This window comes from Comamonas sp. GW821-FHT11H03, from assembly GCF_058807955.1.
This window is the reverse complement of the sequence record NZ_JBXARF010000008.1, coordinates 196,059-252,388: the sequence shown is the minus strand read 5'-3', so window position 1 is coordinate 252,388 and position 56,330 is coordinate 196,059. Positions and strand designations below refer to the sequence as shown.

Genomic DNA, 56,330 nt, shown 5'->3' with positions numbered 1-56,330 from the left:
TCGACGAAGCTAATCGTCAGCTTGCCGGTGCTGGCATCGATGTAGGGAGGTGTCACACTGGGCTTGCCGGCCTGCACGGCCTGCTTGTACCAGGGGCGCTCCGTCCCGACATAGTTCTCGGGCATGGGGTGGGCGAACACATGGGCGCCGCTGGCATAGACGAAATAAGTGTCGTCGAAACCACCGGCCTGCTTGGCCGCCAACAGAAAGGGCACGGGCTCTTGCTTACCCACCGCCTGCTGCAGCGAGCTGGTGATGCGCTGCTTGTCTCGCACCCACTCGGCCAGATCATTGGCATGTAGCTTCGTGAGCTGGCTTATGCGCTCGTCGAGCGAGCGCTCGGTACCGCTGCGCACCGAGAAAAAGGTGGAGAGCGCCAGGGCAAGCAGGGAGAGCGTGGTGATGGCTACACAGATACCGATCAGGCGAGCGCGCAGGCTGTTGAACATGAGAACAATTCCACAAAGCGTAATAATTTGTTGGAAGGCAATGTACCTTGATTCGGCTCATGGGAAATTCCTCGTGAGGGAGGCAGTTTCCCTAGGAATTTCCAACTGCTCTGATGGCAGCTGCGTTATCAGTCACGTGACTCATGGACATGCACTGACTACAAGGAGCAGACAAGGAGCAGACCGCCAGGATTGAGTTGTAGCAAGTCGGACTGGATGAAACCCACAAGAGCATTGTGAAGCGGCCGTTCAGGGCAGGCGGCGTTCAATGACCGGTGTTGGCGGTTGCTGCCGCTCATCGGAGCTGGGTGAGCTACCGCTCACCTCGTCATAGCGCTGATTCAGAGCGCCAAGACAGTCACTTCTCCAATGACTGTTTTCAGGTCAGCAACAGCCCCTTCGCTAATAGTCTGCCCCCGGGAATGCGGGAAGTAAGCTATCTCGGCTCGCAAATAGGCGCTGTCGGCCCAAAGTAGTCCCTCAACCAACGATGCTTATTGCCGGCAATCGCCGGTAATGGCCGGCCTGCATCTGTTAGCTGAAGCCGCGCAACGCGGTATTGTGTGATCTGGGCTGATATGCGCAATCGTAATCGCACTGAATCGATGCGGATTCACTCGACAGCCTCGCAGCTTTGTGAATGTTGCCGCTCGAGCTCTATCGGCGAAATGTTGCCGAACGCAGCTTGGCGACGTGTTCAGTTCTAGACCATTTCGATCTAGAGGACTTCGGTTTTGCCGAGCCGGCCTTCAAGCTTGGCGTCGGATGTCATGGGCTACCAAGGCTGAAGCAACGGGCTTGAAAACTTGAAAGAGCACTCAATGGCCTCCCATAGAGGTGGAGGTGATACGTAGCAGCTTGGCCAACTACTTCGGTGGAGTGGATATCGTCGGGCCCTAGGAGCAGAACCTCGCCAGAGCCCACTGCAACGTGGGTGGTTTCGACGACGATTCCGGACTTAGCGGACTTCGTGTAGAGGCGGTTCAATTCCAAGCCCCGAATGCCCACCACGACAGCCCATGTTTCGTGGCAGTGAGGAGGACTTGTGACGCCAACTCCATCCGAGACAAGATACAGTGCCGGCCGATCCCCAGCGACGGCGAGTTCATAGAGAGCCTCCTCGCCAACTCGAGCTACAGGATAAGGAGCTACTTGCCACATAGGGGAGTTCGCAAGGTGTAGAAGGCTGTCTGCAATAGCCTCGAAATCGACAGCAGACTTTGGCGGCGTGCTGATGCGATCGATTAATTGATGCGCCTGCTCGACTATCGTGCCTGGTGATTGCATCAGAATTCCCCAACTTCCTAACATGATGTAGACGGACTCTGGTTGCGCGAGACAGCAACACTGCTGCGTGATGGCGAAAGCCCATTGGCTCACGCATTCACGTAAGTGACTGCTCGGGGCCGCAAGTCAGCCATGAATCGACTCGGTTAAATGAGTCCCCTTTAGGGGGAAATATGCCTGGATATCACTCCTGATCACTCCTGAGAGAAACCCGCTAGGTCACATGACGGGTCGTGCCAGTGACAACCTATTTCCTTTCCCCCAGCCTCATTTGATAGACCGCTGCGCTCCAGTACCGCGTACCGCTGCTTTCTCGGCAAATCCACCCCGCAGACTCCAACTGCTTCGCGATCAATCGATTCATGAAGCCATGGCCAAGCAGCAGAACGGGGCCTTCATTTGCGATCAATTGAAGTCGCTGAGCCGCTGTATTAGCTCTTACTTTAGCTTCTCGGGCAGATTCGACTCCTCCAGAAAAGCCGCACAGCCATGCAATCCGAAGAAAAAATGCCCACGTAAATGGGGAAAAGCGAGGTCGTTTCCATCTTCCGTGAGGCAACTTCGCCTCGCAGAAAATCGCATCTATGAGATGAGGTCGAAGGCCCAATGCCCGAACAGACGCCAGTGCTCGGGGTGCATTGCTCGAAATGATCACCTTTGCTGTGGCGGCCAGGTCCATGCTGGCCACAGGGACGGCATGTTCTACGATTTCGGATAGCTCGTAATGCTCAATCCAGCACTTCATTTCAAGGGCTGAAACCTTGCCGCCTGGAGCCAAGTTCGGCCGACCGTGGCGCATCAAAATAATTTCTCGGTTCATTGAGTGGGTGCAGAGTTCATCGATTGCTTGTCAGCGGTCCAATCAATCGCCGACTTTTAGCCGCCGCATGAGCCAGTTCGCGGTGAACTCGAAGTGCTCTCGCATGTTCGACTCCGCCGTGTGGCCGTCATCTCCAAAGACCAGTTGCGTCACGTTGAAGCCGAGAGCGGCAAGAGATGCAGGCTCATTTCTGGATACGAGATCTTCGCGGGCGCCGTTCACCATGAGGATGGGTTTGCGCAACTGCGCCGCGGTGGGCATCTTCAATTGATAAGAGAGTTGGAATGCTTCGTAGTATTCGCACATCGCCTGACGAGGTGTCGTCAGCGGATTCATGTTGGCAAACACGGTGTAGGGAGCGACGATCCATGCAGGCGCTTTCTCGCAATGCTCTTGTCCGAAGCTCGAATCGCTAGGGCCACCTACATTGACAATCGCTTGGTAGAAGTCGTTTCGCAGCCCGCCAAGAGTTCCCAAATAGCCCCCCATACTCCAGCCGTACACGGCCACTCGGCTTGTGTCTAGGTCGTGGCGCGTCTTGATGTAGTCCGCAACCGTGTCAAGCATCGCAGAGGACTCCGGGCGGAATCCCAACTGGTTCTCCCCGGTGTCTGGATTTTCCACAAGGAGGGTCGCAAACCCGCGACCCATGAAGTAGTCGCTGTGCCGGATCATCTCCGTCTTCAGGTTGTCAAGGCCACCGAGAATGACCAGCACCGGAGGCTTCTTATTGCTGCTGCCTAGTGTCGACAGTGTTCGGAAGTAGCCAATGAAATCCTTTTCGCCGGTCCTGAATTTGATCCGCTGGAGCGGTGTTCCCAGGACTGCGTAAGCTCGTTCGGTTGCCTGCAGATCCGCAGCGGGGACCTGCTTGGGCAGTCGATTCATCCGCAGATAGAACGCGGCCTTTTTGTATTCGGCCGATGCACTCTCGCTCTCGCCGCGCTCTTCGGCCGCATGCGCTCGTGCCAGATGCACCTGGGCGGGCTTGCTAAAAGTCGCCTGCCAAGCCGCCTGCGACGGCCCCGCGTTCTCTGGCAACCTTCCAATAATGTTATCGAACGTGCTCGCTTCGATGCCTGCATCCTCAAGCCACCAACAGATGTTGAACTTGAACGAAGGATGCATGCGAGCGATGCCTTCCGGGTACTCCGCCTGTCCTCTCCTGCAGAACTCGGCCATGCTGTCCGCTGCCCTGACTGAGGAGCTGCTCTGCGCAGCGGATTCGCGCGGAGCCACCGCAGAAAGAACGACGGCTCCAAGGAGCATCAAGCGTTTCAAGATCAATGGGTCCGTCACAGTCGTTCCTTGTTGGGCTTGGGCAGATCCCCCAGAGCTAGGGCAATGAAGAGGTTTACCTGGCGTTATTGGGGTGACGCATTGGGTAGCCAACCATGGCGGCGATACCAAGCTAGCGTATCGGCAACGGTTTGCTCGATGGGGCGAAATTTCAATTGAAGCTGCTGTTCGCTCTTCGTGTGAATGAAATGACTTCGTCCCGCCTCCTTGCGCATGAGCCGCACCGTCGCCAAACTGAGCAAGATGGGTTGGCCGCTGATCTTCGCGTAGAGTTCCTGCGCCGCCGCCAGGAGATACAGAAGCAGGAAAGGCAAGTTGCGTGTCGGCGTCTTGATTCCCGCGATCTGCCCCACCAAGGGAACCAATTCCTGCATCGTCATGTGGCGGCCGGCGGCCAGATAGCGCTCACCGCGCTGGCCGCGCGCTGCAGCTGAAATTTGCGCCTTCGCGACATCGCGAGCATCGACAACCGAGAAGCTCCCTGGCAGCAACCCAGGCAATTTGCCAAGCACCACATCGTTGACAAATTGTCCTGACGAGGTTGGGCCGATATCGGCAGGACCCCACATCCAGCCAGGCAAGACAAAGCTCGCATGCATGTCCGGATGTGTGTCAAGAAAGGCCGATACGACTTGATCGGCCAGTATCTTGCTTCGGTAATAGTCGTCGTCAGCATCTGCTAGGTCACGCAGGCAAGTCTCATCGATGGGCGCACCCGGCTCGCCATTCAGCACTGCGATGGATGAAGTCTGAACGAAGCGCCGGATGCCGGCGTCGTATGCCTGCTCGATAAGCTGCTGTGTGCCGTCTACATTGATGCGTTTGAGCTCTTCCCAGTGGCTGCCGCCTTTGAAGTTGTCTCGAAAGAAGGCTGCGGTATGGAACACCACGTCACATCCTTGCAGCGCCCTGGAGAAAGCGGGCACATCTGCCATGTCACCCTGCACCAGCTCCACGCCTTTCACTCCTGCGAACTGTTGCATACCTTTGGTTTCCGAACGGACGAGAGCCTTGACGAAGACGCCGCGCGCAACTAGCTCACGCACAAGGTTGTTGCCGAGAAGGCCTGTGGCGCCAGTGACAAAAGCGGACTGTGGACTGCTGTACTTTTTCATTTCGATTGATCTTCAAATATCATTTGAAATTTAAATGTACCGCTGGAACTTTGAAATCTCAAGTGATATCTGAAAATTTTTCGGTGTGCGCGCACACGCGATCACACAACGTTCGATATCTGAATCTCATGTGATATCTTTAAAGTCATGAGCACCACGACTGCAAGAAGACGCCTGACCCGAGACGAAAGCCGGGCACAGACTCGCGAGCACCTGATCGACGCTGCACGGCACTTGTTTGTGACAAACGGGTATGGAGGCGCATCGATCCGTGACATCGCGAACAACGCTGGCTATTCCCAAGGCGCTTTTTATTCAAACTTCTCAAGCAAAGAGGATGTCTTGCTAGAGTTGCTGCGACGGCACATGGATGCAGAAGCGATGCAACTTACTACGCTCATGGGCGACAACGCACAGTTGCCCGAGCAAATGCTGGCCCGACTGGAGGCCTGGGCTTCTACCCTCAATCACGATGCTGACTGGTGCATGCTTTCCATAGAACTGCAGTTGCATGCGAGGCGTAGCCCATCTTTCGCGACGGAGTACCAAAAGGTTTGGGACAGACACCAATCCGAGATCGGCGGCGTGATCGACCTATTGTTTGAAAAGCTTGGTCGCTCCACTCCTGCCGAGCCTCATGAACTAGCGGCTGCTTTCATGGCACTTTCACATGGGCTTGCACTGCAAAAGACCACCGACCGCCAGGAGCTGACTGGACGCTTGATCATGGTTTTTCTACGTGGATTGATCGCAAGTTCGACGTAGCCACGACTCGATGGTGCTAAGAAACGGGCATTCAGGCCGGTACGTGGTGAACCACGCAACCGAGTGGCCAGTTACGAGGGGTGTGTGGCCGTTCAAGACACCTGACGTTCAACGACTGGTGTTGGCGATTGCTGCTGTTTAGGCGCTGAGTCACGATCCACCAGGATCGGCGATTGCCGTCATTGATACAGCCAAGTCCAGCAACCACCTCATGACAGACACGCCTCGGCCGCTCGAGCCTGCGAGCGTGATCTCAGCGGGGGCGCGCGCTCATACCTTGGCGAGGAAGGCCGCCGCATCACCCGCTTCACACTTCCAGTCTGCGAAGACCCCAACCAGATTGCACTCCACACAGTGGCAGGCGATGTAGTACCAGCGCACGTCATGTGTGCCCTCATACACGGAGACGCCGGACATCAGCTCGAACACCTCGTTCTCGCACACGCACTCGTGCGCCTCGGGGGCGGCCTCTTCAACGTAGTCCGCGCTGTCGCCCATCAGGTGTTTCTGCCCGCAGTCGGTGCAGATGCGGATTGCCACACCGGCTTCTTCATCGGTCTGCAGCGCAAAAGTCCGGCACCCGCAATTGCATTTGGACGAGGCAAACCGGACGGCCTCATAGCGATTCGCAATGCTGTAGCTGCGCAGCTCGGCTTGGGTGTCGCCGGACGTCGTCCCGTACCAGAACTCGCCCTTCTTCGTCAGTGCCATTGATGCTGTTCCATTCTTCAAGGTGGGCTTCCCGGCAGACCTGACGCCAGGCTTGCCCCGATCATCTGGATTTTGCCTCAAGGCACGGTGAATCGTCATCAAGGGGCCGGGTCGGGGTGGTCTGCGACAAGGGCTGCGGAAATCCTTGAATGCCGATTCTTGGAGATTGCAGCCAGAGTCCATCAGGTTCAGCTGTTGATCGCCGCCGGCATTCGATGTTGAAGCCCCTGCGTCAGCTCTCCGCTGTGGATTCAATCGGGTGCAGGCCATCGACAGTCGGGCAGGAGCGGCCTTCCGAAGTAGGCCATATGTACGGAGGATTGCTGCCCTTAACATGACCTACTTTAAACAGTGGCCCGAGACAGGTTATGCGCAGCTTTCTTTCCTTTGTTAGCAAAACGGGTGACAGTTCCATTGACCCCGATGCAGTTGAAGAAGCATCGGGCTGCCTTGACCAATTTACCGCTGCATTCAATGCACTGGATTTGGCAGGTATGGATGCACAACTTCATTTCCCGCATGTGATGATTTCGGGAGCTGACGCCCTGATTTGGGATGTTCCTAATCAGCATCCTTCCGATTTTTTCCAGCGGCTAAAAAGCACTGGCTGGTCATCTACTCGATACGAATCGAAAGTGCCGGTTCTGAGCAGCCAGAACAAGGTCCATTTCCTCGTCACTTACACGCGACGCTCGGACACGGATGAAGAGCTGAGTCGTCACACCAACCTCTGGATTGTGGTCAAGCAAAATGACACTTGGGGTATATCTCTTCGCTCCTATTAAGCGACTGAAGTCTGTGGCCGGTTGGGATCGATTGCTGGCCAACACGAACGACCGCTAATGGGCACCTCAGGTTTGTGGCGCTGTCCCATCAAGTTTGCCGCTCGGCGACGGACCGCTCACAGCCTGAAGCAGCTGCCTGTAGAAATGTCTCCAAGGGCTGCTTCTGGCCGATCTGGGGCTATCGCCACCCAAAGCGGACAAAGCTGCTTTAGGTCGTCTGTGCTGGTTATAGCCCCAGTTCGGTGAGTCCTGGGTGGTCGTCGGGACGACGTCCAAGTGGCCAGTGGAATTTACGATCCGATTCCTTGATGGGCATGTCGTTGATACAAGCGTAGCGACGGCGCATCAGGCCATTGGCCTCAAACTCCCAATTTTCGTTTCCGTACGACCGGAACCAGTTGCCCGCGTCGTCATGCCACTCATAGGCGTAGCGAACTGCTATTCGATTCCCCTCATGTAGCCAGAGCTCCTTGATGAGTCGGTAGTCAAGTTCCTTCTTCCACTTTCTCTCAAGGAAAGCCTGCGCTTCGGCCCGGTTGTTGGCGAACTCAGCGCGGTTGCGCCACTTCGTGTCCGGCGTGTAGGCCAAGGCAACCTTGGCTGCGTCGCGTGTGTTCCAGCCGTCTTCCGCCAAGCGAACTTTCTGTACGGCAGTTTCGTGTGTGAATTGGGGCAAGGGTGGGCGTGATTCCATGATGGACCTCTATGTAGGTATGTAGAACGATCTGTCTACATGCTCGATACTATTCGATGTAGAACGATCTGTCTACAATGTCTGCATGAACTCTGACAAACAATCTTTTTCCGGACTGCCTCCACGTGAGCGAATCTTGGTAGCTGCCCATGACCTTTTTTACAGCGAAGGAATCAGAGCGACGGGTGTTGACCGGATCATCGATCGCTCGTCCGTCAGCAAGGTCACGTTCTATAGGCAATATGCGAGCAAAGACGAGTTGATTCGGGCTTACCTCGATTACCGACACCAAGGGTGGATTTCTTGGTTCAAGAGCAGCTTGGCGCAAGAGTCCCGTGACGGAGCGAGCGCGACTGAGGCACTGCTTCGTACTCTCCGTGGCTGGTTTAGTCAGACCCACTTTCGAGGCTGCGCTTTCCTGAATGCTGCTGCAGAGCTGGGATCTACCGATCCCGGGATTCTGGAAGTTGTGCGACAGCACAAAAAAGAGATGGCATGCGTTTTGGATGAGCTGTTCGGCGACCACGCTGTCTCTGTAGGCCAGTCGCTTTCGCTGCCCGTGGATGGCGCTATCGTGCACGTACAGATGGGCCAGCCACTTGAGGAAGTGCTTGAAAACCTCAAGGTCGTCGTTGAAAAAGTCCTCGTAAGGTAAGACCGCGTGTGACCTCTGCAGCTAAGCTCGTCATGAGTCTTGCAGGCCGAAGCGCCAACGGTGCACTGAACGGCCGCTTCTGGCCGATCTGCGACGGTTGCTGACCGACCCTGAGCCGCCATCCATGAAGCTGAGCCGACGAATGCTCCGCAGCGATTGCCGCTGCTCGTAGCTGCAACGCTTCCAAACGATCACTGTTCCATACCGGCCATCCGAGTAATGATGCCGGTGACTATCTAATGACGGACTTCAGGCGAGCAGTGGACAGTGATCGTCAGTGCAGGCCGATAAGTTGCTGGAAGTCTGCTCTCACGGATCATGAACAGGTGCTGCCGACCCGTTGACGACTTTCGGTTCGCCGCAAGTTAAGTCGGCAACGCAGCACAAACCAGACTTCCGTCAAGACTCGCAACGCTGTCCTGTTGAACAGGCTTACGAGGGTTGAAGAGCAACTCTTTTGCGCACGTCTGGGGTAGATAGGCACAAGGAAAGAGACTCGTAGCCCACAGCGCCCGCAAACGGTGGAACAAAAAACGGAGGCGAATGATTTGCTGGGCAGTACAGGATTGCTTCGCCCGGGCCAAGGTTTCCGAGATCAAGAATCGACGAAGAGCGTGTCATTGCAACCACTTGTTCCTAGCGCGTTCTGAGACTGCTGCGCAAGAGTGAGATAAGTGCCTCCTGAGAAGGGCGCGTCAAACCCTCCTCGATCATGTCGATAACCAATGGTTGCTGGCCACCGCCGACCGCGAGCGCACCCAGTAGCACCCTTAACGGCCCAAAATCCGTGGCACCTTCCTCACGCAGCCATTCGAGCCGCCGTTCCAGCGTGGCGACCTCGTCTCGCGTTAGCTTGAGGCCCCGCTCAAACTTGCGCGGATCATCAAGTCTTTGAAGGGAAAGGAACCGCGCGTTGGGTATCTCCTCCGAGAGGCGCAAGGCAAGTCGTGTTTTGCCGCTACCAAGCGGCCTAACCAAATACGTTAACAGCGCGTGGCTTGGAAAAGTAAACTGCTCGCCGCCCCAAGGCCATGGAAGTTCAAATGACACTAAGGCGCTGTGCACGCCAAGTGCATCGGCCAGATCGCCTGGTCGGGGTGTTAGCCCGCCTGCCAGACTATGACGCAGTTCTCTCAAGCGTTCGCTCGCCCTTTGAACGTCCGTGAACTGAGCGCCTAGTTCCGCTTCACGAAGTGCGAGCGCCTGATCTCTTACTGTCAAATCTCCCTTGATCGCCTGCGCAGTTTGGGCGATGCTCAACCCTAGAGACCGAAGCGCCACGATATCCTGTCCCGTGCGAAGATCGTCCGGGTCGTAGTGCCGATAACCGGCCTCTGTGCGCTTTGGCTGTAGCAAGCCTCTCTGTTCGTAAAGACGCAGCGCCTTGATTGAAACTCCTAGGCGGCGAGCGGCTTCGGCCGCGAGTATTGATTCGGTGTGAGTAGACAAACGGGTTCCCCAAGTGACGAACCAAGATCATCAGGTCGGACCCAACGGCCGGGTCAAGCGCAGTGTCTCGATAGTCGAATGCGGAAATCACCACCTTGCGCTCGACACGTTTGCCGCGTGTCCGTTTCCAGTCTAAACCGCTCGTTTAGCTGTTGGCGGCAAATAACCGGTATTGGCCGGTAGCACCACCTCGCTGACAGCTGACTTCTCGGGTCTGACTCGTGTATCTGAGTGACTGCATATTGGCACATCCGTGGACTCACACTACTGGCCATAGGCGGACATCCAGCTGAGCGTCGCCGAAACCGCATCTGGTTTGTCGCTGCCTAAATGACTACGATCCTATTAGTCGTTGCTAGACAGTCCGAGCACCAGAGGTGCCGAATACCTAGGTGCAAAGAGCATCTGCCCAGCTAAATCATCGTGACGCTATGCGATCAAAAATGAGAGGCATCCTATTTACTATTGGCGCGTCCTTGATAGCCATCACATTTGGCGCGCCAGAGGGACTACCCGCTCATAGTGGTAGCGCCAAATCAGCACTGGCTTACTTCGCATACTGGTTTGTGATTCAGTTTGAGGGATGGGGAGGTCGATACGTCGCTGTAGCCATTGGTTTAACAATGATATTGGTGGCGTTGTTGCTTCCCTATAGCAAGAAACCTGCTCCTGGCTAACGGCAAGGGTAGGATTCCGGCAGCGGCGTCGTTGACAGACTGCTTTGGGGCGCCCCGAGCCCATCGGGCACACAGAAGCGGCCCTTGAAGACAGTGCGTGGCAAACCTCGCAATCGAGCGGCCGCTCCCGAGGGTGAAGCGGCCGTTCAGGACAGGCTGCGTTCAACGGCTCGTTTATGGCATGTACCAACTAAATTTGCGCTGCCCGAGAGCCAAGACTTGTGTGTCACGACGACACCCTAGATTTTCCAGGCTCAGCTTTGGGCTATATGGGGTAGCTCATCCTTGAATGGAGCGCATCTGATGAGAAATTAAAGGGCAGCCAGTTCAATGCTCGCGAAGCAGTTGCCTCAAGGCTCCGGAAAGCTCAGGGTATCGCCAAGAAAACCCTGCTTCCTGTGCGCGCTGCGGAACCAAGCGTTGGCCTCCCAGCAACAGAACGGACATCTCCCCCAGTGCCAGTCGCAACGCCCAGGCCGGAATGTGAAATATGGCCGGTTTGCCCAACTCTTGTGCGAGGATTTGCGTGAAGTCAGTGTTGCGCACCACCTCTGGAGAACAAGTGTTGTAGGGCCCGCTACAGCTCTCAGTATTCAAAAGGTAGTCGATGAGAGCGACTTGGTCATCAATGTGTATCCATGGCATCCACTGTTGGCCGCTGCCCAGCTTGCCTCCAAGCCCTCGTTGGAATGTTGGCAGCAGCCGTGCCAGCATTCCACCAGTTGACGCTAACACGGGGGCAGTGCGTAGTAGTACAACCCGCACTCCCATTTGGCGCGCGCGCATAGCCTCCTGCTCCCAGGCCACACAAAGGCGGCTTCCGAAATCAATGTTGCCCGGTGAACCGTCCTCTGATAACCACTGTTCTTCGCCGTCACCGTACCAGCCGACAGCAGATCCCGAGATCAACACTGGCGGTATCGAAACCTGCCTTCCCATCCAATCCACCAAGGTTTGCGTGAGGTCAATTCGACTGTTCCACAAAAGCCCGCAGCGCTTTGCAGACCATCGGTGAGTTGCGATGGGGGCTCCTGCTAAGTTGACGACAGCATCGAATGGAGCACTGCCATCGAGTGATTCAAGTTGCGCTATACCCTTGGAGCCCGGGCACAATTTCTCTACCTGCTGAGGAGTTCGGCTCCACACCCAAAGGTCATGACCTTGGCGCCGCCAGAGCCGACAGAGGGCCTGTCCAATGAGTCCGGTGCCTCCGGTTAACAGGATGCGCATGGGGGTTTTCCTTTTGGGGAAGTGAACAAAGGACTCACCAGGGCAGGCGTTGTCCATCGTATGCCCAGAAGCCGCCGCTGTCCTTTGGCTGCAGGCCGTCTAATACCGCCAACAAATCCCGCGCAGCATCGGTGGGGCGGCGGCCGATCTGAGCACCGCGAAACGGAGCCGACAAAGCCGAGTCAACGGTGCCGGGATGCAGGGCTGCCAGGACAGCTTTTGGATGGGTGCGAGCCATTTCAATAGACGCGGTCTTGAGCAGCATGTTCAGTGCAGCCTTCGAGGCTCGGTAGCTATACCAGCCACCAAGACGGTTGTCGCCGATACTGCCAACCTTGGCCGAAAGAACCGCAAGCACGCCGGGCTCGTTCTTTGGAAGCAACTGTGAGAAGTGTGCCAAGGCCAAGGCCGGGCCGATGGTGTTGATGGTAAAACTGGCTGCCATGTGTGCGGCGTTCAGGTCAGCCAGTCGCTTTTCGGGAGTGCCGGTTGGGCCGCTGAGCATTCCCGTGGCAATCACAATCAGGTGCCAGGGACCTTGCTGACGCATCGAGTCGGCGGCAACTGCGATGGAGTCCAGGGCTCCAAAGTCGACGGCGGGACTGCTGCTACGGCTCAGGGCAGCGACCGAGGCACAGCGCGGATCTGCCTCCAGCTGCGATGCAATGGCTGCGCCTATAGCGCCGGAGGCCCCAAGAATGAGAGCACGGTAACCAGTGGGCAGGGATTGCATGGTAGGCCTGGGTGATGTCGTTGCTACAGGTTGCCGAGCTGCTCGCGCAGTTGCTGAGCATGTGCGCGCAACGCTGATTGCTGCTCAGGCGGGAATTTCTGCCATTGTCGATAGACCAACGCCAACCGGTGGTTGCTGCCAAGTTCTTCGACATGACGCGCAAAAAAGTCCCAGTAGAGAGCGTTGAAAGGGCAGGCGTTCGGGCCAGTCTTCTGCTTGGGGTTGTACGTACAGCCCTGACAGTAGTCGCCCATGCGCTGCAGGTATGCCGCGCTACTGACATAGGGTTTGGTGGCAATCAGGCCGCCATCGGCGCGCTGGCTCATCCCCAGGGTATTGGGCAGCTCTACCCACTCAAAAGCGTCGATGTAGATGCCCAGGTACCAGCGGTGCAGCTCCACCGGATCCAGCCCCGCCAGCAAGGCAAAGTTGCCGATCACCATCAGCCGCTGGATATGGTGGGCATGGGCGGTTTGCAGCGACTGCTTGATGGACTGCTGCAAACAGCGCATATGCGTGTCCCCGGTCCAGAACCAGTGCGGAAGCGGCAAGTGGTGATCCAGCGCATTGCGACTTTCGTAGCCCGGCATATGTGCCCAATAGATGCCGCGTATGTACTCACGCCAGCCGAGGATCTGGCGCACAAAGCCCTCCACAGCAGCTAGCGGCGCGTGGCCTGAGCGCCATGCGGCTTCGGCAGACTGCAGCACCTCCAGAGGTCGCAGCATCTTCACGTTCAACGCGAACGAAAGCAAAGAGTGGAATAAGCGCGGCGCTTGGCTGGACATGGCGTCTTCATAGTCGCCAAAGTGCGGCAGTGCATGGGTGACAAATGCCTCCAGGCAGCGCATTGCCTCTTGCCGGTTCAACGGCCAACGCAGGGCGTCCGCCTGCGCGTCACCAAAGCTTTGCACATCGCTGCGCTGCACGATCCCCCAGAGCGCGCTGTGGTCGTGGAGGGGGCGCCAGTCCTCAGGCTCGACAGGGGTTCCTGGCCAGGGTTTGCGGTTGTCGTGGTCAAAGTTCCACTGTCCGCCAACGGGCTGTTCATGCTCGTCCAGCAGCAGTCCGTAACGGCGGCGCATGGCACGGTAGAAATGCTCCATCAACCACTGGCGGCGCCCACGCATCTGGGTCGCCAGGTCATCGCGTGCCGTCAGGAAGTGTTCGCTGTCTACTGCAGTGCAGCTCAGCTGCTGGCCGCTAGCCCAGGCCTGTAGTTGGGCGTCCAGCCGCCACTCGTCGGGCTGCTGCCATTGCACAGTGCGGGCACCGTAGTGCACAGCAAGCGCCGCCAGGTTTTCGGGTATGGACTGGCGGTTACTGGCATCGTCGATCGACACATAACGAACCCTGTGGCCGTCAGCGCGCAGCTTGCGCGCAAAGTCGCGCATGGCAGCAAAAATGGCCAGGATTTTCTGTGCGTGGTGCAGCACGTAGTCGGTTTCCTGACGCACCTCCATCAGCACATACACCACCTGCAGGTCCACCTGCCGAAACCAACTGTGTTCCGGGTTGAGCTGATCTCCCAGTACCAGACGCAGTGTATGGGCGCTGTGGGTGGCGGTCGTACTATCGCTCATGCTTTACCCCACAGGCGCTGGTAGGCGCCATCAGCGTCGTAGGTCGCAGCTTGCTTGACAGGATCAAAGCGGCGCCCCCCGCGTGGATCCGTACCCCGACCGGCAATGTACAGCCAGTTGCCCTGGTTGCTGTAGACGTCGTAGTCAAGCAACTGTGACTCAAACCAGGCAGCGCCGGCGCGCCAGTCACAGCCAAGATCATGGATCAGATAGCTGGCCGCCACCTGGCGCACACGGTTGCCGAGGTAGCCCGTTGCAGCCAACTCGCGCATGGCTGCATCCACCAGAGGCTGGCCGGTCTGCCCGGCGCACCAGGCTGCAAAGCCCTGATCATCATGCGGCGTGGCAAGCACCGGGCCCAGACCTCGTGCACGGTAGAGCGCGCGACCATGCTGCAGGTGCAGAAAACGAAAATAGTCGCGCCATAGCAGCTCGAACCAGAGCCAGTAGCTGCTTTCGGTCACGCCGTACATGGCTTCGAATTGTCGAAGTTGAGCGTGGGCTTGCCGGGGCGACAATGCCCCCGTGGCAAGCCAGGGCGACCATTTGCTTGAGTAGTCCAATCCCACAAGACCGTTACGCGTACGCTTGTAGCTGTGAGGAAGCCCGCGTGCGAGGTACTGACGGAGGTGGGCAAGGGCCGCAGACTCGCCGCCTTGCAGGAAGGCGGTGGCGCTTCGGGCATCAAGCGAATTAGAGGCATCGGTCAATGCATCCAGAGCAAGTGCCTGCTCTTGAAGGTACTTGCTGGGTATATTCGGCGGAACTATGGGCAGAGCCTTCGGCACTGGCAGAGGCGGGTAAGGTTGTAGCTTGGCCTGCTCAACAGCCTGGCGAAACGGGGTGAACACTGCGGGCAACTGCCGCGCCGGCCAAGGCAATTGGTCCGGGTGCAGCAGGCTGCTGTGCCACACGGTGTGCACCTGCAGGCCTGCGGCTCGCAGAGCGTCGACCTCGGCTTGCTCCTCGGGCGCTGCGACGTCTTCACAGACAATGGTGCAAGCCCCTAAGGCCTGTGCCAGCGCAGGCAGAGCCATGGCGGCTGGCGCATTCAAAATCAATAGCTGAGAGCGCAGTTCATGAAAATTCTCGGCCAGGTTCTGTATCGTCTTGGCTAGCCAGGTGCGACGGTGCTGGCCGATGCGGGCAAAGCCCCAACGGGTTCTAGCCTGAATGTCCGGCAGGCACAGCACCGGCAGCAGGTACTGCGCCCCCATCCTGCACGCGGCGTGAAGGACGGGTTGGTCGTGCAGGCGCAGGTCGTTGCGTAACCAGAGCAGCACCGTGCTCATGTCTGCTCCCCAGATGGAGGTAACTGCTTGCGCTGCCGTCGGCAGCGTTCGGAGCAGTATTTGACCTCGTCCCACACCTGAGCCCACTTTTTGCGCCAGGCAAATGGGCGCCCGCAGCAAAGGCATGACTTTTCAGGCAGATGCGGTTTGCGGTGCACGGCATGCCTCCTTCGGCCTCAGCCCGCGTGTGCGTGCAGCGCGGTGTGGACATGCCGGGCCAGGCTCCGTCCGCTCAGCCAGGCACCTTCCACGCTGCCGCTGTGCATCCAGTCTCCACACATTCCCAAACCTGCTGCAGCGTCCCACCATGCGCCCGCGTTCAATGGGTTGGCGGTGTCGGCATAGCACCAGCGATGAGCGGTAGCCTGAACACTGGCGGGATCGGGGCCTCCCAGTTGCGCAAATGCATGCAGCAGTGCGGCCGTGACAGTTGCGACATCGTCTTCCAAATGTGCCTCGCTCCAACTGTGTGCGGCATGTAGCAGCCAGGTTTCGGTGCCGCCTCGGCTAGGTTTGCTGCTGTCGCGTGCGATCCAACGCAATGGGCTGTGCTCGACAAAGCAGCCGTCTACCGGCAATGACAACGGTTGCTGGCAGCGCACCATGAGTGCCCAGCAGGGCAGCATCCTGGCATTGCGTGCAAGGGCAGAGGCTTGCGGTGCAACACCTGCCAGCAGCGCCTCGGCCTGCGGTGCCGGAACGGCAAGCACAACCGCTTCGTAGCGGTGTGGCTCGGTGCCATGCTCCTGGCTTTGCAGAATCCAGCCAAACGCCGAACGCGGTTGCAAAGGCTGGACGGTGGCTTGCCACTGAAAACGCACAGATTGCGATATGGCATGCATGCCGCGCACCATATGTGCAGCCGGAGAGGTCATGCGTGGGGTGCCGACAAAGCGCTCCAAAAAGCTGTCTTGCAAGGCGAAGTCATGACCATCGTGTTTGCCGATACGGCCCTGCCAAACCTGCGCAGCGCCTGCCTGCTGCCAATCGGAGACCTGTTGTCGAAACTCGGCATGATGTGCCGTGAAATACTGGGCACCGTGGTCACACTGCCAATCAATGTCTCCATCGCTGCTGCGGCGCGTGCTCATGCGGCCAGAGGCGCCCCGACTTTTGTCGAATACATGGACGCAGTGGCCTACTTCGACCAAGGCCTGGGCGCAGGCCAGTCCAGATATGCCTGCGCCAATGATTGCGATGGTTTTTTTTCTGCTGCTCGGTGCAGGGTTGTGGGTGCTCATGGGAATTAAAAGTCTGTAAGTGCAAGATCCATCCGCGCGAATGCAAAGTCGCGGGGAAATGACTTCTCTGAACTCAAGGCTGGTTCGATTGAGGGACCTTCGTGACGCGACTCAGGTCCACGCCCAGGGTTTTGGCCTTCTGTAGCAACAGATTGAACTGTTGCTCGGGAATGGTCTTATTGCGTGACAGAAGCCAGAAGTAATCCATGCTGCTGCCGATCACCAAAGAGGTTTGATAGTCCTCATCAAGGCTCACCACGTTGTAGCCGCCATAGAAAGGGCCGAAGAAAGATACCTTCAGAGCCGCCACATCTGCCAACCCCAGGAATCGGGCCTTGCCCTCGGCTTCTCGCCATTGCTGCTTGACTGAGTCAAATCCACGGTTCAGCACCGTAACGCTTCCGTCGTTTCTGAGGCTGTAGCTAGCTGAGACCTGGGTCAGGTCTTTCTCGAAACTGTGATCGATTCGTGCCAACTCGTACCACGTCCCCATGTAGCGCTTGGCATCAAAACCGGTGACCGGCTTCACCCCATCGGGTACATCAACGGCACAACCCGATAGGACAACATTGGCCCCCACAAGGATCACCGCAAGCGCTGTCGTGCGCATGAATGAGCTTCTTGAAATATGCATATAGGTCCTTTTTCTTGTGCGTAATACCAGGCCAACGTTGTGCTCAATTGCGGTGCTCAAGCAGGCATGACGGATCGTTTTTGGTTGAGGCCAAGTTGCAAAAATGCTCCGTCATGCGAGCCTAAAAGCAAGCCTAAAAGCAAGCCAATCCGTCTGTAGTCTTACTCGTCAAACGACTTGCAACCTAGCTGCCTGACTAGCGCTCAAGCAAGCCTTGAAACACCCCTGCGTGTGACACGCGACGGAACACTGGGCGAATGCCCCGCTGCGCACTTACCTCCTGAAGACCCGTTGCCGATTGAGCTCGCGGCCTGCTCATCACTCATAGGCGGTCCCGGTGAGAAAGCGATTTGCATTCGGCGTTCGGTGTCTAGTTCTGTGTGCTTGGAAACAGGGGCACACCGCCTCAGAAAATAAAACGAGACATGGACGCTCCCTGGTGCGTTGGCTACGTATCGATGAAAACCAAAAAGTACAAAACTTGAACTCATCAGTTCAAACTATAAACTGAACGTGGCAGATTTGCACTATTCGGTATTAAAAATTCAGATGTATCGCAAGCAAACCTTATGCGTACTAGGTCCAGTATCAGGAGGGGATCTCGCGTGTCGATGAGCTTCAGGCCAAGGGACGTTGAAGCAAGTTCAGCCATGGCGCTGTTTCCAGCGGGCGTGGTTCTGCCCCTGCTGTCCGGCGGGCTCGGCAGCATCTGTGCCTTTAAGAGCCGCTAACGCTACTTCCCTTTGAGATCAGCCAGACGCATTTATGCGTCTGGCCCTCATGGCAAGACAACCAGTCAGCAAAGAACTGCGGCGACAGCTGCAGCCCCTGATCCCGGCCTTCACGCCTTCCGTCAAAGGTGGCGCACGCAAGCTCACCGTGAGCGATGAAGCAGCGCTCAATGGCATTCTGTTCGTGCTGCAAACAGGCAGTCTGTTCGAGATCACCCGCCCCAGCTGCTATACGGACCTGGTCACCAATCTCTTCTCGTTCGGTGCAGAGCGGCGCAATCGCGGCATCGAATGGGGTTTGTGGGGGTCACCGCTGCGTGGCGTACGCATGATGGGCAGGATTGTCTACACAGCCCACAAGCTGACGCAGACCGCAGGCGGCGTCAATCAGGGCAAAGTCGCCACGGGTGTACCCCAGCTGCAAGGAACATTGGGTGTTGAATGGGATGTTCCTGCCATTGCCGGGCTGACTGTTACGGGTAATGCAACGGCGGTGTCCAAGCAATATATCGATGCGGACAACAGCCTTTGGGCGGCAGGTTGTGTGACCTACGACCTCGGTGCAGGCTATGCAACCATGGTTGCCGGCAACCCTGTCACGTTTCGCGCGACGGTGCTGAACGTTTCCAACAAGGCCTATTGGGGCATGCCACTGCTGTCCAGCTTGGCACTGGGGGTGCCACGCACGCCTGCGCTGTCGGCAACGATTGACTTCTGAGGCGGGTGTGCTGGAGTTTGCAGGCAGGCCTCTGGTCTCCTGGTTGACGACGCTCTTGCTGATTTCGAGCAGAGATGGGTCCGAGATCCTTTGACGACGGCCGCGCAGCTGCTTTTCATGGCTGTGATGAAGCTCGGCCGGACCGGGTCTGGCTTGGGGAGGTGGGCTGTGCCCGCTGGGCGGTGGGGGTTTCTTAATAATTGAGAATGGGTATCATTTATGTAAAATCGTTGCATTTCCAATGCACGAGAGACTTCGGTGCCTATCCACGCCAACAGCATCGCCAGTGAAGCACTTGGCAGCATGTACACACTGCACAACCGCTGGCTGATCTCCTGGCTACAGCGCAAGCTCGGTGACCGCTATGACGCGGCAGACATTGCGCAGGACACATTCGCGCGCATTTGGACAACTGCCAGAACGCAAGCAATCGAAGACATCAGAGAGCCCAGGGCTTATCTGACAACGGTTGCCAGGCGATTGATGATCAATCACCTGGAACGCCGCTCGCTCGAACAGGCATATCTTGCCTCCTTGCAGCTACTGCCTGAAGCCACCGCGCTCTCCGCAGAGGCTCGAGCCATCTTGCTGCAGACCCTGGAGGAGCTGGACGCATTGCTGAGAGAACTTCCAGCGAAAGTTCGCACTGCATTCCTGCTTTCACAGCTCGAAGGGCTCGCCTACGAGGAGATCGCCACGCAAATGCAAGTAAGCGTGCGTACGGTCACCCGTTATATGGCGCAAGGATTCCGGCAATGCCTGCGCGTGATGCTGGATGCCTGAAATGGATGCAAGCATTCTCGATGAGGCCGCTCAATGGCTGGCTCGCCGGCATGCGTCGGACTTCAGCGAAGCAGAGCAAGACGCGCTGGTTCGATGGCGCAGTCTCAGTACAACTCACGAGGAAATCTGGCAACGCATAGAGCAACTGAAATTCCGAATGGATAGTGTTCCCTCGGCAGTGGGCATGGCCGTTCTGGATCGTCCACGTGCTGCAGCAAATCGCCGGCAGATTCTGCGTGCATCGGCACTTGCGCTGGCAACGCCAATGCTTGGCTGGTTCTCATACCGCTATCTGCCATGGCACATCTGGAATGCGGACTTCCGAACAGCAACAGGCGAAAGACGCGAACTGACATTGGCTGACAACAGTCAGGTGCTGTTGAATACGGCTTCCGCAATAAGCGTTCAGTTCAATGGCAAAGAACGTCTGATCCAGCATCTTGCCGGTGAGATTCTGGTGGAAACCGCACACCTGAGCGAATACAAGACTTTGCCCTTTGTTGTCCAGACTGCCGATGGGCGGCTGCAGGCACTGGGCACGAAATTCATCGTTCGAAAGCATGCACGGAGCACGACGCTGTCGGTGCTGCAAGGCGCGGTGCAGGTAATGCCTGCGCATTCCAGGCAATCTCTTGTCGTGCAGGCTGGCGAGCAAGTGAGCTTTGATGCTCACAAGGCGGGGGCCTTCACCTCGCTGCCATCCCGCACCGATGCCTGGACTCAGGGTGTGTTGTATGCCGAGAACATGCGCTTGGCTGACTTTCTGGAGGAGCTGCAGCGCTATCGCGAAGGAGTTCTGCGCTGCGATCCAAGTGCTGCTGAGCTGCTCGTCTCCGGCACATTCCATTTGCGCGATACCGATCGTATTCTCGAGCTGCTGGCTCGGACCATGCCGATCCGTAGGCAGCAACGCACCCGTTACTGGATAACCGTCACGCGTTCCTGACGTTTCTCACGATCAGGTTCTCGCATGCTGCCCTCCGAAATTCAGGCAGGAGCGATGACTCTGTTCAATCGCTGTCCTGTTTTTCAATCTCGCCTGTCAAGTGCATCAAGACCCGTTTATTGACAGCCAGGAGGATTGAGCAGATGCCCGAAAAGTACGTCCGGAAACTCAACAGGAACGCCAAAGCAACGCGACTGCGCCCCGTCGCAGCGGCAGTCAGAGGAATTTTTGTTGCCATCGTCGGCACAGCCGCTATCGGTTTGCACATGCCAGAGGCTTATGCGGCAGATCCGTCTACCAGTCCTGCGCAGAAGTCCTATCAGGTATCCGCTGGCCCGCTCGGTCCCGCACTGATGGACTTTGCAGCTCAGGCGGGCATCAATCTCAGCATGGATCTGAGCAAGCTCAACGACAAGCGTACCCCCGGCCTGTCTGGTTTCCACACCGTCGATGGCGGTTTTGCACATTTGCTGGAAAGCTCGGGATTGAGTGCACATCGCCTAAGTGAAGGCAACTATGCACTGGAAGTCCCGGGGACCACCAAGGCGTCCATCGAGCAAAAGAGCAGTGCTTCCGTGCCTGCCAGCGGACAAGGCTCTGCCGAGCTTGCAGTCGTTACTGTGACGGCACGTACCCAGAATAATCTCGTTGCGCCGTCTCGGCAGGTCAGTATTCTCGAAGGTGAAGAAGTTCAGCAACTTCGGCAAGGCTCCGACAGTCTGGCAACCATGCTCAGCAAAGTCGTCCCTGGAATGGCAGATTCCAGTCACACAATCACCGACTATGGGCAGACTCTGCGTGGCCGGAACATGCTTATTCTTGTGGACGGGGTTCCACTGAACACCAATCGCGACTCCTCCAGAAACCTCGCCAACATCAACCCTGCGGACATCGAGCAGATCGAGGTGCTTCGCGGCAGCAGCGCCATCTACGGCAGCGGCGCAGCAGGTGGCATCATCTCTGTGCGCACCAAACGCCCCTCGGGCGAGACCAAAGCAGAGACCATCGTGACGGGATCTGCACCGCTGTCCACACTCAGAGGCGCCGGGCTTGGAGCCGAAGTCCAGCACTATCTTTCTGGCGGCGGCGATGTGGTCGATTATTCCGTCAGCCTGGGCGCCAAGCATGTCGGAGGCTCGTTCGACGCCAAGGGTGCACGCATTGCACCCGAGCCCAGCCAGGGAGACTTGTTCGACTCCGATATCTACAACGCGTCCGCCAAGATCGGCTTCAAGCTGGACGCCAATCAACGGCTTCAATTCTCCGCGAGCCACTACAACGCCAGCCAGGACACCGACTATGCATCGGATGCGTCTGTGGCCCGCTTGCCAGCAGGTTCGGCTGCAGCCAGGCCTATCAAGGGCTTGGTACTTGCAGATCAAAACCAGATCAAGAACACCATGCTGGGTCTTGACTACGAGAACCGCAATCTCGCAGGCAGCGCCGTGGCGGCTCAACTCTATTACCGGGATTTTTATACGCGCTTTGCGCCGTTCGATGCACGCGCCGTTCCTGTGCGAGGGGCCAACGTCGATCAGTCCATGCAGAACTCCGATGTGTTCGGTGGTCGCCTGACCATCAAAACACCTCTCGGACAAGAGAAGAACACCTTGCTGATCTGGGGGGCGGACTTCAATCACGAGCGCACCGACATGCCGATCGATATCTTTGATTCCAAGGCCTATGACTCCAGTGGAGGTCTGGTGTTCAACAAGATTGGCCGCTTGATCTATATGCCTCAGGTCACGACCCGAAGCATTGGCGCCTTTGCCCAGTTGCAACACAAATTCAACGATCAGTGGTCTGTGGAAGGCGGAGCACGCTACGACCGAGCTCAGGCCAGCTTCAACGATTTCACCCCTTTGTCGCAATCGAAATTGCCCAGTTCCCAGTCCGTGGCTGGCGGTACCGTTAAATATGGCTCATGGACTTACAACCTGGGCACGGTTTTTGCGCCTACCAAGGGACACGAGTTCTATGCGTCGTACAGCCAGGGCTTTGAGCTACCGGATATCGGGGTCGTGGTGCGCAATGCCACAGCGGGCTTCAATATCGGAAACTCCAACCTGCAGGCAGTCAAAACAGATACCGTAGAGGTCGGTTGGCGCGGGAAGTTTTCCAATGTCATTGCCAACCTGGGAGCCTTTCAATCGCGCTCCGATCTCGGTGCCGTGCAGAGCTTCAACAACGGACTCACGCTGCTGCGAACCAAAGAAAAAATCCGGGGTATCGAAGGTGGCCTCGACTACTTCAGCGACGATGACCGCTGGAGCAGCGGTGGGAGCTTTACCTGGATGAGAGGGCGTGAACTCCCGCAAGGCTCAAGCCTTTATCAGGACATGACGGGCTATCGTATTGCGCCCCTCAAACTGACTGCATATGTGGAATACCGTCCCAGTGCCAGCTGGAGCCACCGCATCCAGGCAAGCGCATATGCCTCCAAGGATTACCGACTGGATGGCAAGACCAGCTTTGGGCGCCACGACACCAGAGGCTACACCACCGTGGACTTGATCAGCCAATGGAAAATCGATTCCAAGAACCGCGTATCGCTCGGTGTGGAAAACCTGCTCAACCGCAACTACTTCCCGCTATACAGCCAGCTGCTTCGCAATAACAACAACACCAGCCGCCTCCCTGCAGCGGGCACGGTGTTGCGAGTCAGCTATGCACACACTTGGTAGATGCGCGTCATACACGTCGATCGACGAATGGCGATGATTTGCGGCAGCAGCGCCTGATCTGATTGAGCTGTTTTGACGTCGAGGCACTGCGTCTGCTGCTTGCCGTATTCATGACAGCGTTTCCTGAGAGTCTGCTGCCTTGAGCGGACTTCCCGCGTCCGGTAAGGAATGACAGCTATCGGCAACCCATGGTCGAGGGGCAAAAAGATGCAGCGATATGAGGCGCCTGGACGTGTCTGTTTCCGGGGGCTGAATGGTGTTTACGACGTTGTCGATCTGGAATATCGACTTGCCAGTTCCCAAGGGCCGCAGTGTCGACAGCGGCCCTTTTTCCTGGTCGGCCCGGCTTGTTGACTTGGCTCAATATGAGCCGGGGCAAAGCCCGGCACAGTGGCACATATGTTCACCATGCCCTCCATGTCGCAAATCGCTTCCACGTTTGGGCAGCCTGAGAGCTTTGCCCCAGGCTCTTGGCTCAGGCAACGTCGCCAACCCCTCGATTCGGTGCTGTATCTGGAAAGCGGCAGCGTGATGCTCGGGGTCGGGCAGGAGTCGGCCATGCGCCATCAGCTGGGGCAGGTGGAAGGGCCGACCTGGCTGGATGCTGCTTTTGCGCTGCAAGAGCGTCCTTCGTGCCTCGATATGCAGGCACAGACGGCTGGGCGCATCTATATCATTCCGCTGGCGCGCTTTCTCAGCTCTGTGGCGGAGCTTGCACCTGCCGTGCAGCACTTGCTCAAAGATGTGGCCAAGGCCTATTGCTCGCAGACCGAGCTGGCGGTCAGTCGCCTGGCTCAGGACGCCGAAGCTCGCTGCGCCCAGTGGCTGCTGAACCATGCGATCCCGGGGGGAAATGGCAATGCCCTTCATGTCATCCTCAAGGCACGCAAACGCCTGATTGCAGCGCAACTGGGTATTGCTCCGGAAACATTCTCGCGCGTGCTCAGGCAGTTGCGAGAGCATGGGCTGATTGCCGGGCGAGGCAATGTCATTGAATTACCCAAGCCCGGCGCACTGGAGGTGCTGGCGCTGGGGTAAATACCGGGCCGGGTTGCAGGCCATGCAGCGCTTGGCTTGTCCTCTGAGCAGGAGCTTGCGGCGTAGCATTTGTCGACAATCTCCGGGGTTTCCTCTCGTTGGGTTGCAGACATCGGCTCTCTATATTGAGGCCCATGTCAGAAGCTGTCTTCTCCCTGCAAGCAGAGCCGCCATGGGTTGCACCGTCGCAGCCACAGGAGGTTGCTGCCGCGCCACAGTCTGGGCGGATACGCAGAGGCCCGGGCCCCATGCTGCGCAGCATGGTGCTTGTTGCCATGATTGCCGTGCTGCTGGCTGGCGCTGGCGCTGCGGGCTGGGTGGCTTATTCCCTGCGCCGGGCGGTCATGGACGGAGCGCTGCCGGCGCAGACCAAAGCGTTGGAATACGCGGTTCGTTCGCTGGCCTTCAGAGTCGAGCAGCAGCAAAAACCCCTGCATAGTCTGTCCTCTGTGCTGGCGGGCCATATGCATGATTCCCAGGAGTCACTGGAGGCCATGCTCAAGCAGCCCACCTCCATGGCACAGCAGTATGAGCAACTTCAACTGGCTGATGGAAAAGGGCAGTTGCTGGTCAATTTGCATCAGGAGCAGGCGCTGGCCGCAGAACAGCTTGAAGAGCCGCTGCGTGAAGTGCTCAAGCGGTCATTGGCAGAGGGCAAGCCGATCACTCAAGCCTGGGTGCGTTCCGGGGATGCGGGCCTGCAGCTGGAGTTTCAGAATGTCGTGCCGGTGCGTGATCTGCAAGGCAAGCTGGAGGGCGTTCTTGGCGGCAGCTACCGGACGCCTTTGTCGGTGCTGTTTTCGCTGGAAGTTGCCTCTGCCGAAGCGGGTAGCCAGCTGCTGCTGATCGACCGTGATCTGCGTCCGCTGGCTCTCAGCAGCAAAGGGCAGTGGCAATTGCCCCCTGCCTTGGCCGATGCTGCACTGCCTCGCGGGCTGGATCAAGCCTGGCTCAAGACGGCTCAGACCGGTGCGCTCAGTGAGCAGAGAAATAACCAACTCTGGAGCGCCATGCCGCTGCCTTGGGCGCAATGGACTTTGCTGAAGGTCAGCAACGTTCAGGAATGGGTGCCGGGGGTCTCGGTCAAGATGATGGGCTGGCTGGCCACGGCCCTGCTGGTGCTGGCTGGACTGCTTGCAGCAGTGCTTTGCCTGATCGCCTATCCGCTGACGGCCTTGTTCCGCTCGGCAGAGCAGGCTTCTCGACGCGGTCTGATGCTGGAAGTGGACTTGGCCAGCCGCAGGGGCAACTGGTGGCATGGCCTGTCCGATCATGACTGGGGAGAGGCCCAGACCCTGCGCACTGCATTGCAGGCCCTGGGCGGTGGATATGAGGCGCATGGCGAGCTTGAGCGTGATTTGCAGATGCAGTTGCAGACGTTGATGGACTATGCCCCCGTAGGTTTGATCGTGACGCATGGCTCAAAGGTGCAGCGTGTGGGCATGCAGGCCGCCAGAGTACTTGGCTATCAGCCTCAGGAAATGCAGGGCCTGGCTGTGCGTGACCTGTGTGCCAGCGATGCCGACTATGAGGATCTGATGGGGCGGGTTCGGCGGGCTCTGGATACTTATGGACAATTTGATAGCGAAGTCTGCTTGGTGCGCAAGGATGCAAGGCCGATATGGGTGCGAATTCACGGTCAGAGCATGCAGCGCATGCACAGGGCCTGGGAGCAGTCGGGCAAGGCGCAGGATGGTCAATACCTGGTCTGGGAGTTGGAGGATGTGACCACGCAGCGGCAGTTGCGCGAGCAATCGAGCTGGAAAGCCATGCACGATCCCTTGACCCGCCTGCCCAACCGAACGGCCTTTGCTCTGCGGCTCAAGGAATGGCTGCGCGAATACACGACTCCCGACTATCTGGAGAGCTTGGGAGGCGCGAACGTGGTCGCCCGTTCGCAGAGCGAGCCCAAGGCGCATGGCATCGTGCTGTATGTAGACTTGGACCACTTCTCTCAGGTCAATCGCCAGGGCGGGCGTGAAGTGGGTGACGAGGTGCTCGCCCATATTGCGCGACTGATCGAGTCGACGGTGCGGCCCCATGGCTGGGTGGCCAGGGTTGGAGGCGATGAATTTGCCATTCTCATGGCCGGAATCAGCCGTGAGGAGGGAATGCGTCATGCACAACTGCTGTGCATGGCCATCCAGGACTGGGAGGGCTCCTACCAGGGGCAGCGCTATATGTTGAGCGCCAGCATCGGCATGTTGCTGCTGGATGCCAGCTACCACACGGCGGCCAGCGCCTTCAAGGGGGCCGATATGGCCTGCTACGCCGCCAAGCGCAAAGGGCGCAACCGTGTTGAAGTGATGACTGCAGCGGTCTGAGTCGGATTGCGCATGCTGAATTCAAGGCAGATATGACAGCCTAGAGGGCAATCCCTTGGCTGCTCAAAGGGGCTGACTGAGTTACGCTCTGCGGCTGCTTTGTATACAAAAATGGATGAGGCTGGCCGTGCCACAGCGCCCGGATGGCCATGACCTATGCGTGACCAGACCTTGTTCGACAAGATAGATTTGCACCTGATCAGGGTGCTGCACACGGTGCTGACGGAGCGTAGCGTCTCCAAGGCGGCGCTGCGGCTGGGCATGCACCAGCCAGCGGTGTCTGCAGCGCTGCGGCGTCTGCGCGAGCTCGCTGGCGACCCTTTGCTGGTGCGTTCTGGGGCACAGATGCAGCCTACCGATGTGGGGCTGCGCATGGTGCAACCCTCGGCTGACATTCTGCGTGCAGCCGAGGGGCTGTTCAGCGATGCGCGGCAGTTTGACCCGCGCACCTCGACTCGTACTTTCCGCATTGCGGCCAGCGACTATCTGGATCCCCAGTTCCTGCCGCGGCTGATGTCGGCCATGAAGGCCCAGGCCCCGCATTGTCCGGTGGACTTCCTGCCGCTGAGCGCCGAGGCGCATTACGAGGGACAACTGGCCGACGGCGAGATCGACGTTGTCATCGGCAACTGGCCGCAGCCACCGGAAGGCCTGCACATGGCCAAGCTGTTCGAGGACGAGGTGGTCTGTCTGGTCAGTCCCAAGCATCCGGCAGTGCGCAGGGGCTGGGACGTACAGCAATGGCTGCAGGCCGAGCACATTGCGCCAACCCCGGCCTATCCCGGTTCCCTGGGCGTGATAGACGAGCAGTTGGCAGGCATGGGTTTGAGCCGCCAGGTGGTGGCACGCTGCGCGCATTTCAGTCTGATTCCCGACATGGTGGCATCAAGCTTGCTTGTCATGACCTCGGGCAGATTGTTCTGTGAGCGTTTCAGCGAACGTCTGTCCCTGGCCATACTGCCTTGCCCTGTGGAATTCCCTCCGCTGGTCTATTACCAGCTCTGGCATGCGCGTTCGCATGCCGGAGCCGCCACACGCTGGCTGCGAGAGGTGGTTCGCAATGTTGCACTAACGCTGCGAAATCAATAGCTTGTATCGTATTCCTGTTCAGCGCATAGAGCCTGTTTGAGTCAATTTGTTATTTGAATTGAGAGACAATCCAGCGATGAATCCCCCCCCGACACATTCCCCATCTGCGAGTGCGCCTGCGCGTTTGCAGCTGGAGGGTATTACCAAGCGGTACCCGGCTGTAGTTGCAAACAGCAAGGTATCGCTGAAAGTTAAGCCCGGCGAGATCCACGCCATTTTGGGCGAAAACGGCGCTGGCAAGTCCACGCTGATGAAGATCATCTACGGTGCGGTCAAGCCTGACGAGGGAGCCATCCTGGTCGACGGCAAGCCGGTGCAGATCCGCAATCCGCAGGAAGCCCGGGCACTGGGCATTGCCATGGTGTTCCAGCATTTCAGTCTGTTCGACACGCTGACCGTGGCCGAGAACGTCTGGCTGGGCCTGGACAAGAGCATTGCACTGGCCAAGGTGATCGAGAACATTCAGGCCACGGCTCGCGATTACGGGCTGGAGGTGGACCCGCATCGCCCCGTGCACACGCTTTCCGTCGGCGAAATGCAGCGTGTGGAAATCATCCGTGCCCTGCTGACCAATCCCCGGGTGCTGATTCTGGACGAACCCACCTCGGTGCTCACGCCCCAGGCGGTGGAGATGCTGTTTGTGGTGCTGCGCCGCCTGGCCGCAGAAGGCTGCTCCATCCTCTATATCAGCCACAAGCTGCATGAAATCCGCTCGCTGTGCACGGCCTGTACGGTGCTGCGCGGCGGCGTGGTGACGGGGGAGTGCAACCCGGCCAACGAGACCAATGCTTCGCTGTCGCGCATGATGATCGGCTCGGAGCCGCCGGAGCTGGAGCACCGCACGGCGAATACCGGCGATACCGTGCTGCGTGTGCAGGGGCTGTCGCTCAGAAGCCAGGATCCTTTTGGTGTCGATCTGCAGAGCATTGCGCTGCAGGTGCGTGCGGGCGAAGTCGTCGGTATTGCTGGCGTCTCCGGCAACGGTCAGAAAGAGCTGATGTATGCGCTGTCCGGCGAGGACACACGCGCCGAAGCAGAGGCCGTGCAGTTGCTGGGCAAGGGCGTGGGGCGCATGGGGCCGAGCCGGCGCCGTGGCATGGGCCTGCATTTCGTGCCTGAAGAGCGCCTGGGGCGCGGGGCCGTGCCCAGCATGGGTCTGGCCCACAACCTGTTGCTGACGCGCAAGACCGCGCTCGGCAAGGGCGGCTGGATTCGCATGGCGGCACTGCAGGCGCAGGCGCGGGACATCATCGGCCGCTTCAACGTCAAGGCCGGCGGCCCGAACTCGGCTGCGCAGTCGCTGTCGGGCGGCAATCTGCAGAAGTTCATCGTGGGGCGCGAAATTGATGCCAAGCCGCGTCTGCTCATCATCTCTCAGCCCACCTGGGGGGTGGATGTGGGGGCTGCGGCGCAGATTCGGGGTGAGATTCTCAAGCTGCGCGACCAGGGTTGCGCCGTGCTGGTGGTCAGTGAGGAGTTGGACGAGTTGTTTGAGATTTGTGACCGCCTGCATGTGGTGGCCAAGGGCCGCCTGAGCCCCTCGGTTGATAGAGCAGCTGCCACTGTGCAGCAGATTGGTGAATGGATGAGCGGCCTGTGGGATGCGGCGGCGGCGCAGGGAGGTGCCCATGCTTAAGCTGGAACAACGTCCCCAGGCGTCCAAGTTCTGGACCTATGGCTCGCCAATTCTGGCGTTGCTGATCACCGTGCTGGTAGGGGTCTGCCTGTTTGCCCTGCTGGGCAAGGATCCGGTCAAGGGCTTGCAGGCCTTTTTCTGGGAACCCATCAGATCGGGCTACGCCCTGGGCGAGCTGGCTGTCAAGGCCACGCCGTTGCTGCTGATTGCGCTGGGGCTGGCCGTGTGCTTTCGCTCCAATGTCTGGAATATCGGTGCCGAAGGCCAGTTCGTCATCGGGGCGGTGGCTGCAGGAGGCATGGCCTTGCTGGCAGACAAGACCACAGGGCCCTGGATCGTGCCGGCCATCCTGATCGCCGGCATGCTGGGCGGGATGCTCTGGGCGGGCATCGTGGCCTTGCTGCGCGACCGCTTCAACGCCAACGAAATTCTGGTCAGCCTGATGCTGGTCTATGTGGGCACGCTGGTGCTGGGCTATCTGGTCTATGGTCCCTGGAAGGACCCCATGGGATACAACTTCCCGCAGACCAAGAGCTTTGAGCGCGTCACGCAGATTCCTCGGCTGGTGCAGGGCATGCGCATGAATATCGGCGTCATCATCTCGTTGGTGGGAGCCGGTCTGCTGTGGGCATTTTTGTTTCGCACGCGTGCGGGTTTCGCCTTGCAAGTCGGGGGCCTGGCGCCGTCGGCGGCACGCTATGCCGGCTTTTCCTCGCGCAAGGCGCTGTGGACGGCGCTGCTGATCTCCGGTGCCACAGCCGGTCTGGCGGGAGCGCTGGAAGTCGCTGGCCCTCTGGGTCAGCTCACGCCCTATGTGCCCGCCGGCTACGGCTTTGCGGCCATCATCGTGGCCTTTGTGGGGCGCCTGCATCCTGTGGGCATGATTTTCTCGGCCATTCTCATGAGCATGTTTTATATCGGTGGCGAGCTGGCGCAGTCGCGTCTGGGCCTGCCCAAGGCGCTGACCGGCGTCTTCCAGGGTCTGTTGTTGTTCGCGCTGCTGGCCTGCGACACGCTGGTGGCCTATCGCATCCGCTGGGTGGCGAAAAAAGCCGGCAGCGCCATTTCTGCAGTGAAGGGAGCCTGATCCATGGAATCCTATGCACTGCTGCTGGGCTCCACCCTCAGCGCTGGCACCGTTCTGGCGCTGGCGGCCCTGGGCCTGCTCATCAATGAAAAATCGGGCATCGTCAATCTCGGTGCCGAGGGCATGATGCTCTGCGCCGCCATTGCGGGTTTTGCCGCTACCGTGCACACCGGCAATACCTGGATGGGCTTTGGCGCGGGCATGCTGGCAGGGGCCTTGCTTGCCGCCATCTTTGGGGGACTGGTGATCTGGTTCAACACCAACCAGTACGCAACCGGTCTTGCGCTCTCGCTGTTCGGCGCGGGCTTCTCGGCTTTCGTGGGCCTGGGCTATGTGCAGGCCAAGCTGCCAGAGCTGCCCAAGTACTCCATCCCGGGCCTGGCGGATCTGCCGCTCGTGGGCCCGGCCTTGTTCACGCTGCACCCGCTGGTTTACGGCGCCATCGTGCTGGCCGCCTTGATGGTCTGGTTTCTGTACCGCACGCGTGCGGGCCTGGTGCTGCGTTCGGTCGGCGAGTCGCCCTCGTCAGCCCATGCCCTGGGCTACCCCGTGCGCCGCATCCGTCTGATGGCCGTGATGTTTGGCGGTGCCATGTGCGGTCTGGCGGGTGCCTTCATCTCGGTGGTCTACACGCCGCTGTGGGTGGAGAACATGGTTTCGGGTCGAGGCTGGATCGCTCTGGCGCTGACGACTTTCGCGACCTGGCGGCCGGCCCGCGTCCTGCTGGGCGCCTATCTGTTTGGCGGCGTGACCATGTTGCAGTTCCATCTGCAGGCCACCGGGGTTCAGGTGCCCAGCCAGATTCTGTCCATGCTGCCGTACCTGGCCACCATCGTGGTGTTGGTGCTGATCTCGCGTAATCCGACCTGGATTCGAGCCAATATGCCGGCTTCCCTGGGAAAACCCTTCTACCCTGGAGCGTGATGCCCAAATGTGGTGCAATCCGTTTTTCAAAAATAATGAGAGGACAACTTCAATGACAACTCTGGGCAAACGCGCTCTGATCAAGATGATCGGCCTGTCGGCTGTTTCCATGGCTGTGCTGACTGCTTGCGGCAAGAAGGAAGAAGCACCTGCAGCTCCTGCCGCCGCGCCTGCGGCAGCTCCTGCTGCCGACAAGCTCAAGATCGGCTTCATGTATGTGAGCCCCATCGGCGACGGCGGCTGGACCTACCAGCACGAGCTGGGCCGCAAGGCCATCCAGGAGAAGTTCGGCGACAAGATCGAGACTTCCATGGTCGAGAGCGTGCCAGAGTCTGCAGACGCCGAGCGCGTGATGCGCGACATGATCGGTCAGGGCAACAAGCTGGTCTTCGCCACCAGCTTCGGCTATCAGGACTTTGTGCAAAAGGTCGCCGCTGACGTCAAGGATGTGAAGTTCGAGCACGCCACCGGCTACAAGACGGCCGGCAACGCAGCCGTGTACGACACCAAGACCTTTGAAGGTGCTTATCTGGCCGGCATCGTGGCGGGTGCCATGACCAAGACCAAGACCGTGGGCGTGGTGGCTTCGGTGCCAATCCCCGAAGTGGTGCGCAACATCAACAGCTTTGTGCTGGGCGCTCAGAGCATCGACCCCTCCATCAAGGCCAAGGTGGTCTGGGTGAACGAGTGGTTTGCTCCTCCCAAGGAATCCGAAGCCGCCAACAGCCTGATCAACGGCGGCGTGGATGTGATGTACCAGAACACCAACTCTCCCGCCGTGCTGAAGACGGCTGAAGAGCGCGGCGCTCGTGCCTTCGGCAAGGATGGCGACATGAGCGGCTTTGCGCCCAAGGCGCATCTGGGCTCGGCCGTGATCGACTGGACCCCTTACTACAGCAAGGTGGTGGAGGACACGCTGGCCGGCAAGTGGCAGACCGGCAACTTCTGGTGGGGTGTGAAGGAAGGCGCCATCGATCTGAAGAAGATCGCTGATGACGTACCCCAGGAAATCAAGGACAAGGTTGAGAAGGCTCGCGCCGGCTTGAAGGACGGCTCCTTTGCTGTCTGGACCGGTCCCATCAAGGACAACACCGGCAAGGAATTGCTGGAAGCGGGCAAGGTGGCGGATGACGCCTGGCTGCGCAGCATCAACTTCTATGTGAACGGTATCGAGGGCAAGGTGCCCGGTGCCAAATAAGCACTGTTTGCGGGGCGCCTGACCAGCGTCCGATCAAAGGCCCTGAGGGGCCTTTCTTTTTGCGCTGTCGTTTTCAGGATACCTATCCGCAATTTGGCGCAGTTTATGCATATATTGCCCAAGGTGTAACCGGTATCCATGGGATTGCGCTCCTATCGGTTTCAAACCTCACTCTTTGTTCCAAGGAAAACTTAATGACTGATTTGCACAAGCGTTCATTGATCAAGGTCGCCGCACTGACGGCTATTGCCTCGGCCGCTCTGGTGGGCTGCGGCAAGAAGGAAGAAGCAGCTGCGCCGGCCGCAGCCTCCGCTGCCGCTCCTGCAGCCGCTGCTCCGGAGCCCCTGAAGATTGCTTTTGCTTATGTCGGCCCGGTGGGCGACGGTGGCTGGTCCTTTGCCCACGACCAGGCCCGCAAAGCCCTGGAAAAAGAGTTCGGTGACAAGATCAAGACCAGCTATGTGGAGAGCGTGCCCGAAGGCGCCGATGCCGAGCGCGTGCTGCGCGACATGGCTTCGCAGGGCAACAAGCTGGTGTTCGGCACCACCTTCGGCTATATGGACGTGATCCAGAAACTGGCTCCCGAATTCGCCGACGTGAAGTGGGAGCACGCCACCGGCTACAAGACCGCGGCCAATGTCAGCACCTATGACAGCCGCACTTATGAAGGTGCCTATCTGGCCGGCATCATTGCCGGCGGCATGACCAAGTCCAACACCCTGGGCGTGGTGGGCTCTGTGCCTATTCCCGAAGTGATTCGCAATATCAACAGTTTCACCCTGGGCGCCCAGTCCGTGAATCCCAAGATCAAGACCAAGGTGGTCTGGGTCAACGAATGGTTCAGCCCTCCCAAGGAGACTGAAGCTGCGACCAGCCTGATCAATGGCGGCGCCGACATCCTGTTCCAGAACACCGATTCACCCGCAGTGCTGAAGACGGCCGAGGAAAAGGGCAAGCGTGCCTTCGGCTGGGATTCGGACATGACGGCCTACGGTCCCAAGGCTCACCTGGGCTCATCCATCATCAACTGGGCGCCTTACTACATCGATTCCACCCGCAGCGCGCTGGACGGAAAGTGGAGCAGCCGTCAGACCTGGTGGGGCGTCAAGGAGGGCGTGATCGACATCGTGTCACTGGCTGACGACATTCCTGCAGATCTCAAGGCAAAGGTTGAGGACGTGAAAAAGGGACTGAAGGAAGGTACATTCACCATCTGGAAGGGCCCTATCACCGGCCAGGACGGCAAGGAGCTGATCGCTGCCGACAAGGTTGCCGATGACGGCTTCCTCAGAGGCATCAATTTCTACGTCAAGGGCGTGGAAGGCAAAGTGCCAGGTGGCGACGCCAAGTAAGCACTGCTGCTCGGGCATTGCGCCGCCTCGCCGCACTGGTTGCGGCCTGTGGCGCATGTCTTCAAGGCAGACCCCGGGGGTTGCCGGGTAGTGTTGGCTGCTAGCGGTCGTGAAGACACGACTTGCAGCGACAGGGCCGCCGTAGAGCGGCCCTTTGTATTTCGATAATGACGAGTATCCCCATGACTGAACGTACCCTCTGGCATCCTGTTGCCCAATCCTGCGATGTGGTGAGCGCGCCGTTTTCCGTGCTGCTGCTGGAACAGCCGCTGGTGCTGTGGCGCAATGCCGAGGGACTGGTTCAGTCCTTTGTGGATCGCTGCCCGCATCGCGGTGCACGCCTTTCCATGGGACGTGTGGAAAACGGGCATCTGGAATGCCCCTATCACGGCTGGCAATTCTCCTCGGGTGGCCAATGCGTGAAAGTGCCAGCCGTGCCCGATTTCACTCCCCCCGCATCGCAGCGCGTACAGGCTTTCGAGGTGCAGGAAGCCTTTGGACTGATCTGGGTGCGCCTGGAGTCTTCCGACAGCCAGTTGCCGGTGTTCGCGGCAGAGACGGACGAGCATCTGCGCAAGGTGAACTGCGGGCCTTACGATGTGGCGGCCAGTGCGCCGCGCATCATCGAGAACTTCCTCGACATGTCCCACTTCGGCTTTGTGCACGAAGGCTGGCTGGGCAGCCGTGACGCCACGGCCATTGCCACCTACAAGGTGGAGAGCACCTCCACCGGCGTGCTGGCGACAGGCTGCAAGGCCGTGCAGCCCCAGTCCAATCTGCACTCCACCCAGGCGGCCGAGGTGGAGTACACCTACGAGGTGACCGCTGCCTACACTGCCGTGCTGACCAAGATTCCCGAAGAGGGCACTTCCAAACAGGGCTGGCGCGAGCAGATCGGCCTGTTCATCTGCCCTGTCACTCCCGAAACCAGCCGCGTCTGGTTCCGTCTGGCGGTCGCGGACTTCGAGTCGACCGATGAGCAGTTGCAGACCTTCCAGCACACCATCTTTGTGCAGGACCAGCCGGTGCTGGAGTCGCAGCTGCCCAAGGCCCTGCCGCTGGATCCGCGCGCAGAAATGCACTCGGCGGCCGACCGCATGTCCTCGGCCTATCGCCGTTTCCTGAAGGCTCAGGCGATCGCCTTCGGAACCTGCTGAGACAGGCCTGAGAGGCTTTGCCGCCTGCCCCGGCCGGGCGTCCATGCGGCTCGCCGGGAGGCTGAGCCACGGGCTTGCGGCTGCAAGGCCGAAGTCGCAGACCTGTCGGGGCTGGCCATATGCTGTCGGGGCTGGCCATATGGCTTGAGCGGTGCCGGTTTGATAGGCTAGAGATTGATCGGCGCGTAGCGCCAAGGAGAATAAAGATGAACAACGTGCCTGCCGTAGATGTTTCCCGTCTGCCACAGCTGCTGCGCGCCATGCCCAAGGCCGAGCTGCATATGCATATCGAGGGTTCGCTGGAGCCCGAACTGATTTTTGCGCTGGCGCAGCGCAACCAGATACCCCTGGCCTATGACAGCGTCGAGGCGCTGCGCGCGGCCTATGCCTTTACCGATCTGCAGAGCTTTCTGGACATCTATTACGCGGGTGCCAGCGTGCTGTTGCATGAGCAGGATTTCTACGACATGGCGCGCGCCTATCTGGATCGTGCGGTGGCCGACAACGTGGTGCACACGGAAATCTTCTTTGACCCGCAGACCCACACCGAACGCGGCGTGGCCATGGAGACCGTCATCAACGGTCTGTACCGGGCCTGCCGCGACGCACAGATCGAGCAGGGCATTTCCTCCTCGCTGATCCTGAGCTTTCTGCGCCACCTGAGCGAGGAAAGCGCCTTGCAGACGTTGGAGGCGGCGCTGCCGCTGCGTGATCGCTTTATCGGCGTGGGACTGGACAGCAGCGAGCTGGGCAATCCGCCCGAGAAGTTCGCCCGCGTGTTTGCCCGTTGCAAGCAACTGGGCCTGCACCTGGTGGCCCATGCCGGGGAGGAGGGGCCGCCCGCCTATATCTGGGGCGCACTGGATGTGCTGAACGTGGAGCGCATCGACCATGGCGTGCAGTCCGAGCAGGATGCGCTGCTGATGCACAGGCTGGTCAAGGAACAGATACCGCTGACGGTCTGCCCGCTGTCCAATCTCAAGCTCTGCGTGATCAAGGACCTGGCCGATCACAATCTGCCGCGCCTTCTGGCGGCCGGACTCAAGGTCATGATCAACTCGGACGACCCGGCCTATTTCGGCGGCTATGTCAACGAGAACTACACCCAGCTCTTTGCCGCCACGGGCATGGGCGCGCCCGAGGCCTACCAGCTGGCGCGCAACAGCCTGGAAGCGAGCTTTGCCAGCGAGGCGCAGAAGCAGGAATGGATTGCGCGCCTCGATGAAGTGTTTCGGGAATATGGCGCAGCTTGACGAAGTGAGTTCGGAGCGGCGCAGCGGCCGTCTTCACAAGCGCCGATAGCCTGGGGGGGCGGCGATTGAAAGCCCGGTTGAAGCGATTCAGCCGGGCTTTCTTTGCGTGGAGCGGCGCAGCGCCAGGGCCGGCAAAGGTCCGGTGGCCACGCGCCGCGTGGTGTTGCCGCGCAGATGCTCGAACAGCAGATCGACCGCCTGCTGGGCGATGTCCTCCAGATGCAGGTCCAGTGCCGTCAGCGGCAGCTCGCAGCTGCGCGCACGCAGGCCGTCGTAGCGGGTGGCCAGCATCAGATCTTCGGGAATGCGCTGGAGCGTCCTGCGGGTGCGCCGGCCCCAGAGGCGAACAACGATCTGGAGCGTGGTGCCTATCTGGTCAACACTCTGGGCCACTGCGGCGAATGCCATACGCCGCGCACCAGCAGCTTTGCCATGGATCTCAAGCAGTCGCTGGCGGGCAATGTAATCGAAGGCGCCTACGCCCCCGACCTGCGCCCCAAGGCCATGGCCGAGCGCGGCTGGAGCGAGCGGGATCTGCTGCAGTTTCTGCGCACCGGCCTCTCGCCCCAGGGCGTGATGACCATGGGCATGTTCCCCGTGCTGCAGCATTCGAGTGCGCATATGGAGGAGGCCGAGCTCAAGGCCATGGCCGCCTATCTGATGCAGGGTGAAAAGCCCGAGCCCAGGCCGGCCACCGAAGCGCCCGAAACCCGGATCTCGGCCAATGGCGAGCGTGTCTACATCGGTCTGTGCGCAGGCTGCCATGGCGTCGATGGCCAGGGCCAGCCGCATTCCTCGCTGCGCCTCGATACCAACACCACGGCCATGTTCCCCACGCCGCTGAATCTGGTGCGCGTGATTCGCGAAGGCCTGCCCGAGCGTGATCTGGGCCATGGCGAGCGCATGCAGGCCATGCCCGGTTTTGCCGATCAGCTCAGCCACGAAGACATGGCCGATCTGGTGAACTACATGCGCCTGCGCTGGGGTCGCCAGAAGGGCGATGTGACGCCGGCGCAAGTCGCCGATGTCATCAAGACTGCCGAAACCCATTGAGCAGGGGTTTCAATAAAAAGAGCTGGCAGCGCGACAAGCTCTGCCAGCTCTTTCCATCTAGCCATACGGCTTAGGACAGCTCGGCCCTGATCTTCTCGGCCAGCTCGCCCAGCACGGCAAAGCCCGGTTCCGCGCGCTGCCAGACCACGGATAGGCCGTCGCCCTCGAAGCGCGGCAGCACATGCAGGTGAAAGTGAAACACCGTCTGCCCCGCCGGCGCGCCGTTGGCCTGGAAGATGTTGATGCCGTCGGGGTCGAAGGCCTTGTTCACCGCCGCCGCCACGCGCTGGGCCGTCTGCATCACGGCGCCTGCTTCCTCGGGCGTCAGCTCCAGCAGATTGACGGCATGGCGCTTGCTGGCAACCAGCACATGGCCTCGCGTGGCCTGGCCGATATCCATGAAGGCAATGGTCAGATCGTCCTCATAGACCTTGGCCGATGGAATCTCCCCTTTGACGAGCTTGCAGAAAATGCACTCGCCAGGGGGGGAGTGGTCTACAAACATGGGCATGACGCTCTCCTTTTTTATGGTTCAAGCGTCCTATCTTAGAGGCACAGCGGTTTCAGGCCCGCGTCGCGCGCAGGCAGTCCTTGGTGATCTCGGCCATGGAGGTCGCGCCCAGCATGGCCATATTGCGGTCCACCTCGTCACGCAGCAAGGTGATGGCGTGATGAACGCCCTGTGCACCGCCAACTGCGGCGGCGTACATGAAGGGGCGGCCCAGAAACACCATGCGCGCGCCCAGCGCCACAGCCTTGAGCACATCGCTGCCGCGGCGTATGCCGCTGTCCATCATCACGGCCGTGCGGTGGCCCACGCGGTCCACCACCTGGGGCAGCATCTGCAGCGGCGCAACCACGCCATCGAGCTGGCGGCCGCCGTGGTTGGAGACCACGATGCCTTGCGCGCCGATATCGGCGGCCATCACGGCATCGTCTTCGTTGAGGATGCCCTTGATGATGAGGTTGCCCTTCCAGCGCTGGCGAATGCGTTCGATGTTCTTCCAGTTCAGGTGGTCGCGGCCCGAGGTGTCGCGGATGGCGGTGCCCGACAGCAAGGGCGCGCCGCGCGTGGCGAACGAATTCTCGAAGTGCGGCATGCCGTGGTTGATCAGCGTGCGCAGCATGGTGCCCAGCATCCAGCGCGGGCGGGTGATGCCGTCATAAGCCAGGCGCAGCGAGGGGCGCAGAGGCATCGAGAAACCGGTGCGCACATTGTTCTCGCGGTTGGCCCAGACGGGGATGTCCACGGTGATCACCAGGGTGCCGAAGCCTGCGGCTTCGATGCGCTCGATCAGGCCGTCGATGCGCGTGGTGTCGCCGGGCAGATAGGCCTGGAACCAGGTCGACGGTGCCGCCTTGGCCACTTCTTCCATGGGGATCAGGGAGGTGCCGCTCATGATGGCGGGAATGCGGTTGGCAGCCGCCGTCTGTGCCAGCACCAGATCGCCGCGATAGGCCGAGATGGCGCTGATGCCCACCGGGGCCACGCCAAACGGCGAGTCCCAGGTCTGGCCGAACAGCTCGACCTTCTGGTTGCGCCTGGACACGTCCACCATGACCTTGGAGCTGAAGCCGTATTGCTGGAAGCTGTCACGGTTGGCCTGCAGCGAGACACAGTCTTCGGCCGCGCCGGAGACATAGCCAAACAGAGGACGGGGCAGGTGCTTGCGTGCGGCGGCCTCGAAGTCATGCAGCGACAAGATGTTCTGCAGATGACGGGGAAGCCCCGCGCGTTGGCCGTAGGCGGCTTGCGCCTTGGGGGCGGAGGCTGCGTTTGCAGCAGGGGCTTGTGACGATGCCATGGTAGGGCGCCTCGGGAGCGAAATTCAGGGGTTTGACTGGCTACGCCCCCGCACACTTGCGGTGCACGGGGGCGTGACAGAAACATCAGGTGTTCAAGGTTTACTGAGCGAATGTACCGCGCTGACGCATCAGCTCGCGGTGCAGTTGCTCATTGCGCTCGAACGGTGCGCGGCCGTGCACATAGAAGTAGTTGTTCAGAACCACCAGGTCGCCGGCGGGCAGGCTGACGGTGCGGGTGCCGAACGAATTCTCCATCGATTCCGACAGGTTCTGCAGATATTCGGCTTCGGCGTCGTTGGCGGGCTGCACGAACTGGTCGATGAAGGAGATCGACAGGCCGAACTCGCCGTGGAAGAACACGGGGCGCTCGACGCGCTCGTTCACGTTCTTGGAGCCCGGAGCCTTGTACAGCAGGGGCCTGGCGCCCAGCGGGTCTTGCACGAAGCGGTCCAGCTCGCTCCAGTCGTCCAGGTGCAGGAAGCGCGACTCGCCGCCCACGGCGTTTTGCTCGTCGAACTTCATCATCAGCAGCCAGTCGGTGGCCTCGGTCACGAAGGTGCCGTCGGTGTGCATGGTGAACAGACGGTAAGCCTGGCGCAGATAGGAGTCGCTGGCATCGGTGTGCTTGACCAGGAAACGTGCGTAGTACTTGTTGGACATGGAGTCGTGGTTGGCCGGGCCCAGGATGTGGCCGATGGCGGTGCCGAACTTCACGTAGTCGTCGCTGTCCTGGCTCACGCCTTCCAGACCCAGCACAAAGCCGCCATGCCTGCGGTCCTTGATGATGTTCACCAGCGTCTGGCCAAAGTCGGCTCCCATGTGGGCCTTCAGGCGGCGCGCCAGGTGAAAGCGCATGAAGGGCACGTACTCGAGGTTTTGCACGTCGATATCGTGCACATCGGCCAGGAAGGCGTTCAGGGCTTCGGTGTTCAGCGTCAGTTTCAGCAAACGAGGATGCTCGGGATGAGTGCTGATCTCGTAGGCGGCAGGCTGAATCAGTTGCTGGGGGGTCGTAGCGTTCATGGTGGGTGGGAACTTCAATCAGGAATGGGGTGATTGAACACTTCTTGTTTGATACGATCTACGGGGTTAAATGCATTTTTTGATAAGAATTTCAGATTAAAACCATGCTCAGCTACCGCCAACTCGAGCACTTCGTCACCGTGGCCCAGGAGCTGCATTTCTCTCGCGCCGCCGACAAGCTGGGCGTGGCCCAGTCCGCCGTCAGCGTGCAGGTGCAGCAGCTGGAGCAGCAACTGGGCGTGCGCCTGCTGCAGCGCAACAAGCGCAAGCCCATCACGCTGACCGATGCCGGGGAGCTGCTTTATGACGAAGCCGTGGCCGTGCTGCGCCATATGGAGCGGGCCCAGCAGATCGGGCAACTGGCGGCCCAGGGCATGAGCGGCCATGTCAAGCTGGGCTATATCTCCTCGTCCGTGACCTCGGGTGTGCTGGCGCGCATGCTCACGCAGTTCCGCCCCGGCCATGAGCAGGTGCACATGCAGGTGCTGGCCATGGAGACGCCGCGCCAGCTGCAGGCGCTGCAGCAGGGCGAGATCGATGCCGGTCTGCTGCGCCCGCGCCGTCGCTACCCCGAGGGGGTCAAGGCGGTCATCGTGCACAGCGAGCCCTTCATGGTGGCGCTGGCCGAGAACCACCCGCTGGCACGCCATGAATCCATCAGCGTGGCCGATCTGCGCGGCCAGACCTTTATTGCGCCGCAGTTCATCAACGAAAGCGAAGGCTTTGCCGAGGTGCTGGCGCGGCTGGCCGAGACGGCCGGGTTTTCGGCACGCGAGGCCTATCGCGTCAACGACTTCGTCACAGCGACCAGCCTGGCTGCTGCTGGCTACGGCATTGTGGTGCTGCCCGAGTCGAATCGGCTGCTCAATCAGCCGGGCGTGGCCTTCAGGCCGCTGCGCGACTTCAAGGAAAGCGTGCACATGGCGCTGGCCTACCGCGAGCGCGAGAACTCGCCTGCGGTGCGCGCCTTTCTGGCCGTGGCCAGAAGCTGCGCCGCGTAGCCACGCGGCTGCGGGCAGGGGGGGACGCTTCGGATTCAGATCTTTTGGGTTGTAAAAAATGATAGCTTATAGCGCTTGCTTATATTGGATTTCAGATATAAAAGTCATTGAAATTGAAGCATGGCAAGCGTAACAAGCTTTGTTATTGATAGCGGTAGCGCTGGCCTGTGCGCAGCCATATAGCCTCTATAAGCGCTGCCGTGTTCCGTACGCAAGATCGGGCGCGTAAGCTCTGGTCCATGAAAATCTATCGTAGTGCCCTGCTGCGCTTCGCCGATGACGGCCAAGCGGTTTATGACTCCGACGCCTTGCTGGCGATTGCTCCCGATGCTGCGGGCGTGCAGCGCGTGGTGGCTGCGGGCAGTTGGCAGACGCTGGCCCAGCAGTATCTTGCGCGCGAAGGCGTGCAAGTCATTCACCTGCCCGGCAAGTTGCTGGCACCGGGCTTTGTCGACCTGCACATCCACTACCCGCAGACCGATGTGATCGGCGCGCCGGCCCCTGGCCTGCTGCCCTGGCTGGAGAACTACACCTTCCCGCACGAGTCGTGCTTCCACGATCGCGAATATGCCGATGGCGTGGCCGATTTCTTCATGAACGAGCTGCTGCGCAACGGCGTGACCACGGCGCTGGCCTTTGCAACTTCGCATCCGGCATCGGTGGATGCCATCATGACGGCCGCGCAAAAGCGCAGCATGCGCATGATTGCCGGCAAGGTGCTGCAGGACCGCAACAGCCCCGACGGCGTGCGCGATGAGACCGAGCAAAGCCTGATCGACTCCGAAACGCTGATCCAGCGCTGGCATGGCGTGGACCGCCTGGGCTATGCGATCACACCGCGCTTTGCGCCCACCAGCACCGAAGCGCAGCTGCGCGGTGCGGGCGAGCTGGCGGCCAGGTACGGTGATGTCTGGATTCAGTCCCATGTGGCCGAGAACCTGGACGAGATTGCCTGGGTCAAGGAGCTGTTCCCCGCCGCGCGCAGCTATCTGGCCGTCTACGACGACTTCGGTCTGATGCGCGAGCGCGCCGTCTATGCGCACAGCATCTGGCTCGATGAAACCGACCGCCAGCTCATGCATGACACACGCTCGGCGGCGGCCATTAGTCCGACCAGCAACCAGTTTCTGGCCAGCGGCTATTTCGACTACCTCAAGGCCGACCAGGCCGGCATGCTCTACGGCCTGGCCAGCGATGTGGGCGGCGGCATGAGCTTTTCGCCGTTTCGCACCATGCAGGCCGCCTATGTGGTGGGGCGTGAGAGCCATGCCAAGCAGGGCCAGAGCCTGTCGCCGCAAAACCTGTGGTGGCAGCACACGGCAGGCGCTGCACGGGCGCTGGGCCTGCAGGGCGTGATCGGCAATCTGCAGCCCGGCTGCGAGGCCGACCTGGTCGTCATCAACCCCGGCTGCACGCCACTGCTGGCGCGCAAGACGGCCCAGGCGCGCAATCTGGACGAGCTGCTGTTTGCCATGATCATCCTCGGGGATGACCGCCTGATTGAGCAAACCATTGTTTCTCAAGCAAAATAGCGGTCTTGCGCTTGATTTGTGAGCGCACAACGCTATGAAAAATCAAGCGATACAGGACTTCTAATGAGCATCAAGAGCGACAAATGGATCCGTCAGATGGCGGAGCAGCACGGCATGATCGAGCCTTTCGAGCCTGGCCAGGTGCGCCAGGTCGACGGCAAGAAGATCATCAGCTACGGCACTTCGAGCTATGGCTACGACATCCGTTGCGCCCGCGAATTCAAGGTCTTCACGAATATCCACAGCACGGTGGTGGACCCCAAGAATTTTGACGAGAAGAGCTTTGTCGACTTCGAGGGCGACTACTGCATCATCCCGCCCAACAGCTTTGCACTGGCCCGCACGGTGGAGTACTTCCGCATTCCCCGCGACGTGCTGACCGTCTGCCTGGGCAAGAGCACTTATGCGCGCTGCGGCATCATCGTCAACGTGACGCCCTTCGAGCCCGAGTGGGAGGGCTATGTGACGCTGGAGTTCTCCAACACCACGCCGTTGCCGGCCAAGATCTATGCGGGCGAAGGCTGTGCCCAGGTGCTGTTCTTCCAGGGCGACGAGCAATGCGAAGTCAGCTACAAGGACCGCAACGGCAAGTATCAGGGCCAGCATGGCGTGACGCTGCCCAAGGCCTGAAGCCTGTTGCCTCGCCAAAAAAGCCCGCTGCGGATACAGCGGGCTTTTTGCTTTCCTGGGAGGCTGCCGGACGCGATCAGGCCGCTGCCGCCTCAAGCGCCGGGCAGTCCAGATTGCAGTGCGCGCCCACGCTGGCATGGCGCTGCAGCGCCGCGTCCACCATCAGGCTGCACAGCGCCAGCTGGTTGCGCAAGGCGGGGTCGGCACCGCGCCATTGAGCACGCCACAGCACCAGTTGCTTGGCCGCCGCAATCAGGCTGTGGTTGCTGCGCACAATGCCCACGTTGTGCAGCATGAGCTGCTGCAGCGACTGCCGCATCTCCTGCTGGCTCTCAGCGCTCAGGTTCTTGCCGGGCTTGCGCTGCCTGCCTTGAATGGCTGCGGGCTTGTGCAGGGGCTGCTCGGCCATGCGCAGCGCCGCAGACCTGGCCATGACCACGCACTCCAGCAGCGAATTGCTGGCCAGGCGGTTGGCGCCATGCAGGCCGGTGCGGGCCACCTCGCCAATCGCCCACAGCCCGGCCACGGCGGTGCGACCGTCCACATGGGCCTGCACGCCGCCGCAGGCATAGTGGGCGCAGGGCGCGACAGGAATGGGCTGGGTGGCAATGTCTATGCCGTGCGCCGCGCACAGTGCCATGACGCCGGGGAAATGCTGCTCCAGCCAGTCGCGGCTGCGGTGTGTGATGTCCAGCAGCACATGGGGCAGATGGTGGGCCCGCATCTCGCCATCGATGGCGCGGGCCACGATGTCGCGCGGTGCCAGCTCGGCTCGCGGGTCGTGGCGCAGCATGAAGCGCTCGCCGGGCCGGCCTTGCCGGTCTGGCAGGCACAGCAAGGCTCCTTCGCCGCGCAGCGCTTCCGAGACCAGGCCCACGGACCGGCCGCCCACCTGCAAGGCCGTGGGGTGGAACTGCATGAACTCCAGGTCGCGCACGACACAGCCCACACGCCAGGCCATGGCAATGCCGTCGCCGGTTGCCGTGGCCGGATTGGTGGTGCTGGGGTAGATCTGGCCCATGCCGCCTGTGGCCAGCACGGTATGACTGGCCAGCATATTTTGCTGCTGCCCATCGGCATTGCGCACGCTGGCGCCCACGCAGCGCTGCTGCACGTCCTGCAGCAGCTCCATGGCAGTGCAATGCTGCAGCAAGGTGATGTGCTTCAGACGCCGGCAGGCCTGCAGCAAGGTCTGGTGCACGGCCTGCCCGGTGCGGTCGGCCGCATGCACAATGCGCCGCGCGCTGTGGCCGCCTTCGCGCGTCAGGTGCAGGCTGCCGTCGGCATGGGTGCTGAAGGGAACGCCCTGGGCCTGCAGCCAGGCGATCGCCTGGGGGCCTTGCTCCAGGATGCGGCGCACGGCAGCTTCGTCGCAGAGGCCGGCACCGGCGATCAGCGTGTCCTGCACATGGGCTTGCAGGCTGTCGGCAGGGTCCAGCACGGCGGCAATGCCGCCTTGGGCCCAGGCGCTGGCGCATTCGTCGGCACTGCTTTTGCTGAGCACGGTGATGCGCAGTGTGTTGGGCAGACTGAGTGCCAGCGTCAGGCCGGCCAGTCCGCAGCCGATGATGAGCACATCGCAGTCAGTCGGGGATTGGGGCATGGTGCTTGTCCTCGCTCAGGCCGGACCGAAGTTCTGGAACAGGGCTGCATCGCGTTCCAGCTCGCCGCTTGCGCGTACCGGCTGGCGCTGAGCAGCGGCAAAATCCAGCATGCGCTGTATGGGCCTGCGGGCGGCCAGGCCCAGCGCCGCATCAAGCTCGATGGCACCGCTGCGTTGCAGCAGGGCGCGCTCCACGCCCGGCAGGCTGTTCATGGCCATCCAAGGGCAGAAGGCACAGCTTTTGCAGCTGCCGCCCGTGCCCGCCGTCGGGGCAGCCAGAAAGTGCTTGCCCGGATAGCGCTGGCGCATGTCGTGAAGAATGCCCTGGTCGGTGGCGACGATAAAGGTGTCGGTGGGCAGCTTGCCCACAGCGGCAATGAGCTGGGTGGTGGAGCCCACCACATCCGCCAGTGCCGTGACTGCGGCCGGCGATTCGGGATGAACCAGAATCGCGGCCCCGGGGTGGGCGTTGGCCAGGGCTTGCAGCTCGTCGGCCTTGAATTCGTCGTGGACCACGCAACTGCCCTGCCACAGCAGCATGTCGGCGCCGGTCTGCTGCTGGATATGGCTGCCCAGATGGCGGTCGGGCGCCCAAAGGATTTTCTCGCCGCGTGCGTGCAGCGCGGCCACGATGTCCTGCCCTACCGAAGAGGTGACCACCCAGTCGGCCCGGGCTTTCACGGCGGCGCTGGTGTTGGCATAGACGACCACGGTGCGGTCGGGGTGAGCATCGCAGAACTGGCTGAATTCATCGGCCGGGCAGCCCAGGTCCAGCGAGCAGGTGGCATCGCCGTCGGGCATGAGCACGGTCTTGTCGGGGCTCAGGATCTTGGCGGTCTCGCCCATGAAGCGCACGCCGGCCACGATCAGGGTCTTGGCGGGATGGTTGGCACCAAAGCGCGCCATCTCCAGCGAGTCGCCCACGCAGCCGCCGGTATCGCGTGCCAGATCCTGCAGCGCACCGTCCACATAGTAGTGGGCAACCATGACGGCATTGCGCTCCTTGAGTAGAGCCTTGATGCGCTGCGCTGTCTCGCGTTGCTGCTGTCTGTCCTGCTGCGGCAGCACCCTGGCCCAGGCCTGGCCTGTGCTGCACTGGGTGCTGATGCCCGGTACGGGCTGATCGAATTCCACGGTTCTGATCGTCATCGTCTCCATCCTGAGTTGTGCTGTTAAATACTTATACTCAATCTGAGTATTATTAAAACCGCTTTTTCTGAATTTGTCACCAGGGAGACAAATTAGGCCGGATGGCGTCGCTTTTCAGCGCAGTCGGTGCTCGGTAAAGCAATCCAGGAAATGGATGGATCGCTTATTCATCAATGACTTGATGCTTCTGAGAAATGAGCAAATGGAGGATGTTCAGGCGGGCTGCGTGAGCTGGTGCTGGCGCAGTGCCAGGCGGGTGGCGGCCAGATCCCAGCCGCCCCAGCCACAGGATTTGAAGAGCACAGGCTTCGTGGAGCGAGACCAGTCCTGTTGCACCACGGTGGCCAGCGTGGGCAGGGTGTTGACCTCGATGCCGGCCTGCAACAGGTCGCCGGCCTCGTGTGCGGCATCGGCGGTGTCCACGACGATCTGACCCTGGTGTAGAAAGCGCCGGCACAACTCGGGAGCCAGCTCCACCATTTGCGGCGTGAAGGCGCCGACCGCGCAGACAAAGGCATCGGGTCTTGCCGCCTCATGCAGCACCACGGTCTGCGCGGGCGTGCAGGTCACAATCAGCGGGCAGTGCCAGGCGGCTTCCTCCAGGTCGTCGGCGATGCGCGCATGCAGACCCAGGTCGCGGGCCTGGTCTGCAAGCCGCTGCGCGCTGCTGGCGCTGCGCGAGTGAATCCAGACCTCCTGCGTGCCAAGCCCCTGGGCAAAAGCCTGCAGATGGGCGCTGCCCTGCACGCCGGCACCGACGATGAGCAGCGGGCCTTGGGGCTTGGGGGCCAGGCGGCGCGCTGCCAGCAGCGATACGGCTGCGGTGCGTCTGGCCGTGACGGTGGGGCCGTCCAGAATCAGCTGACGCACTCCTGTTGATGCATCAAAAACCACGATATCGCCCTGAATGGTAGGTCTGCCCACCTGGGCATTGCCTGGCGTGAAGCTGATGAGCTTGGTCATGACTACCTTCCCATCGGTGGCCGGCATGCAGAACAGGCAATTGCCGGAAGCGGTGGGCATGACGATGCGTGGCGGAACCGAGACACTGCCACTGTTTTGCAGCTGGCGCAAAAGTGCTTCGATCTCATCGGCCAGGTCGGTCCATGGCAGCAGTGCGGCAGTGGCGCGGGCGTTCAGAGACGCTGTCGAAGGCGGGGTCTGGGCATTCATGGGCAGTAGTCGTATGGGGGGCGGGGGACAAGCCTCTGAGCTTACAGAATTGCAAGCCCAGCGCGATGTTGACCGACAGAGTGTCGCAGCATGAACGCTTTTGGCGAAGGCTGGCAGCGCGCACAATAGCCACTGTCTTATTCACCGATTCTGTCGCACACATGTTTGGTTTTTCTCCCCGCTCCGGGCAACGCAAGGATCCTACCTGGACACAAGCGCCCTCCAGCCGTGGTCACGTCGAGCCTGTCTGGCGGGATGGCGGCTCGGCTGCGAGTTATGAGCCGACCCAGCAGCAGGCGGCAGCACCGCGCAAATCCTCTTCGGCCAGGCTCTGGGCATCAGCCGTCCTGGCGGTGATGGGCCTGCTGGCAGTGGCCTTTCTGTTTCTGAGCATGGTCGATGTGGTGGAGGAGCAGGTGGCCCGCAACCAGCCTCAATCCACGCCTGGCACGCCGGGCGTGAGCCAGATCTCCACGCCTGCCGGCCGCTGAACACCAGGCCAAACGTCAACAATGCTGCGTTGCAGCTTGACAGAGGTGGCAAAAGCACAGCTTGATACCTCCAGTCGGAGCCGCAGCCCTTAATATCGCCACCCGGCGCAGGCCGCGTGCAACACAGCAAAGGAGTAAGCACCATGAGATGGGAAGGTAACCGCGAGTCGGACAACGTCGAGGATCGCCGTGGAGACGGTGGTGGCGGCGGTGGTTTCCCCATTGGTGGCCGCAGCATCGGCATAGGCACCGTGGTGCTGGCGCTGATAGGCTGGGGCGTGTTCGGCATCAACCCGCTGACCACGATTGGCGTGCTCTCCGGTGGTGGCTCGCCCCAGGTGCAGCAGGCTCCAGCGCATCGCCCGGCCGGCGATGACCAGGGGGCCAAGTTTGTCTCCACGGTGCTGGCGTCGACCGAGGATGTCTGGACCCAGATCTTCCGTGAAGGCGGTGCTCAGTATCAGAACCCCAAGCTGGTGCTGTTCACCGGCGTGACGCGCACGGCCTGCGGCACGGGACAGTCGGCCATGGGGCCGTTCTACTGCCCGGGTGACTACAAGGTCTATCTGGACATGGACTTCTTCAACACCATGAGTCGCCAGCTGGGCGCTCCCGGTGAGTTCGCTCGCGCCTATGTGGTGGCCCACGAGGTCGGCCACCATGTGCAGAACCTGCTCGGCATCTCGGGCAAGGTGGACCGCATGCGGGGCCGTGTCAGCGAGCGCGAGCAAAATGCCATGTCCGTGCGCCTGGAGCTGCAGGCCGACTGCCTGGCCGGCATTTGGGCCAACAAGTCGCAGCAGGCCAAGAGCTGGCTGGAGCAGGGCGATATCGAGTCGGCGATGAATGCCGCGCAGCAGATCGGCGACGACAAGCTGCAGCGTGAAGCCACGGGCACGGTGCGTCCCGACAGCTTTACCCACGGCTCCAGCGCCCAGCGTGTGCGCTGGTTCACCCAGGGCTACAAGAGCGGCAGCGTCAAGGCCTGCGACACCTTCGCAGCTCAGTCGCTTTGAGCCACAAGCTGATCTGAACCAGGCGTGTGCACTGTCACACGCCTTTGTTTTTGGAGCGGCAGAATGTGAAAACCCGGGTTATCCCGATAGATTGCACGGGATATTGGCAAGGCTTTTTTTGCCCGCAAACAGAGGGGGCGAAGGCTTTGCGTCTGAAGAAAATCACAAAGCCAACGCGAAAAACCCACTCGGTGCGACAATAACGTCCTCAATGACAAGCTCTTTTTCCAATCTTCACTTGGCTGAGCCCCTGGCACGCGCAGTGGCCGACATGGGCTATGAGTCCATGACTCCGATTCAGGCGCAGGCCATTCCGGTGGTATTGACCGGCAAGGACGTCATGGGCGCAGCCCAGACCGGCACTGGCAAGACGGCGGCTTTCTCTCTGCCCCTGCTGCAACGCCTGATGCGCCATGAAAACGCTTCGGCATCGCCTGCCCGCCATCCGGTGCGCGCCCTGGTGCTGCTGCCAACCCGTGAGCTGGCCGATCAGGTGGCACAACAGATTGCCCTGTACGCCAAGCACACCAAGCTGCGCAGCACCGTGGTGTTTGGCGGCATGGACATGAAGCCCCAGACCCTCGAGCTGAAAAAAGGCGTCGAGGTGCTGGTGGCTACGCCCGGACGTCTGCTGGACCACATCGAAGCCAAGAATGTGGTGCTCAATCAGGTGGAATATGTGGTGCTGGACGAGGCCGACCGCATGCTGGATATCGGCTTTCTGCCCGATCTGCAGCGCATCCTCTCCCATCTGCCCAAGAGCCGCACCACGCTGCTGTTCTCGGCCACGTTCTCGCCCGAGATCAAGCGTCTTGCCGGCAGCTATCTGCAGGATCCGGTGACCATCGAGGTGGCCCGTCCCAACGAGACGGCCTCCACGGTGGAGCAGCGCTTCTACAAGGTCACGGATGACGACAAGCGTTACGCGATTCGTTCCGTGCTCAAGGAGCGCGACATTCGCCAGGCCTTCATCTTCTCCAACAGCAAGCTGGGCTGTGCGCGACTGACGCGTGCCCTGGAGCGTGACGGTCTGCGTGCCGCCGCACTGCATGGCGACAAGAGCCAGGACGAGCGCCTGAAGGCACTGGAAGCCTTCAAGGCCGGCGAGGTGGATCTGCTGGTCTGTACCGATGTGGCCGCGCGCGGTCTGGACATCAAGGATGTGCCCGCAGTCTTCAACTACGACGTGCCTTTCAATGCGGAAGACTATGTGCACCGCATCGGCCGTACCGGTCGCGCCGGCGCATCGGGCCTGGCCGTGACCTTGGTGACCGATCATGACAGCCGCAATGTGGCCGATATTGAAAAGCTGATCAAGAAGAAGATCGACGTCGAACCCGCGCCCATGCTGGACTTGCGCCCCCCACGCCGCAGCCGCAGCGAGGAGGAATATCGTCCACGGCGTGAGCGCGAGTTTGATGCAGCGCCCCGTGGTAGCTATGCACACCGTCCTTCGCGCATGGCCCCGCGTCCTGCCAATGTGGACCCGTTCTTCGAGCGGCCCTATGAGGCCAGCAGCGTCGGCGAGACTGCATCCTGGGACAGCACGCATGTTGCCCCGGTCAAGAGCGCGAGCAGCAAGCCCAAGCGCAAGGTCGCTGCCTTGTTCAGGGCGCCTGTCGTGGTCTCCTGAGCACTGGGTGATCGCCCCAGCAAAACGCCTGCCGGATGCAGGCGTTTTTCTTTGCTCTATCCCTTGGCACCAGGCACCTGAGCCTGCGGGCACTGCTGCTGTATCAGCTCTCGCTCGTCCATGCGCTCTCCGATTCTCATCATGCTGAGGCAGCCGCCCCAGACACAGCCGGTGTCCATGGCCATCAGATCGGGCCGGTTGATATGGCCCAGCGTGGACCAGTGACCAAAAGCCATGGGCGTATCGGCAGTGAGTCGGCCCGGCACATCGAACCAGGGCATCAGCCCTTCAGGCGCCTGATCGGCGGATTCCGCACTCTCAAAATCCATGATGCCGTCGGCACTGCAAAAACGCAGACGGGTAAAGGCGTTGACAATGCAGCGCAGCCGGTCATCGCCTTGCAGATCGGCGGACCAGCGATCGGGCTGGTTGCCATACATATTGTGCAAAAAGCGCGCATGGTCGACATGCTGGAGCACGGCCTGAACTTCGGCACTCAAGGCGATCGCATCGTGCAGGCTCCATTGAGGAAGCACGCCTGCATGCACCATGAGAAGGTTCTCACCCGATGCATTGCTGTGCAGCCGGGCCAGAGGCTGCTGGCGCAGCCAGTGCAGCAGGGCATCGCAATCGGGTGCGCTCAGAACCTGGGCCAGAGTGTCGCGCTTGCTTTGGCGGCGAAGGCCCCGGGCTGCAGCCAGCAGGTGCAGGTCGTGATTGCCGAGCAAAGGGCGAATGGCATCACCGGCCTCCATGCAGCGGCGCAATACCTCGGCGGATTGGGGGCCTCGATTGACAAGGTCGCCGAGCACGTAAAGTGTGTCCCGACTTGCGGAAAAATCCACGGTTTGCAATAAGCGCTCGAAGGCGTCATCGCAGCCCTGGATGTCTCCGATACAGTAAAGTGCCATGGTCTTCTTTCTGATGGACGAGTCAGGGATTTTCTGCTGTTTGCATTGCCGACACTGCTCAAAGGGGGTGTTTGCCATGTCGGAATCGGCATTGGCCTTGCGGTTGCAGGGCAAGATTGCCGGCTTTGGCAAAGCGCGCGAGCAAGGACGCCCTGGCGGTGCTGGAGTTGCTTGCGAGTCCGCGCAGTTTCTGTCTTTGGTGCAGCTTGGATTACCTCCAGCGGGCGCACAGCTGTATTTGGGTGGGGCTGCGAACAGCGATGGATTGTCGGTTTGCTCGATATCTCCGGGAGTATCGGAAAAGATAGCAACCATTTCGGCAACGACTATCGCCATAACTGCTATTGCATTTATAACGATTATCTTTGGAGAGCTGGCTCAAAAGCGTATCGTGCAGCCCTATCCAGAGCTGGTTTCGGCATGGCAAGGTGCTCCAGGGCCTGGGTTGCGTTTATCGCAAAGTCCTTTGTGCGTTTGTTGTCATTTTCAACGCACGTCATATTGACTTTGCTGCGGATTAGTGATTTTTCCTGCGCTGCAATGACCGAGGAAGAAGTCGCAGCTGGTTTGGAGCAGGGGCGTCAGGCAGACTTGATGGAGGTGCATGAACATCAGGCGGCATAAATGGATTTCATTTAGACGATATTTATGTGACGTATTTGATGCCTTTTGCGCCGATATGTATTGACCGGAAGGCGAAATGGCGATGCCTCGGGTCCTGCAGGCCTGTGCCCAGCGGTTGTCCGGATGGAGAGATGGGAAGGTGTTCCTGGCTCCTGCATGCTGCGGCTCGCTGGACGAGATGCAGCGCATCATCGACGCGCCCAGGGGGTAGGTAGTCGGTGAAAAATCACCAGACCTGCTGGGAGAGCAAGCGCTGGCTTTGAAATTTTTTCCTGAGACTTCGTGAGTGATGAGGTGGCTGAATCAGCTGCGTGCCAAAGCAGGGGGGGGTGTTTGTCGTCGAGGAATGTGGGGCGGGGCAGAGCATCATGACGCTGCGTGATGGGCTCTAAGTCGGTGCCCAAGAGCTTGGCTTCTTGGAGACGGTGTAGGAGGCTGAGGCTTGGTCAACTCGCAAAGAAGATGGACTCTGACTGCTCAAGGGTCTGCTGCCTATTCAGAATTGAACAGAATTGAAGGCTGGGCTGACTATTTGAGTATTGCCAGACGAAGGCTGGGGAGCGCCATAACACGCCGGCCGGTTTATTCCTCGTCAAAGCAGTCATTGGCCCGTTGCGGGCCAGATGCTCATGTGTGGCGGCTGGATATTTGAGGCGATTGATTGGGATGAAAGCGTATCGACGAGATATTGCTTGCTTCGGAGGCAGAATAGCTATTTATTAACACGTGGTAGCATTTTATAAATATTTTGAATTGTGGTTTTTGCTTACTCTGAAAATCATGAATTTGAAATTCCGGCATTTATAATGAAGTCTCTTTAATCAACCAAGAAGCGCAAATCATGAGCACTTACAAGGAACTCCTGAAGCAGAGAGAAGAGCTGGAACAGCAAATCAACGAAGCCCGCTCGCGTGAGCTGGCCGACGCTGTGAGCAAGGTTCGTGGCCTGATTGCCGAGTACGGCTTGACTGCTGAAGATGTCTTCCCTCCCGCTCGCGCGCGCTCTTCCGCCAATGCGGGCGCCAAGGTGGCCCCCAAGTATCGTGACCCTGCTACGGGCCAGACTTGGACCGGCCGTGGCAAGCCGCCAAAGTGGATTGCAGATCAGGACCGCGAAAAGTTCGCCATTTGATCTGCTGTTTGCGCACGTTGAAAGAGCCCGCCTTGGCGGGCTTTTTTCATGGCGACAAGGTTTGCGGCAGCGCAAACCAGAGTTCTCTTCGATGCAGCTGACTAAGCGGCACAATAAGAGTCCATGAACAAGCAGGTGTTGATTGCGGGTGGCGGTATTGGTGGTCTGGCAGCAGCCATTGCGGCGGTGCGGGCTGATTGGGATGTGCGTCTGTTCGAGCGTGCCGCGCAGTTTTCGGAAGTCGGAGCCGGCATTCAACTGGGACCCAATGTGGTGCGCCGCCTTCAGGCATGGGGGCTGCAGCGATCGTTGCAGCAGGTCGTGGCCTGCCCTTCGGCCTTGCGAGCCTGCAGTGCCGTGACGGGGAAAGAGCTGGGGCGACTGACCTTGGGCGCAGATATGGTGCAGCGCTATGGAGCCAGCTACCTCACCATTCATCGCGCCGACCTGCACCAGATTCTGCTGGATGCATTGCAGGTTCTGCCGCAGGCTCACCTCAACCTCAACCAGTTCGTCAGCAGCTATAGCCAGCAGGACGGTGTGGTCACCATTCGCACCAGTACCGGCAAGCTCATCGAGGGCGATGCCCTGATCGGCGCCGATGGCGTGCGCAGCGCCGTGCGTGCACAGATGCTGGGCGATGGCCCGCCGCGTGTGACCGGGCACCTGGCCTATCGGGCCATGGTGCATCAGGCAAATCTGCCCAAGCGCTTGCGCACCAGCGAGGTCACGGCCTGGATGGGGCCGCAATTGCATGCCATTCAGTATCCCGTGCGCCGGGGCGAGTTGCAGAATCTGGTGGTCATCGTGCAGGGGCCGGCACCAGAGGATCTTGACCACTGGGACCATTCTGCCAATCTGCCCGATCTGCTCCAGCATCTTCAGGGCGCATGCGGTTACCTGCAGGATCTGGTTCAACACGTTCCCGATGTGGGCGGTGAATGGCGTTTGTGGCCGGTGGCCGACCGGCAGCCGGTGTCCTCAGAGACTCAGATGGCGCAAGGCCTTGTGGCTCTGCTGGGCGATGCAGCCCATCCCATGCGCCCCTATCTGGCGCAGGGTGCGGGCATGGCCATCGAGGATGCGGCCGAGCTGCAAAGTGCTTTGTCCATGCATGATCTGGATGTCAGCCTGCGTCTGCGCCGCTATGCGCTCAATCGTTGGCAGCGCAATGCCAAGGTGCAGGAGCGCTCGCTGCGCAATGGCCGGATCTTCCATGCGACAGGGCCTGTGCGCTGGGGGCGCGACCTGTCGTTGCGCGCTCTGGGCGGGCGCATCATGGATGTGCCCTGGCTCTATGAGGGTGCGCTTTAGCGACAGCTCACCATGACCGGGATGGCCGTCGCACCGGCGCAGGCCTCGCAGATAGACAGCTTCAGTGGCTGGCCTTGAGCAGCAGCGGCGAAGGCTTGATGAGCCGGTAAGCCAGCACACCGCTGCCCAGCATGGCGGCAATCATCAGCATCACTGCCTGATAGATGTCGGCATTCTGGCGTTCCGCAACGCCGGCAACCAGGCCGGACAGCCACTGCATGAGCGCGGCTCCGAGAAACATGGCCATGGTGAAGATGGACAGCGCGCGTCCCGTCGTGGCCGGTGGGTAGGAGGAGCGCACATCGGCATAGATCAGCGTGCCGTAGCCTGAAAGCACACTCATGACCAGCAGCAGCAGCACGCTGCCTGCGGATTGATGGACCAGGGCCAGTGCTACAAAAACGGTGGCCATGAACAGCGCAAAGCGTGCAATGCGCTGGCGGCGTCTGGCCGGACCGGGGTCCAGCCGGCCGAACATGGAAGGCACAAACAGCGAAATGACGGAGCAGGCCAGTGCCACATTGCCGGTCGTGACCAATGAGAACTGGTAGCGATCCATCAGCATGGGACTGAGCCATAGGCCGCGCACGGTGAGAAACGAGGCATAGCTGACCATGCCCAGCAGCACAATGCCCCAGGTGTGGGGCAGCAGCAGCAGGCTGCCAAAACCTTGCAGTGCCTGCATGAAGCCAGGCTTGGGCTGGGAGTCCCCGGCAAGCGCGGGCTCGTGCACCTTGAAGAAAATCAGCAGCCAGGACAGCACACTCAGCACCGCCAGCAGCGCAAAGCCGGCACGCCAGCCCATGTGCTGCACCAGCCAGGCCATGGGCGTGCCTGTAAACAGCAGGCCCAGCCCGCCCAGGCCAAGGCCGATGCCCGAGAGGTAGGCAAATTTATCGGCCGGAAAGTGGCGCGCGATGAACATGGTACTGGCCAGAAAGGCGGGCGAGCAGCCCACGCCGATCAACAACTGGCCCAGCATCAGCCAGGAGTAGCTGGGTGCCAGTGCGGACAGCGCAGCCCCCGCAATCGACAGGGGAAAGGCCAGCAGCACGGTGCGGCGCAGGCCGTATATATCCATGCCTATGCCCATGAGCAACTGGGCCACACCGAAGGACAGTGCAAACAGCCCGGCAAACGAGCCCAGCGATTGCGCGGACAGGCCGAAGTCCGTGCGCAGACCGTCGGCGATGATGGACGTGACGGTTCTGAAGGCCTGGCTCAGTGCAAAGCCCGTGAGCAGGCAGACCAGCATGGCCCAGGCGGAAGAGTCGGGCCAGGGGCCGGCGTTCGGCGCAGCCTCGGCGGCGCTGTGATCGGAAGACATGGGCAGTTTGTTGCGATGTTAGGTTTTGTACGGAGACTAAATAATTAAGGCTGCCCGCGCTGTCACTAAGGAGCAGCAGGGGCAGCCTGAATGGCGATGGCCTTGATGGCCGGCCTACAGCTCGGTGCGCAGGCTCCAGATCTCGGGGAACAGCACCACGTCCAGCATCTTCTTGAGATAGCTCACGCCGCCGGTGCCGCCGGTGCCGCGCTTGAAGCCGATGACTCGCTCCACCGTGGTCAGGTGGCGGAAGCGCCAGAGACGGAAGGCATCCTCGATATCGGCCAGCTTTTCTCCCAGCTGGTACAGATCCCAGTGCTTGTGCGGGTCACGGTAGACGGTGATCCAGGCCTGTTTCACGCCCTCGCTGGCCTCATAGGGCTGGGTCCAGTCGCGCTGCAGGCGGTCGGCAGGCACAGCGATGCCTTCGCGGGCCAGCAACTGCAGGGCTACGTCGTACAGCGATGGCGATTCGTAGGCGGCCTGCACCTGGGCCAGCAGATCGGAGCGGTGGGCGTGGGGCTGGAGCATGGCCGCGTTCTTGTTGCCCAGCGCAAACTCGATGCAGCGGTA

Annotated in this window: 50 protein-coding genes and 1 pseudogene (2 of these 51 cut by a window edge); 27 read left to right on the top strand and 24 right to left on the bottom strand. The window is 60.2% G+C overall.

Annotated elements, in window-relative coordinates:
- From AC1RTQ_RS18440 to AC1RTQ_RS18425, 4 genes are all read right to left on the bottom strand, one after another.
- Positions 1–449: the start of a methyl-accepting chemotaxis protein gene (locus tag AC1RTQ_RS18440; protein ID WP_492877840.1), read on the bottom strand. 1,492 nt of this gene lie to the left of the window's left edge; 449 of the gene's 1,941 nt are visible here — the first part of the coding sequence; its start codon is at positions 447–449; its stop codon lies beyond the left edge, outside the window.
- A gap of 1,534 nt (positions 450–1,983) precedes the next feature.
- Positions 1,984–2,556 (bottom strand): histidine phosphatase family protein, encoded by a 573-nt coding sequence (locus AC1RTQ_RS18435; protein ID WP_492877838.1) that lies wholly within the window; start codon positions 2,554–2,556, stop codon positions 1,984–1,986.
- Between the two features lie 42 nt (positions 2,557–2,598).
- On the bottom strand, positions 2,599–3,684 hold the full coding sequence (locus AC1RTQ_RS18430) for an alpha/beta hydrolase family protein (protein WP_492877836.1): 1,086 nt from the start codon (positions 3,682–3,684) through the stop codon (positions 2,599–2,601).
- A 236-nt stretch (positions 3,685–3,920) separates the two neighbouring features.
- The gene (locus AC1RTQ_RS18425) at positions 3,921–4,970 is read right to left on the bottom strand and encodes an SDR family oxidoreductase (RefSeq protein ID WP_492877834.1); all 1,050 of its coding nucleotides are present in this window, start codon (positions 4,968–4,970) and stop codon (positions 3,921–3,923) included.
- A gap of 147 nt (positions 4,971–5,117) precedes the next feature.
- Between AC1RTQ_RS18425 and AC1RTQ_RS18420 the strand changes: the two genes are divergently transcribed.
- On the top strand, positions 5,118–5,735 hold the full coding sequence (locus tag AC1RTQ_RS18420) for a TetR/AcrR family transcriptional regulator (RefSeq protein ID WP_492877832.1): 618 nt from the start codon (positions 5,118–5,120) through the stop codon (positions 5,733–5,735).
- 270 nt (positions 5,736–6,005) lie between these two features.
- On the opposite strand, the gene AC1RTQ_RS18415 is transcribed toward AC1RTQ_RS18420, so the two are convergent.
- Entirely contained in the window at positions 6,006–6,446 is a 441-nt protein-coding gene (locus AC1RTQ_RS18415; RefSeq protein ID WP_409817637.1) for a hypothetical protein, read from the bottom strand.
- Between the two features lie 368 nt (positions 6,447–6,814).
- Here AC1RTQ_RS18415 and AC1RTQ_RS18410 point away from each other — a divergent pair, with 368 nt between their 5' ends.
- Positions 6,815–7,231 (top strand): DUF6841 family protein, encoded by a 417-nt coding sequence (locus AC1RTQ_RS18410; RefSeq protein ID WP_492877830.1) that lies wholly within the window; start codon positions 6,815–6,817, stop codon positions 7,229–7,231.
- 226 nt (positions 7,232–7,457) lie between these two features.
- On the opposite strand, the gene AC1RTQ_RS18405 is transcribed toward AC1RTQ_RS18410, so the two are convergent.
- Positions 7,458–7,925: a nuclear transport factor 2 family protein gene (locus AC1RTQ_RS18405; protein ID WP_492877828.1), complete on the bottom strand. Its 468-nt coding sequence runs from the start codon at positions 7,923–7,925 to the stop codon at positions 7,458–7,460.
- Between the two features lie 85 nt (positions 7,926–8,010).
- On the opposite strand from AC1RTQ_RS18405, the gene AC1RTQ_RS18400 reads away from it, so the two are divergent.
- The gene (locus tag AC1RTQ_RS18400) at positions 8,011–8,580 is read left to right on the top strand and encodes a TetR/AcrR family transcriptional regulator (RefSeq protein ID WP_492877826.1); all 570 of its coding nucleotides are present in this window, start codon (positions 8,011–8,013) and stop codon (positions 8,578–8,580) included.
- Positions 8,581–9,216: 636 nt separating this feature from the next.
- Here the strand turns inward: AC1RTQ_RS18400 and AC1RTQ_RS18395 are convergent.
- The 8 genes from AC1RTQ_RS18395 to AC1RTQ_RS18360 form a co-directional block, all read right to left on the bottom strand.
- Positions 9,217–10,029, bottom strand: a complete 813-nt coding sequence (locus AC1RTQ_RS18395) for a MerR family transcriptional regulator (protein WP_492877824.1) — start codon at positions 10,027–10,029, stop codon at positions 9,217–9,219.
- Between the two features lie 1,004 nt (positions 10,030–11,033).
- The gene (locus tag AC1RTQ_RS18390; RefSeq protein WP_492877822.1) at positions 11,034–11,936 is read right to left on the bottom strand and encodes a TIGR01777 family oxidoreductase; all 903 of its coding nucleotides are present in this window, start codon (positions 11,934–11,936) and stop codon (positions 11,034–11,036) included.
- A 34-nt stretch (positions 11,937–11,970) separates the two neighbouring features.
- A complete protein-coding gene (locus tag AC1RTQ_RS18385; RefSeq protein ID WP_492877820.1) occupies positions 11,971–12,669 on the bottom strand; it encodes an SDR family NAD(P)-dependent oxidoreductase in 699 nt (232 codons plus the stop codon).
- Between the two features lie 23 nt (positions 12,670–12,692).
- Positions 12,693–14,252 carry a cryptochrome/photolyase family protein gene (locus tag AC1RTQ_RS18380; RefSeq protein WP_492877818.1) on the bottom strand — a complete coding sequence of 520 codons (1,560 nt, stop codon included), beginning with the start codon at positions 14,250–14,252 and terminating at the stop codon, positions 12,693–12,695.
- On the bottom strand, positions 14,249–15,544 hold the full coding sequence (locus AC1RTQ_RS18375) for a DASH family cryptochrome (RefSeq protein ID WP_492877816.1): 1,296 nt from the start codon (positions 15,542–15,544) through the stop codon (positions 14,249–14,251). The genes AC1RTQ_RS18380 and AC1RTQ_RS18375 overlap by 4 nt, the downstream gene beginning before the upstream one ends.
- A complete protein-coding gene (locus tag AC1RTQ_RS18370; RefSeq protein WP_080692921.1) occupies positions 15,541–15,702 on the bottom strand; it encodes a DUF2256 domain-containing protein in 162 nt (53 codons plus the stop codon). The genes AC1RTQ_RS18375 and AC1RTQ_RS18370 overlap by 4 nt, the downstream gene beginning before the upstream one ends.
- A gap of 18 nt (positions 15,703–15,720) precedes the next feature.
- Positions 15,721–16,785 carry an NAD(P)/FAD-dependent oxidoreductase gene (locus AC1RTQ_RS18365; RefSeq protein WP_492877813.1) on the bottom strand — a complete coding sequence of 355 codons (1,065 nt, stop codon included), beginning with the start codon at positions 16,783–16,785 and terminating at the stop codon, positions 15,721–15,723.
- Between the two features lie 73 nt (positions 16,786–16,858).
- A complete protein-coding gene (locus AC1RTQ_RS18360) occupies positions 16,859–17,314 on the bottom strand; it encodes a lipocalin family protein (RefSeq protein WP_492877925.1) in 456 nt (151 codons plus the stop codon).
- 1,029 nt (positions 17,315–18,343) lie between these two features.
- Here AC1RTQ_RS18360 and AC1RTQ_RS18355 point away from each other — a divergent pair.
- From AC1RTQ_RS18355 to AC1RTQ_RS18290, 14 genes and pseudogenes are all read left to right on the top strand, one after another.
- Positions 18,344–18,868 (top strand): annotated as a pseudogene (locus tag AC1RTQ_RS18355) (TonB-dependent receptor domain-containing protein); the annotation flags it as partial.
- A gap of 303 nt (positions 18,869–19,171) precedes the next feature.
- Positions 19,172–19,651 (top strand): sigma-70 family RNA polymerase sigma factor, encoded by a 480-nt coding sequence (locus tag AC1RTQ_RS18350; protein WP_492877923.1) that lies wholly within the window; start codon positions 19,172–19,174, stop codon positions 19,649–19,651.
- Positions 19,644–20,597: a FecR domain-containing protein gene (locus tag AC1RTQ_RS18345; protein WP_492877811.1), complete on the top strand. Its 954-nt coding sequence runs from the start codon at positions 19,644–19,646 to the stop codon at positions 20,595–20,597. The genes AC1RTQ_RS18350 and AC1RTQ_RS18345 overlap by 8 nt, the downstream gene beginning before the upstream one ends.
- A 266-nt stretch (positions 20,598–20,863) precedes the next feature.
- Positions 20,864–23,281, top strand: coding sequence for a TonB-dependent receptor (locus tag AC1RTQ_RS18340; protein WP_492877809.1), 2,418 nt, complete (start codon positions 20,864–20,866; stop codon positions 23,279–23,281).
- A gap of 399 nt (positions 23,282–23,680) precedes the next feature.
- On the top strand, positions 23,681–24,319 hold the full coding sequence (locus AC1RTQ_RS18335; protein ID WP_492877807.1) for a Crp/Fnr family transcriptional regulator: 639 nt from the start codon (positions 23,681–23,683) through the stop codon (positions 24,317–24,319).
- 248 nt (positions 24,320–24,567) lie between these two features.
- Positions 24,568–26,643 (top strand): sensor domain-containing diguanylate cyclase, encoded by a 2,076-nt coding sequence (locus AC1RTQ_RS18330; RefSeq protein WP_492877805.1) that lies wholly within the window; start codon positions 24,568–24,570, stop codon positions 26,641–26,643.
- Positions 26,644–26,799: 156 nt separating this feature from the next.
- Entirely contained in the window at positions 26,800–27,732 is a 933-nt protein-coding gene (locus AC1RTQ_RS18325) for a LysR family transcriptional regulator (protein WP_302089566.1), read from the top strand.
- A gap of 76 nt (positions 27,733–27,808) precedes the next feature.
- The gene (locus AC1RTQ_RS18320; protein ID WP_492877803.1) at positions 27,809–29,368 is read left to right on the top strand and encodes an ABC transporter ATP-binding protein; all 1,560 of its coding nucleotides are present in this window, start codon (positions 27,809–27,811) and stop codon (positions 29,366–29,368) included.
- Positions 29,361–30,455, top strand: a complete 1,095-nt coding sequence (locus tag AC1RTQ_RS18315) for an ABC transporter permease (protein WP_302089568.1) — start codon at positions 29,361–29,363, stop codon at positions 30,453–30,455. Before AC1RTQ_RS18320 ends, AC1RTQ_RS18315 begins: the two co-directional genes overlap by 8 nt.
- Positions 30,456–30,458: 3 nt before the next feature.
- A complete protein-coding gene (locus AC1RTQ_RS18310) occupies positions 30,459–31,379 on the top strand; it encodes an ABC transporter permease (RefSeq protein ID WP_003073332.1) in 921 nt (306 codons plus the stop codon).
- Positions 31,380–31,431: 52 nt separating this feature from the next.
- Positions 31,432–32,577, top strand: a complete 1,146-nt coding sequence (locus AC1RTQ_RS18305) for a BMP family ABC transporter substrate-binding protein (protein WP_492877800.1) — start codon at positions 31,432–31,434, stop codon at positions 32,575–32,577.
- A gap of 194 nt (positions 32,578–32,771) precedes the next feature.
- Positions 32,772–33,929: a BMP family ABC transporter substrate-binding protein gene (locus tag AC1RTQ_RS18300; protein ID WP_492877798.1), complete on the top strand. Its 1,158-nt coding sequence runs from the start codon at positions 32,772–32,774 to the stop codon at positions 33,927–33,929.
- Positions 33,930–34,111: 182 nt separating this feature from the next.
- Entirely contained in the window at positions 34,112–35,086 is a 975-nt protein-coding gene (locus AC1RTQ_RS18295) for an aromatic ring-hydroxylating dioxygenase subunit alpha (RefSeq protein WP_304350434.1), read from the top strand.
- 206 nt (positions 35,087–35,292) lie between these two features.
- Complete coding sequence (locus tag AC1RTQ_RS18290) at positions 35,293–36,339, top strand: adenosine deaminase (protein ID WP_492877795.1); 1,047 nt, start codon at positions 35,293–35,295, stop codon at positions 36,337–36,339.
- 87 nt (positions 36,340–36,426) lie between these two features.
- Here the strand turns inward: AC1RTQ_RS18290 and AC1RTQ_RS18285 are convergent, their stop codons facing one another.
- Positions 36,427–36,747 (bottom strand): substrate-binding domain-containing protein, encoded by a 321-nt coding sequence (locus AC1RTQ_RS18285; protein WP_492877793.1) that lies wholly within the window; start codon positions 36,745–36,747, stop codon positions 36,427–36,429.
- A gap of 24 nt (positions 36,748–36,771) precedes the next feature.
- Between AC1RTQ_RS18285 and AC1RTQ_RS18280 the strand changes: the two genes are divergently transcribed.
- A complete protein-coding gene (locus AC1RTQ_RS18280) occupies positions 36,772–37,392 on the top strand; it encodes a c-type cytochrome (RefSeq protein ID WP_492877791.1) in 621 nt (206 codons plus the stop codon).
- 70 nt (positions 37,393–37,462) lie between these two features.
- On the opposite strand, the gene AC1RTQ_RS18275 is transcribed toward AC1RTQ_RS18280, so the two are convergent.
- The 3 genes from AC1RTQ_RS18275 to glaH all read right to left on the bottom strand — a co-directional run bounded on the left by AC1RTQ_RS18275 (position 37,463) and on the right by glaH (position 40,221).
- Positions 37,463–37,903 carry an HIT family protein gene (locus tag AC1RTQ_RS18275; protein ID WP_492877789.1) on the bottom strand — a complete coding sequence of 147 codons (441 nt, stop codon included), beginning with the start codon at positions 37,901–37,903 and terminating at the stop codon, positions 37,463–37,465.
- 52 nt (positions 37,904–37,955) lie between these two features.
- On the bottom strand, positions 37,956–39,197 hold the full coding sequence (locus AC1RTQ_RS18270; RefSeq protein ID WP_492877788.1) for an alpha-hydroxy acid oxidase: 1,242 nt from the start codon (positions 39,195–39,197) through the stop codon (positions 37,956–37,958).
- 100 nt (positions 39,198–39,297) lie between these two features.
- Positions 39,298–40,221, bottom strand: a complete 924-nt coding sequence (gene glaH, locus AC1RTQ_RS18265; protein WP_492877786.1) for a glutarate dioxygenase GlaH — start codon at positions 40,219–40,221, stop codon at positions 39,298–39,300.
- 104 nt (positions 40,222–40,325) lie between these two features.
- Here glaH and AC1RTQ_RS18260 point away from each other — a divergent pair, with 104 nt between their 5' ends.
- The 3 genes from AC1RTQ_RS18260 to dcd all read left to right on the top strand — a co-directional run bounded on the left by AC1RTQ_RS18260 (position 40,326) and on the right by dcd (position 43,384).
- Positions 40,326–41,222, top strand: coding sequence for a LysR family transcriptional regulator (locus AC1RTQ_RS18260; protein ID WP_003073359.1), 897 nt, complete (start codon positions 40,326–40,328; stop codon positions 41,220–41,222).
- 239 nt (positions 41,223–41,461) lie between these two features.
- Positions 41,462–42,754 carry a guanine deaminase gene (gene guaD / locus AC1RTQ_RS18255; protein ID WP_492877783.1) on the top strand — a complete coding sequence of 431 codons (1,293 nt, stop codon included), beginning with the start codon at positions 41,462–41,464 and terminating at the stop codon, positions 42,752–42,754.
- 63 nt (positions 42,755–42,817) lie between these two features.
- Positions 42,818–43,384 carry a dCTP deaminase gene (gene dcd, locus AC1RTQ_RS18250; protein ID WP_003052512.1) on the top strand — a complete coding sequence of 189 codons (567 nt, stop codon included), beginning with the start codon at positions 42,818–42,820 and terminating at the stop codon, positions 43,382–43,384.
- 76 nt (positions 43,385–43,460) lie between these two features.
- On the opposite strand, the gene nadB is transcribed toward dcd, so the two are convergent.
- The 3 genes from nadB to AC1RTQ_RS18235 all read right to left on the bottom strand — a co-directional run bounded on the left by nadB (position 43,461) and on the right by AC1RTQ_RS18235 (position 47,309).
- A complete protein-coding gene (nadB, locus tag AC1RTQ_RS18245; protein ID WP_492877781.1) occupies positions 43,461–44,987 on the bottom strand; it encodes an L-aspartate oxidase in 1,527 nt (508 codons plus the stop codon).
- A gap of 15 nt (positions 44,988–45,002) precedes the next feature.
- Entirely contained in the window at positions 45,003–46,145 is a 1,143-nt protein-coding gene (gene nadA / locus AC1RTQ_RS18240; RefSeq protein ID WP_492877779.1) for a quinolinate synthase NadA, read from the bottom strand.
- Between the two features lie 204 nt (positions 46,146–46,349).
- Positions 46,350–47,309, bottom strand: coding sequence for a delta(1)-pyrroline-2-carboxylate reductase family protein (locus AC1RTQ_RS18235; protein ID WP_492877777.1), 960 nt, complete (start codon positions 47,307–47,309; stop codon positions 46,350–46,352).
- A 161-nt stretch (positions 47,310–47,470) separates the two neighbouring features.
- Between AC1RTQ_RS18235 and AC1RTQ_RS18230 the strand changes: the two genes are divergently transcribed.
- From AC1RTQ_RS18230 to AC1RTQ_RS18220, 3 genes are all read left to right on the top strand, one after another.
- Complete coding sequence (locus tag AC1RTQ_RS18230) at positions 47,471–47,800, top strand: hypothetical protein (RefSeq protein ID WP_492877775.1); 330 nt, start codon at positions 47,471–47,473, stop codon at positions 47,798–47,800.
- Between the two features lie 143 nt (positions 47,801–47,943).
- Positions 47,944–48,816 carry a KPN_02809 family neutral zinc metallopeptidase gene (gene ypfJ, locus AC1RTQ_RS18225; protein ID WP_302089585.1) on the top strand — a complete coding sequence of 291 codons (873 nt, stop codon included), beginning with the start codon at positions 47,944–47,946 and terminating at the stop codon, positions 48,814–48,816.
- 211 nt (positions 48,817–49,027) lie between these two features.
- On the top strand, positions 49,028–50,449 hold the full coding sequence (locus tag AC1RTQ_RS18220) for a DEAD/DEAH box helicase (protein WP_492877773.1): 1,422 nt from the start codon (positions 49,028–49,030) through the stop codon (positions 50,447–50,449).
- A 56-nt stretch (positions 50,450–50,505) separates the two neighbouring features.
- On the opposite strand, the gene AC1RTQ_RS18215 is transcribed toward AC1RTQ_RS18220, so the two are convergent.
- Positions 50,506–51,360 carry a symmetrical bis(5'-nucleosyl)-tetraphosphatase gene (locus tag AC1RTQ_RS18215; protein WP_492877771.1) on the bottom strand — a complete coding sequence of 285 codons (855 nt, stop codon included), beginning with the start codon at positions 51,358–51,360 and terminating at the stop codon, positions 50,506–50,508.
- 273 nt (positions 51,361–51,633) lie between these two features.
- On the opposite strand from AC1RTQ_RS18215, the gene AC1RTQ_RS18210 reads away from it, so the two are divergent.
- From AC1RTQ_RS18210 to AC1RTQ_RS18200, 3 genes are all read left to right on the top strand, one after another.
- Positions 51,634–51,984, top strand: a complete 351-nt coding sequence (locus tag AC1RTQ_RS18210; protein ID WP_492877769.1) for a hypothetical protein — start codon at positions 51,634–51,636, stop codon at positions 51,982–51,984.
- A gap of 841 nt (positions 51,985–52,825) precedes the next feature.
- The gene (locus AC1RTQ_RS18205; protein ID WP_003078576.1) at positions 52,826–53,116 is read left to right on the top strand and encodes an H-NS histone family protein; all 291 of its coding nucleotides are present in this window, start codon (positions 52,826–52,828) and stop codon (positions 53,114–53,116) included.
- 123 nt (positions 53,117–53,239) lie between these two features.
- The gene (locus AC1RTQ_RS18200; protein ID WP_492877767.1) at positions 53,240–54,430 is read left to right on the top strand and encodes an FAD-dependent monooxygenase; all 1,191 of its coding nucleotides are present in this window, start codon (positions 53,240–53,242) and stop codon (positions 54,428–54,430) included.
- A gap of 61 nt (positions 54,431–54,491) precedes the next feature.
- Here the strand turns inward: AC1RTQ_RS18200 and AC1RTQ_RS18195 are convergent, their stop codons facing one another.
- The gene (locus tag AC1RTQ_RS18195; protein ID WP_492877765.1) at positions 54,492–55,757 is read right to left on the bottom strand and encodes an MFS transporter; all 1,266 of its coding nucleotides are present in this window, start codon (positions 55,755–55,757) and stop codon (positions 54,492–54,494) included.
- Between the two features lie 114 nt (positions 55,758–55,871).
- Positions 55,872–56,330: the 3' portion of a tryptophan 2,3-dioxygenase gene (kynA, locus tag AC1RTQ_RS18190; protein WP_302089591.1), read on the bottom strand. Its footprint extends 417 nt past the window's final position; the window shows 459 of its 876 coding nt (coding positions 418–876); the start codon falls outside the window, past its right edge — the gene reads right to left on this strand; its stop codon occupies positions 55,872–55,874.

What these genes read in the sequence shown, in the direction of transcription:
- AC1RTQ_RS18435 (WP_492877838.1), bottom strand. Translation starts at nt 2,556, where the DNA reads ATGAACCGAGAAATTATTTTGATGCGCCACGGTCGGCCGAACTTGGCT.
- AC1RTQ_RS18430 (WP_492877836.1), bottom strand. Translation starts at nt 3,684, where the DNA reads ATGCATCCTTCGTTCAAGTTCAACATCTGTTGGTGGCTTGAGGATGCA.
- AC1RTQ_RS18425 (WP_492877834.1), bottom strand. Translation starts at nt 4,970, where the DNA reads ATGAAAAAGTACAGCAGTCCACAGTCCGCTTTTGTCACTGGCGCCACA.
- AC1RTQ_RS18420 (WP_492877832.1), top strand. Translation starts at nt 5,118, where the DNA reads ATGAGCACCACGACTGCAAGAAGACGCCTGACCCGAGACGAAAGCCGG.
- AC1RTQ_RS18415 (WP_409817637.1), bottom strand. Translation starts at nt 6,446, where the DNA reads ATGGCACTGACGAAGAAGGGCGAGTTCTGGTACGGGACGACGTCCGGC.
- AC1RTQ_RS18410 (WP_492877830.1), top strand. Translation starts at nt 6,815, where the DNA reads ATGCGCAGCTTTCTTTCCTTTGTTAGCAAAACGGGTGACAGTTCCATT.
- AC1RTQ_RS18405 (WP_492877828.1), bottom strand. Translation starts at nt 7,925, where the DNA reads ATGGAATCACGCCCACCCTTGCCCCAATTCACACACGAAACTGCCGTA.
- AC1RTQ_RS18400 (WP_492877826.1), top strand. Translation starts at nt 8,011, where the DNA reads ATGAACTCTGACAAACAATCTTTTTCCGGACTGCCTCCACGTGAGCGA.
- AC1RTQ_RS18390 (WP_492877822.1), bottom strand. Translation starts at nt 11,936, where the DNA reads ATGCGCATCCTGTTAACCGGAGGCACCGGACTCATTGGACAGGCCCTC.
- AC1RTQ_RS18385 (WP_492877820.1), bottom strand. Translation starts at nt 12,669, where the DNA reads ATGCAATCCCTGCCCACTGGTTACCGTGCTCTCATTCTTGGGGCCTCC.
- AC1RTQ_RS18380 (WP_492877818.1), bottom strand. Translation starts at nt 14,252, where the DNA reads ATGAGCGATAGTACGACCGCCACCCACAGCGCCCATACACTGCGTCTG.
- AC1RTQ_RS18375 (WP_492877816.1), bottom strand. Translation starts at nt 15,544, where the DNA reads ATGAGCACGGTGCTGCTCTGGTTACGCAACGACCTGCGCCTGCACGAC.
- AC1RTQ_RS18365 (WP_492877813.1), bottom strand. Translation starts at nt 16,785, where the DNA reads ATGAGCACCCACAACCCTGCACCGAGCAGCAGAAAAAAAACCATCGCA.
- AC1RTQ_RS18350 (WP_492877923.1), top strand. Translation starts at nt 19,172, where the DNA reads ATGTACACACTGCACAACCGCTGGCTGATCTCCTGGCTACAGCGCAAG.
- AC1RTQ_RS18345 (WP_492877811.1), top strand. Translation starts at nt 19,644, where the DNA reads ATGCCTGAAATGGATGCAAGCATTCTCGATGAGGCCGCTCAATGGCTG.
- AC1RTQ_RS18340 (WP_492877809.1), top strand. Translation starts at nt 20,864, where the DNA reads ATGCCAGAGGCTTATGCGGCAGATCCGTCTACCAGTCCTGCGCAGAAG.
- AC1RTQ_RS18335 (WP_492877807.1), top strand. Translation starts at nt 23,681, where the DNA reads ATGTTCACCATGCCCTCCATGTCGCAAATCGCTTCCACGTTTGGGCAG.
- AC1RTQ_RS18330 (WP_492877805.1), top strand. Translation starts at nt 24,568, where the DNA reads ATGCTGCGCAGCATGGTGCTTGTTGCCATGATTGCCGTGCTGCTGGCT.
- AC1RTQ_RS18325 (WP_302089566.1), top strand. Translation starts at nt 26,800, where the DNA reads ATGCGTGACCAGACCTTGTTCGACAAGATAGATTTGCACCTGATCAGG.
- AC1RTQ_RS18320 (WP_492877803.1), top strand. Translation starts at nt 27,809, where the DNA reads ATGAATCCCCCCCCGACACATTCCCCATCTGCGAGTGCGCCTGCGCGT.
- AC1RTQ_RS18315 (WP_302089568.1), top strand. Translation starts at nt 29,361, where the DNA reads ATGCTTAAGCTGGAACAACGTCCCCAGGCGTCCAAGTTCTGGACCTAT.
- AC1RTQ_RS18310 (WP_003073332.1), top strand. Translation starts at nt 30,459, where the DNA reads ATGGAATCCTATGCACTGCTGCTGGGCTCCACCCTCAGCGCTGGCACC.
- AC1RTQ_RS18305 (WP_492877800.1), top strand. Translation starts at nt 31,432, where the DNA reads ATGACAACTCTGGGCAAACGCGCTCTGATCAAGATGATCGGCCTGTCG.
- AC1RTQ_RS18300 (WP_492877798.1), top strand. Translation starts at nt 32,772, where the DNA reads ATGACTGATTTGCACAAGCGTTCATTGATCAAGGTCGCCGCACTGACG.
- AC1RTQ_RS18295 (WP_304350434.1), top strand. Translation starts at nt 34,112, where the DNA reads ATGACTGAACGTACCCTCTGGCATCCTGTTGCCCAATCCTGCGATGTG.
- AC1RTQ_RS18290 (WP_492877795.1), top strand. Translation starts at nt 35,293, where the DNA reads ATGAACAACGTGCCTGCCGTAGATGTTTCCCGTCTGCCACAGCTGCTG.
- AC1RTQ_RS18285 (WP_492877793.1), bottom strand. Translation starts at nt 36,747, where the DNA reads ATGGCATTCGCCGCAGTGGCCCAGAGTGTTGACCAGATAGGCACCACG.
- AC1RTQ_RS18280 (WP_492877791.1), top strand. Translation starts at nt 36,772, where the DNA reads ATGGATCTCAAGCAGTCGCTGGCGGGCAATGTAATCGAAGGCGCCTAC.
- AC1RTQ_RS18275 (WP_492877789.1), bottom strand. Translation starts at nt 37,903, where the DNA reads ATGCCCATGTTTGTAGACCACTCCCCCCCTGGCGAGTGCATTTTCTGC.
- AC1RTQ_RS18270 (WP_492877788.1), bottom strand. Translation starts at nt 39,197, where the DNA reads ATGGCATCGTCACAAGCCCCTGCTGCAAACGCAGCCTCCGCCCCCAAG.
- glaH (WP_492877786.1), bottom strand. Translation starts at nt 40,221, where the DNA reads ATGAACGCTACGACCCCCCAGCAACTGATTCAGCCTGCCGCCTACGAG.
- AC1RTQ_RS18260 (WP_003073359.1), top strand. Translation starts at nt 40,326, where the DNA reads ATGCTCAGCTACCGCCAACTCGAGCACTTCGTCACCGTGGCCCAGGAG.
- guaD (WP_492877783.1), top strand. Translation starts at nt 41,462, where the DNA reads ATGAAAATCTATCGTAGTGCCCTGCTGCGCTTCGCCGATGACGGCCAA.
- dcd (WP_003052512.1), top strand. Translation starts at nt 42,818, where the DNA reads ATGAGCATCAAGAGCGACAAATGGATCCGTCAGATGGCGGAGCAGCAC.
- nadB (WP_492877781.1), bottom strand. Translation starts at nt 44,987, where the DNA reads ATGCCCCAATCCCCGACTGACTGCGATGTGCTCATCATCGGCTGCGGA.
- nadA (WP_492877779.1), bottom strand. Translation starts at nt 46,145, where the DNA reads ATGGAGACGATGACGATCAGAACCGTGGAATTCGATCAGCCCGTACCG.
- AC1RTQ_RS18235 (WP_492877777.1), bottom strand. Translation starts at nt 47,309, where the DNA reads ATGAATGCCCAGACCCCGCCTTCGACAGCGTCTCTGAACGCCCGCGCC.
- AC1RTQ_RS18230 (WP_492877775.1), top strand. Translation starts at nt 47,471, where the DNA reads ATGTTTGGTTTTTCTCCCCGCTCCGGGCAACGCAAGGATCCTACCTGG.
- ypfJ (WP_302089585.1), top strand. Translation starts at nt 47,944, where the DNA reads ATGAGATGGGAAGGTAACCGCGAGTCGGACAACGTCGAGGATCGCCGT.
- AC1RTQ_RS18220 (WP_492877773.1), top strand. Translation starts at nt 49,028, where the DNA reads ATGACAAGCTCTTTTTCCAATCTTCACTTGGCTGAGCCCCTGGCACGC.
- AC1RTQ_RS18215 (WP_492877771.1), bottom strand. Translation starts at nt 51,360, where the DNA reads ATGGCACTTTACTGTATCGGAGACATCCAGGGCTGCGATGACGCCTTC.
- AC1RTQ_RS18205 (WP_003078576.1), top strand. Translation starts at nt 52,826, where the DNA reads ATGAGCACTTACAAGGAACTCCTGAAGCAGAGAGAAGAGCTGGAACAG.
- AC1RTQ_RS18200 (WP_492877767.1), top strand. Translation starts at nt 53,240, where the DNA reads ATGAACAAGCAGGTGTTGATTGCGGGTGGCGGTATTGGTGGTCTGGCA.
- AC1RTQ_RS18195 (WP_492877765.1), bottom strand. Translation starts at nt 55,757, where the DNA reads ATGTCTTCCGATCACAGCGCCGCCGAGGCTGCGCCGAACGCCGGCCCC.